Source organism: Corynebacterium kroppenstedtii DSM 44385 (assembly GCF_000023145.1).
Classification (GTDB): Bacteria; Actinomycetota; Actinomycetes; order Mycobacteriales; family Mycobacteriaceae; genus Corynebacterium; species Corynebacterium kroppenstedtii.
On record NC_012704.1, the window covers coordinates 1787815 to 1845485 of the forward strand.

Genomic DNA, 57671 nt, shown 5'->3' on the forward strand with positions numbered 1-57671 from the left:
CGCGAGCCTGATCGATGGCATCCGAATGGCGACCCGGGGAAACGCGGCGGTACGCATTTACCCGCACAAGGACACGGAGCACCTCGAGAACGCACTCGCCCAGTGCGCAAGCCCCCGGAAACTCATCGTGTCGGACGGCGTGTTTTCCATGAACGGCGACATCGCCCCGCTCCCCAGCATTATGCGGCTGGCACGGGCTCATGGTTCATGGGTTCTTATCGACGATGCGCATGGCACGGGAACGCTAGGTCGGACTGGTCGCGGCATCGTCGAGTATTGGAGCGACGCTCGACGCCAGGATGCTGGCGCGGACAGCTCGCCCGGCGAGGAATTGCCAAATGACTCTGACCTGCAGCCGGATCTACTGGTCGTCACCGCGTCCAAGGCCCTCGGATCAGAGGGCGCGGCTGTGTGCTGTTCCACCCCCGTGGCTGAGTTCTTGCGAAACCGGGCGCGCGGCTACGTGTTTTCCACGTCCTCAGCGCCGGCCTCGGTGGCGGCGACACAAGTCGCCGTCGCGACAATTCTGCGCGAACCCGAGCGTGTTCACAGGCTGCAGGATAATTCCCTCTACCTGCGCAATCAGCTCCGAGAACACGGCATCCCACTGGTCGATGGGACCAGCAACAGCACCCCCATCATCCCGATTTTTATTGGCGACGAAGCCGACGCCGTCCGCATTTCCCAAGGGCTATCCGACCGCGGATTCCACGTCCCCGGGATTCGGTATCCCACGGTCGCTCGCGGGCAAGCGATTCTCCGCGTGACGACGATGGCGACCCACACGCGTGACGATCTTGACCACTTGGTCGATGCGCTACGCGACCTGATGCCTCACTCAGCGTGACGTTTTCATGGCGTTGAGCGCTGTCACGCATGTCGCAAGATGGCCTCGACAACCTCAGTGGCCTGTCGGGTGACTTCACCAGGCTCGACAACAACCCACGGAGACTGCCACTGATCGCGCGCTAACGCTTCATACGCTGCAGCCGTCCGCTGTTGCAGATCGCTATCCTTCTCAAACGCGTCGCGAGCGCGGGACGCGTCCTCGCCCTCGCGGGCCACAGCTCGCTCAGAAGCCAAGCGCGGTGGCGTCGATAAGAAAACGTGGAGATCCGGAACCGGAATACCTAGGCGCTCGAACTCGAGCTCAGCAATCCACGACACAGTGGGATTATCCTGCGACGGCGATTGACCATCCCACCCGGACCGCGCTGCAGTGTACGCGGCATTGGATGCAACGAAACGGTCGATGAGCACGAAATATCCGTCTTCCGACAGCTCCGCGATGTCATCGGCGATCTCCGCGCGGTCAAGGGCGAACAGGGTGGCCATTCCGCATGCCGAATCGACGACATCCCCCATCCCCCCATACAGCGCAGACCGGGCCAACTGCGCATGAACAGAATCGTTATAGCGGGGAAAAGACACCAGCGCGACGGGCTTTTCCCTCTCCACCAACTCTTTTTCTATGGCCGTGACCAAGGTGTTCTTGCCCGCACCGTCGATGCCCTCACACGCAACAATCATGCACCGAGCCTACCGCGAGGCCCGGACATGATCGGCAGTGAGGGCGATGCAAGTTCCGGACGCAGAAGCGCAGCCCTACACCCGACCAAGAATGTCGAGCGCAGCAGTAGCCGCCTGCTCGGACGAATTATCAACCTCATCGAGGTGCACGGACGTCTCCGACTCCCCAATGACGTCGGTCACGGACCGCACCGAAATAAACGGCGTCTCGTGAAGAACCGCCGTCTGCGCAAGAGCCGAAGATTCCATATCGACGACGGACGCGTCCGGGAAAATCTCCCGAATCGCGGCAGCCTCGGGTATGCCGACGAAGCGATCCACGCTGACGAAACCCAGCGCTTTCGCACCGAACGCATCTGCGGCGGCCAGCAGGTCGCGGTCGCCCGGGTAGCCCGCGGTAAGACCGGGGACCTGACCGCGCTCATAGCCGAACGCTGTGAGGTCAAAGTCACCCGGGACAACTTTCTCGCTCACCACGACGTCGCCGATCGAAGCACGACCGGGCACAACGCCCGCTGTGCCGATGGACATCACGCAACCGATCTCACCAGGTTGCGCCGGCTGGGTCGATGTGCAATCCGAATTTCCGTCACTCGTGGCTCCACCGTTACCAGTTCCGTCGCTCACAACGGATGGCCCTAAACACAGCCCAACAGTGGCGGCGTGCGCCGCGTTCACCAACCCGATACCGCTCAGAAGCAGCAGGATAGTCTTACCACCATGACGGCCGACAACGGCGTCGTGAATACCGGGAAACTGGACGCTACGTGCGTCGCCCAAACGTGCTTTGAGCGGCTCGAATTCCTCCGGCATCGCTGCAATAAGCAGGGCTACGGATGAATCAGATTCGCCATAGGTACGCCCCGGGCGTGGAACGTCGGACATGACCGATGGTTCGTCACCGCTCACGCGAAAACCTGATTCCACTCATCGCTGTGGGCATCAAAGTCCGCCAGCTCTTTCTTGGCGCCGTCGAGATCGTGATGTTCCGCCCAACCGCACGACTTAATTCCCGCGCCGGGCACGGAATCCCACTTCTCAATATCCGCAATGGCCTTCTTGACAGCGTCGGCAACTTCATCCCAGGTGGGACCGTCGGCAGTTGTGTCTACGGTCAGGTAAAAACCGGTCTGGCACCCCATCGGGCCAAAGTCGATGACTCCCTTTAAGTGGTCGCGGAGTGCCTCGGCCATGCTGTGCTCGATCGCGTGCATTGTTGACATCTCGATATGAGACTTGTTCGGCTGGCGGAACCGCAGGTCGTATTTGACGATCGTGTGGCCATCGGCGATCTCGTAATCGGATGCGCGCCGGATATAGGGCGCGGCTACCTTCGTGTGGTCTAGTTCAAAGCTTTCAACGTTCTTTGGCACAGTGTTCACTCCTAACATGGTGGGTAGATATCGAGTTGCCGTTGTGTTTCTGGACACCTTTCGAAGTGATTTTTATCACATTATAGATCATTTGGTGCCCCATTTATGGCTCTCTACCCACGCTGTAATCCAGGCTATCACTGCTTTGCCCTTACCTTCGTCGCCTGATGGGGCAATAACGCGGCCTCCCTTCGCTACCCACATAAACCAGCACGTCCGTAGCTATTTTGTAACTCTTTTGTTATTCTCTTCGGCAGTTATTGATGCGAGTACCAGTTCCCGCGGAAACAAGGGATGACGGCCGTCACTCAAGGGAGGCCACGGATTGACCAACAACAATCCAACCACGGGGAATAACTCCGAGTCCGAGCGACCGGACGACTCGGGGCGCACAAATCCGTCATCGCAATCAATGCCGTCATCACGCTCTGCATCATCGGCATCATCTTCATCTGCCGACGGTTCCTCGCTGTCTGCTTCCAGTGACGCATCTCAAACGGTGTCGTCGAAACGCGTCGTATATAACGGCGCTCCGCCGTCACGCGGCCGCCTCCCCATTTACACGTTCGTCGGGACTGGCTTGGTCTTCGCATGCGCTATCGGAGTAGGCGTCTGGAAGCTCTCTTCACCCGAGACGGCCTCGTCGACTACCAAGCACCCCACTACCGTCGAGACAGAGTCGGCATCTTCAAACGACAGGGCTAACGACGTTGAAGCCGCTGGTTCACAGGGGTCGAACGGTGGTGGCTCGGGCAACTCTGGGCAGGATAATAGGAACTCCGGGAACGCTCAGAACAATAGTTACAGTCAGCTAGGTAACCAGTCCGGCAACCGGGCTAACAGCGGCGATAAGAGCAACCAAGGCTCAACCGGAAACGGCGCGATCGAGAACAGCTCGCAGGGGAACAATTCGCAATCCAACGAGCAGCCGAACGCGAACGCTCAATGGGATGAGGATCCCATTTTGCCCCCTGGTACCAAGCGGGGTGAAACACATCTCGGTGCGCTCGGTGCCCCGCGCGACAACGGCAACACCGCGATGGGGCAGCACAGTGGCACATCTGATGCCAGCGAGTCCACGGATGACTCGGATAACGCGCCGGGAATCGGGCTGTGGTTCACCAACACACCCGAAAGTCTGCAACGCGTCCTGAGCAGTAGTCAGTTGCACCAAGCTAGGGAAATTATCGACGATTCGGCCGCACAGGCACAGTCCGAAGCTGTCCCCATGCATCGAAACAAAGATGGGGTCTGGGTAGCCGACGACAAAGACCGACTACCCCATGAGACCAAAGGGACCCCCAATCCCTCGGAGCCGCACAGCGTTCATCCGTCTAAGGGTGCGAAGCCCACCGACTCTGCGGATTCCCCCGGGTCATCGCAAGCGCCGGCGCCATCTGCCCAGCCGTCACACGAACCCACACCGGCGGGTACCCCGAATGGCTCGAATTCTCGAGGTGGAGCTGCCGAACCGACGACGACCCACCCGAGTGCGGTACAAGCGCCATCTGGCCAGGGCAATCAGGGTGGAGTGCCGACGCAGGAGCGTACCGCGACCACCACTGGCACACCTGGGGCACCACAACAACAGTCTGCTGGCAATGCTGCCACGACGACTCGCGAGGCACCCACAGCCACCGTTCCGTACACTACCGCCGGCACCGGGGCGAACAACGCCGACGACAGCTCTGGCGAGTAGCCGCGCCCACACGGCGCTTCTCGCGTCGCCACTTCTCACCGGCAGCCCGGCGAGTAGCCGCTCCGGCTAATCCGCGACCGTCGCGACGAAAACTTCAGCGAGCTCATCGCTGTTATTCATCACGAGAGTGCTCTCTGCATCGTCGGGAATCCACGCAGCCTTACTAGGCGTGAGATCCAGCGGCCCAAAACCATCACCGCGAATGTGGCCGTCTCCCTCGGCCTTTGAAGCGTCATCAACCGAGGGCTGCGAAACGTGAACGGTGCCGCGCGTACACAGGACAATCGCAGGCCCGACCAATGCCTTCGACAATGACTTCCCATCAGCGGCGACACTCGAGACCGCAACCGATTGACCCGGATTCAACTCCCAGCGTTGCAAGCGGAACTCCGGCGCCGGCGTCGGATAATAAACACCCTGCGCAGAGGACTGCGAATCGGCGGACTCACCTGAGCCCGAGGCCTCCGTCGTTAATTGATTCGGAGTAATCACGGGATCCGGCAAGGGATCGAACGAGAGCACGCGAACCAACTCCGGAACATCAATGTGCTTCGAGGTCAACCCGCCGCGCAGCACGTTGTCCGAGTTCGCCATGATCTCCACGCCCAACCCGTGGACGTATGCGTGCAGCTGGCCCGCATTGAGGTAAATCCCCTCCCCCGGTTCAAGACGAATGTGGTTGAGCAACAACGCGCACAGCACGCCCGGATCGGACGGGTAACGGTCGGCCAACTCGATCAGGTGATCGGCCACAATCGCGAACTCCGTCTTACCACTATCACGGTAGGCCCGAGCCCCCTCAACAACGGCAGCGATCAGTGTTTTGCGCTGGTCAGAGGGAAGAGTGATCCACGTCGTGACCAGGCTGCGCAACCCTTCAGAGGGAAGAATCCCGGAGATCAACACGCGGTAGCGCTCCAACTCCGGCACAGACAACGCGTCGAAAAGCTTGAGAGTCTGCTCAATCGGGCGGAAACCACACATCGCGTCGAACTGAGTGAGCGCCACGATCAGTTCGGGCTTGTGGTTGTCATCGCGATAATTTCGCTCCAGTGCATCACGCGCGATACCCAGAGTGTCCTCCCGCGCACACCCTTCTTCGGCCTGCTCTTTCGTCGGATGGGCCTGCAAACTCAATGGCTTATCCGCGGCCAGCAGCTTGAGCAAGAACGGCAAACGCCCCTCATATGCTCGGGACATACCAGCGCCCAGGGCACTGACGGAGTCCGACGCGATGAGAACATCCAGGGGTTCGCCGTCCACTGTTGCTGGGGCACCCGGGTGGGCACCAAACCACATTTCAGCCTCGGGGTGATCCGACGGCGTTGGCCGGCCAGCCATCTGCGCTATCGCGGTGCGCGACCCCCACGGATACGTACGAATTGCCCCAGTGAGCGGCTGAACCATCTAAACCTCCATTAAAAGTATCTATCGTGCAGCGTGACGTACTGGCCAAAACAATGTGCTGGCCACAAAACTCATGCGGACAAGCTACCTACACCGTCATCACTCCTGAGCGACAACATAGGCAGCAGCGGCCGCGCACCGCGCAGCCAACACACAGATGTACGCGACCGCGGAATGAAGATCCGACGCCGTCAGATCCACCACCGTCACCGGCCGCGCATCAAAATACCTCTCGAGTCTACTGAGCTCCTGCTCGGAAGGATATGCCCGCGACACCCCCGCATCAGGCTCATCATTTCTCCCCCGTACCGAATATCCCCCCAAACTCGGCACTACCACGGCAGCCAGGGGCTGGACCGCGGGAGCATCCAAAAATGGATCATAAAAAATTGACTTATCGACGTCACTACTGGCGCTGCCCGACCCAGCTGCAACATCCCCCGACGAATCGATGGCCGTATCCATCGACGTCCCCCGATGGAGATCCGAGTAGAACCGAGCTAACTCAGCTGTATCGGCGGTAGCAGCGACAATCCCATGATGAAGCAGCCGCATCGCCGCGAACGAAGCAACATGCCGGGTCACCCCATCGCCGGCAATGACCACCCGATGATCCTTCATACGCAAGCCCAGCTGACGCGCAGGATTCACGGACTCATCGCGCTCGGGACCACTAGCCTCCATCTCACGATCGACGGCATCGGCCGCATAATCCAACACGCCTTGAATCGGCAGTTGGCCGACAAGACCACACCCGCCCGTCACCGTGGCCACATACCGCCCCCACGATTCTTCCGTGACACCCGGAATGTCCGGGAGAACGAGGCCATACCCTTCGCCCGCCTCCGCAACAGGTCCCGACGTCGGTGCAGCCACCATAACCATCGCACCGACCTGCCGGCACCGCACCACAGCTTCCTCCGCTTCACGGTCCGCAGGATCCGGCGTCAGGACAATCACGCAATCCATGGCTCCCACGTACCGCGGCAGACGGTCCACCACCACGATGGGGACCGACGGGTCCGGGATGAGCGCGACCGCGGCACGGGCAGCGTGAACTGCGGTATCCGAACACGCCACAATCACAACGCCGCGAGCAACGTCGGGAATACTTTTCGCGAAAGAACGGAGATCCTCAGAGGAATCGTCGGTCGTGTCGTCGGCAATCCCGAAAAAGTCGGAGCGCAGACTTTCTGTGCTGGGGCCGTCGGGCGTGCTCTCGATCGTCGGGCGATCAAGGACTGACATCACGTCAGATAGTGATCGGGCGACGGCGCGGATGCGCGCGCCTTCTTGAGCTACCGTTACAAGCGTTTCGCGGGGGTACACAACGGCCTATTCTAGGCGCGAATAACCGCTAAAACATCCGAGGTGAGGGCATCGACGGCCTCACGGGTCTTGGCCTCTGCGTTCAACCTGAGGAGCGGTTCCGTGTTCGAGGCACGCACGTTGAACCACTCGCCATCCCCGAGCTCAACAGTGAGGCCGTCGAGTTCATCCATGCTCTCGGCGCGGTCGGCGTACGCTGCACGCACGGCCTCGACGCGCTCTTGCTGAGCCTCAGCGGAATCCAAACGCGAGTTGATCTCACCGGAGGCTTCGTACCGCGAGTAGTGGTCCATCAATTCCGACAGGGGCTTGTCCTGCGAGCCCAGCGCGGCGAGCACGTGAAGGGCCGCCAACATTCCGGAGTCGGCGTTGAAGAATTCGGTGAAGTAATAGTGAGCGGAGTGCTCGCCACCGAAAATGGCGCCGGTCTCTGCCATCGTCGCCTTGATGAAGGAATGGCCGACGCGGGTGCGCACTGGTTTCCCACCGTTCTCCGTGATCATTTCGGGGACAGTGTGGGAGGTGATCAAGTTGTGGATGATGGTCGCGCCCGGCTTCTGGCTCAGGTAGCGCTCGGCGATGAGCGCGCAAATCGCGGACGGCGTGACAGGGTTGCCTTTTTCGTCGACGACGAAGCACCGATCCGCGTCGCCATCGAAGGCCAGTCCGATGTCGGCCTTCTGGTCAACCACGAATTTCTGGAGGTCCACAAGGTTCTTCGGCTCCAGAGGGTTGGCCACGTGGTTCGGGAATGTTCCGTCGAGCTCGAAATACAGAGGGCGAATATCCAGAGGAAGGCCACCCAGAACGGCGGGGACGGTGTACCCACCCATTCCGTTGCCGGCATCCACCGCGACAACGAGGGGACGCGAGGAAGTCAGGTCGACGAGGCTATTGAGGAACTTCGCATAGCCGGGCAACACATCTTTGTCCGTCGATTCACCCCGGTCGCCGTCATACGCCGGCACACCGCGCACGAGGTCATCCTTGATCTCAGCCAAGCCGGTTTGCTCCCCCACCGGCCGAGCTCCCGCGCGACACATCTTGATGCCGTTGTACTGGGACGGGTTGTGGGAGGCCGTGAACATCGCCCCCGCGCACTTCATGCTCCCCGAGGCGTAGTACAGCTCGTCGGTGGAGCACAGATGGACTTTGACGACGTCGAGCCCCTGGTCCATGACTCCCTCGGCGAAAGCGTCGGACAGCGATGGTGAGCTTTCCCGCATATCGTGCCCGACGGCGACTGTGGATTCCCCCTCCGACCGGAGCAGACGAGCAAACGCGGCGCCGACCTCTTTCACAAAAGCTTCATCGATGTGCTCCCCGACGACCCCCCGGACGTCGTAAGCCTTGATAACGGAGTCAACAAATGAGCGATCGCGCGCAGGCACGGGAATCCTTTCGTCTGAATAATGTTCGCAGTTATCTTACACGGGCTTGACTTATCGATGTCACCTATCGCCATCCGGATCCGGGTCTGGAACGGCGTGGAGATGGCCGCGCTTACGCCCCGGAATGTTATGCAGCGACGGGTGCCGGACCTCCGACGAGTCCTGTGTCCGCGACCACCCCTGGGCGGGCTCGTGTGGTTCGGAGTGGTTCGACGCTCCCCACCGCATTGTCCTTGTCGACGGTTCCTGCTCGGTCCCGGCGCGGTGGGATTCAGCCCGGTTATGGGGTGCGACGTGCGACGCGTGGTGGTTGTCCGGCCTGCGGTGACGGCCCGTTTGCCCCGTCGTGATGACGGATCTCCCATAGGAAGACTCCACGGTGGGTTCTTCCCCGCGGCCACGCCACAGGCGACGACGCCGCTCACGCTCCTTCGCTGCTTGAAGGAGAGGGGATTCGATCTCCCACTCGGCGTCATCGTCGGAGTCGGTACCGGGGTCGTTGTTATAGGCGTCGGCTGCGTGGCTGTCGGCACTGTGACGGTCGGCTGACTGTCTCATGCTCGACGGTTCAGTCGAGAATGCTCGCTTCTCGTTGTGATGGCGTGTGGCCTCACCGCGGTGTCCGTTTAAGCGCGAGATAGTGTCTTGAATATCAGCAACTGCGCCCTGGGTTGCGTCAGCATGACGAGCGCCAGAACCGGCACCAAACCGAGCACCAGGACCAGCAACAGAACCGGCGTCGACACGGTGGTCGCCACCCTGAGGATCATTGACGCTATCTAAGAGCGCTGTCATATCGTCAACATCATCAACGTCGGGCTCGTCGCGAATAACTGTCCACCCCTCGGGCGGGCGGAACTGCGCGGAATGGCGCGCACACAAATCCCAACTGTGAGGATTGTCGTCTGAGGAGAGGGGGCCGACGATGACTGTTTCCTCCGCGTGCGAATACACCAAGGTCGCAGCTGCGGATCGGCCGCAACCGGGGCGGCAGCACAGTCGCTTCTTATTCACGCGCTTTTCGTTCACGTCGCATTAGTCTAGCTGCCCATGTCCTCAACGCCGACGGCGTGGATGATTCATCCTGCCGGCGGAGCCCATTAGGGTTGGTGGCATGGATTATTCCCGCCGAGCTGAGCGCCACGGTCGTGGCATACGTGGGCCGATCTTGCCCCCCGAAGTTCCGCGGTGGACCAGCCGCCCGGCAGAATTCGACCAAGCCGTTTTAGACGCCTACGCCCCGATCCACGAGCAATGGTCCGAAGAGTTAGAACACCTGGACATCGCGCTAGACACTGTGCCACGCATGCGCTCCCGCCAATTGACGACGGTGTGGCCCGACGAAGTTGTGGCCGACGGTGCAGTCCCTCTGGGCCGGCTGATACCTGCCGGTGTCGACGATGATGGCCGTCCGACGCGCCCCCGGATTGTTGTTTTCCGACGCCCCATTGAAATGCGCACACAAAATATGACCGAGCGCTCGGAATTGCTCCACTACATTATCGGGAAGCTGGTGGCCACGTATTTGAACGTCGAGCCACGCATGATCGATCCAGATCTGGAATGAGCCGGCTGCTTTAGCCGATCTGCCTCTTCAGACGACGACGCTCACGTTCGGATAACCCACCCCAAATACCGAAGCGTTCGTCGTGCTCGAGGGCATATTCAAGGCACTCGTCACGAACCGCGCAGGCTTTACAAATACGCTTTGCCTCGCGGGTTGAACCACCCTTTTCAGGAAAGAAAGCCTCAGGGTCTGTTTCTGCGCAGAGAGCTTGTTCTTGCCACTCTTGCTCCACAGAATCGAAAAGGATATCAAAGTCCTCGGCAAGGTCGGACGAGTAGGAGACGTCGCCAGGCTGGTCCGGCTGTGTAACTTCCTCTCCCATGAGCGCATGGAGGGTAGCGCGAGGGAAGTGCGCGGATGAATCAGCCATGCCTCTCCTTTTTGGTCAAACGACGTGGTCGCGCCGGGGTGGATGGCTACTGGCACGCGTCGCGGTATCCACATCAAGGGTCATTCATGCGGTCAACGGGCCGACAAGCTAGCACTGCATCTTGTGGGGTCTTATGTTGTGCAGGCCGGCACGCTTATCGCGCACTTTCCGCCCGATATGCGCCATTCGCCCTGATAGAGAGTCAGATTCGCCTGGAAAAACCAGGCATTACCACTCTCGGAAGGACAAACCAAGCACATTTTCCGTGTCGGCGGAAAGTCTTTCTACAGGACGATTACACACGTGTAATTCGAATACGTCAAGCCCAGTCACCTGCGTAAACACGCCACATAAACCCCTTTAGTCACATCTGTCACACAGGTTACATAGGGACGCTGACCCTTTTTCGGAGAAAACACGACATACCCTCATACTTAACCTGCAGACCACTAGATGTTGTGGTCTACCGACCTCGCATGATTAATATACGTTTCCTTACCAATTTTTCATCAATGGGTGGGATAGATCCTTCCCGCGGAGGCTAAACGTCGGTAGAAAACCTAATTCCGCTATCGGGGATATTCACCCCGGGCCACACGCGGACACCATCGATCAGTTCACACCGCGCACCGACCACGGCCCCCTCGCCGATCACCGCGTCGCGAAGAACAGCACGGGCGCCAATCCGGGCCCCGGCGGCAACGATGCAGCGCTCCAAGGTTGCGCCCGCCTCCACTTCGACACCGTCGAAAAGGACCGTCGTATCTAAGCGGGAGCCGCCGCCGACTTCACAGCCACGGCCCACGTAGGTGCCGCCGAGCAAGAGCGCACCTCCGCCGATCTGCGCCGACGAGTCCACCAGGGCTTCCCCGGTCTTCCCCACCAAAATCGGCGAATACGCAATGCCCCGCACCAGGTCCGAGCTACCACGGACGAAATCAGCGGGCGTACCCATATCACGCCAGTAGGCCTGGTCAACGTGGCCATACACGCGTAGACCGTCGTCAAGGAGTTTCGGGAACACCTCCCGTTCAACAGACACCACACGGTTCTCTGGGATACGGCCAATAATCTCGCGCTTAAAGACGTAGCAGCCGGCGTTGATCTGGTCCGTCGGCGGATCCATCGTCTTCTCTAAGAACGCCGTCACCCGGCCATCCTCATTCGTCGGAACGCAACCAAAAGCACGCGGATCGGGAACGCGCACCAGGTGCATGGTGACGTCCGCATCCTTCGTCGCGTGGGTCCCTAACACCGCGCGAAGGTCCGTGCCGCCCAACACGTCGCCATTAAAAACGAGGGCGTTATCGTGGCGGAGCGATGGCAGCACGTTACGGATACCGCCGCCCGTACCCAGGGCCTCTTCCTCCACGACATACTCGATCTCGAGGCCTAGGTCCGAGCCGTCACCAAAGTGCTCCTGGAACACTTCCGCTTTGAACGACGTTCCCAGCACGACGTGGGTCATTCCGGCTGCTTTAATCCGGCCCAGCAGATGCTGGAGGAAAGGCACCCCCGCCGTCGGCATCATTGGCTTTGGTACAGAATTCGTCAGAGGACGCAGGCGCGTTCCTTTACCCCCCACCAGAATGACGGCATCCGTGTTCTCCGCGAGATGCGCACCGACTTCTAGCTGCTGTTGATCTGCAGAATCCTGTGCCCATCCTTGGGCACCCCTGAAATCAACGACCATTTTTTCATGCCTTTCTAGACGTGCGTGACTCCAAGCCGGGTCAACGGCCTGTGTCACCGCTATCAATGGACGCGCGAAAAGTGGCCGACGCGCGTGCGTACAACGATTCGCGATTAAACTACCACTCTCCTAGGACAAAACTGTGCTCCCGCGCCTAGGGGCGACGACGTGCCCCGCACTTCCGTCGAGTCCCCCCTCATTTATAAAGCTTTAACTCTGATGCCCTTTGGTATGACTATCCAGCCCAGCCAAGGCGACAGAAATCCCCGTTCGCGCTTTCAATCCGCACCACAGCGCGACACGCAATGGCAACCACCGAAGTCCAGGATGCCGATCCGCCTGGAACCGATAGGCGCTGTCATGATGGGCTGGAAGCATCGTTGATTTGTGCTTATTCGCGGAATGGCCCTGCGCGTGAGTCACCGTCGCCTCTGGGGTGAAGATGTTTTGCCACCCGGCGTGGGTCATGCGATCGCCCAGGTCCACATCTTCCATATACATGAGGTACCGCTCGTCGAATCCGCCGATGGATTCAAACGCATCCCACCGCACGAGCAAGCAGGAACCAGACACCCATCCTGCTTCGCGTTCGCGGTCAAGGTCAGCGCCACGTCGGTACTTCTTTGACCAGGGGTTATCCTTCCAGATCGGGCCCAGTAGCGCGTGCCCGATACCACTAATAACTTCCGGTACTTCTCGCGCGGACGGATACACACTGCCGTCGGGCTCCACAATTTTCGGCCCCACTGCTCCGGCCCGTGGGTGGCGATGCGCAGCCTCAATCATGCGGTCAATCGAGCCCGGCGAGAACTCCACATCGGGGTTAGCAATCACAAAGAATTCGCTGTCCACCGCGTTGTCGTGGCCCCGCCGTCGGGTCAACAGACGAGCCGCAATGTTCACCGCGGTTCCGTACCCCACATTTCCGCCCGTGCGGAGTAGCTCCACATTGGGCGCCACAGCCGCTTCCGGAGCGCCGTCGGTCGACCCATTATCAGCCATCACGACGACGAACTCCCGGCTGGTCGCGTCGGCAAGAGAATCGAGGAAACGACGGAGGTGATCCCCTGGCGAATAGGTCACGGTCACGATGGCTAGCGGAGCCCGATCCCCCTTGAGCTGGTGTTCTGCTGGTGACTCTGCCTGTTTATCGCTCACAGGTTCCATACTGTACTCGATCCCGCGGTGAATCAGCACACACCGGTGACAGCGCGATGTACACCATCCTCCCAGGCCGGCAGCGGTGTCAGACCCAGCGCGAGCCACGACGAATTGTCGAGAACAGACCAGTGAGGGCGCGCCGCCGCCGTCGGGTAATCCTCACTGGAAATCGGGATAACACGATCTGGGTCTGCTCCGACCTCTGCGAATACTTGACGCGCCACGTCCCACCACGTGCACGCACCCGTACCCGTGCAATGTACGACGCTCCCCGGGGCAAGGATCGCGGGGAAATTGATCGTCGCGGACGACGCGCCCGAGAGCTCCCACAGGCCGCGAGCAAGATCAAACACATTGGTGGGGCTTCCCCACTGATCATTAACGACGCGGACGTGGGGACTATCGTCGCCACGGGACTGCTGCTCCAGGCGCATCATGGTGGAGACAAAATCGTGGTGGTCGGGCAAGGCCAATCCGGAATAAACCCACGCGGTTCGGACAATGACGCAAGGCACGTCGGTATTCTCAAAAGCTGCCTGAACAGCGCGATCGCCGGCTAACTTGGTACGACCGTAGACCGACTGCGCATGAGTGGGAGTGTCGACGCGCAGCGGTGCGTGCCCGCCGACGAAGGGCTCCGACGCGTCTGTCGGATTGGCTGGCTCGCCACCCCCGTCCGACTCGACGGCGTCCCTCTGGCCGTAGACATAATCCGTCGAGATGTGGATAAAAGGTATTTCTGCCTGGGCGGCCGCCTGCGCTAAATACGCGGCACCATCCGTGTTGACAGCACGTGCGGCGTCCTGATGAGCAGGGTCTTCGGCGCGATCCACGGCGGTGTAGGCGGCGGCGTTAATGATCAAGTCGGGCTGTTCCGAATCCAGAACGTCATGAATAACGTCCTGGTCAGTGATGTCCAATTCCGCCCGCCCCAAACATGAGATACGCCCGCTCCGTACCGGTGCCGGAGCAGTCATTGCTAACGCGGTTCCTAGTTGGCCTCGCCCTCCGGCGATGAGGATACTCACGGTCTTTACTCTCCTTGTGCCTGTGTACACGGGGCCGGGTCGCACCACCGTCGTTCGCTACCCATATGTACTCCCCTGTGTGCTCCGTCATAACGGTCATGACGTTCGACATGCCAAACGGTTATCGCGTCTCGCATAAACTACAGCGTAAGCTGTATATTCTCGAAAAGCTTCACGGTCATGCCGCCTTAATGTGTAGGCATAGCTATCGACCAAAGGAAATTTTTTGTATGGGTAGGACTGACGATTCTCGAGGCCAGGGCCCGAAGAGGCACTACTGGCGCGGTGACGACTCACATGGACGCTCGTCGCACGAACGCAGCGGCGACGCATCACGGCGGGGTTCCTATCGCCACGAGTCGGCATCCGGAGCCGGGGCCAACGACGCCACCAGCGAACAGTCTGGCGCCGGGCGTCGCGGCTACAACGGATCTACCCGCTATTCCGCCTCACGTCACACCCCTGATGACCACTCTGGTCACGAGAACCTGCGCGACCGCACCCCTCGCGAGCGCGGCAATCACCGCCACCGGTCCACCGACGCGTACCGACGCAGGAACACCTACGCAGAATCCTCCCGCCCATCGCGCGAGAGAAACCGCCCGGCGAATCGCGCCGCCGGAGCCCGCGTCATTCAGGCACCGCCGAACGCACGCCCCAGCCACAAACAGGTCGGCTCGCGGGCGGTCAAGTCGCTCTTAGTGGTCATGGCGTTGGTCTGCGTCATACTGCCCGCCGTCGGCTATAAAGCAATCGGCGGGTTGGGCAATGAGATGGCCTCCGCCGGGAACCTCAAGCTGGGCGAAAAGGGCAAAGCGAAGGACGGCGCCACCGATATCCTCCTCGTCGGCGCGGATTCACGCACCGATGCCAAGGGCACCCCCCTCACGGAGGAAGAGGCGAAAATGCTCCGCGCCGGGGATGACGTCGCAACCCTCAATACCGACACGATCGTCCTCATCCGCGTGCCCAATGATGGTTCGTCGGCAACGGCCATTTCCATTCCCCGCGATTCCTACATTCATACGAAAGACTTGGGGAACACGAAGATCAACGCGGTGTTCGGATCAACCAAGTTTGAGAAGGAAAAGGAGCTCCAGGAAGAGGGGAAGGATAAGGACGACATAGATAAGGAGTCCACAGAAGCTGGGCGTTCCGCACTGATCGACGCCGTGGCGAACCTCACGGGGATTACGGTCGATCACTACGCCGAGATCGGGCTTCTGGGGTTTGTGCTGCTCACCAATGCTGTCGGTGGTGTGGAGGTCTGTCTGAACAACGACGTTGACGACGACTTCTCCGGGGCGCACTTCAAGAAGGGCGTACAAACGCTTGATGGCGCGGATGCTCTGTCGTTCGTCCGCCAGCGTCACGGCCTTCCCCGTGGCGACCTTGACCGCATCGCGCGGCAGCAGGCGTTCATGGCGTCGTTGGCCCACAAGATTCTGTCGACGGGCACGCTGACGAGCACGTCGAAAATCTCGAAACTCTCCGAGGCTGTTGAGCGGTCGGTTGTGTTGGACAACGACTGGGATGTCATGAGCTTTGCGACGCAGATGCAGGATGTTGCCGGCGGGCATGTGTCATTCCAAACCATTCCGACGACCAGCCTGGATGGAACGGGCGACAATGGCGAATCCATCGTTACCGTCGATCCCGACCAGGTGAAGGCGTTCGTCGCGAAGACCGTCGGCGAGGAGCCGCCGAAGAAGAGCGAGGATAAGCACAAGGATTCGAGCGAATCGCCGTCCGAGAGCTCAACTGAAGAACCGATCGAACGGGACTTCATGGCGTCGCAATACACGGTGACGGTGACGAATGGTTCGTCCGTCACGGGCCTGGCCAGCCGGGTCTCGAAGATCGCGACAAGTGAGAGCTACGCGGAAGGGACCACCGCGAATGACACGGAGGGCAGCTCGCAGACCAGCGTCGTAAAGGCTGCTGATCCGGATTCGCACCCCGCGAAGTTCCTGGCTCAGAAGTTGCATCTGAAGGTGGAGCAGGACTCGTCGCTCTCGGATAACGAGATCAACGTGTACCTGACTAATGACTACAACGGGCCGGGCAAGACCGAGGATTCTCTGCAGAAATACCTTGATGGAGAAGAGTCCGGCGACAGCAACAACGCGGATGCGAACGCTGGGGCTGGGAGCGCTGGCGATGCCGGACCTGGTGAGAAGGGTGAGACCAATACTCAGCCTGGCGAGTCACCGAAGTTTGATGCTGGTGACAGCCCCAAGTGCGTGAATTAACGGGTGTGTGCCGGCGGGGCTAGGACAACCGATCCCTCGCCCCGCAAACGGCACGCAACCCAATAACGACGCAACCTTAGAAATGGAGCACCGATGGACCTGCTGAGAGCTGCGCTGAAGCACGACCCCAGTGCGCCACGCCTGACTGTCTACGTGGATTCCCCCGACCCGCGGAAATCGTCCCGCATGGAGTTCAGCACCATCACCCTGGATAATTGGGCGTCCAAGCTCGGGAATTATTTCCTCGACGAAGCCATGATGGAGCCCGGCGACTCTGTGGCCGTGGCTATGCCAGCCCGGTGGCAGACTGCCGCGGTCATCCTTGGAGCAGTTCGAGCTGGCATCACACTTATCGACGACGAGACCGCTGCCGACGCGGAGACCGTTGGCCTTGTTGCGTTTGTTGAATCTCTGCTTGCGTCCTCGGGCGCGGAGGGAGATAGCGTAGAACCTTCAGCGGACGCCGACACACGAACCGGCAACCCATTCTTGCGCTATACCGACAACGTAACGGCATATTCTGACGCCCCGGTTTATCTCTGCACCGACGACCCCTTTGGACGCTCGGTCGAAGACACTGGGGTTGACCTGGACGAACTCAACGTCGAGGAGCCGGTGGATCTCTTTGGCGAGGCCCGACTATGCCCCGACGCTTTTATGGGCGACGACTCGGCAGCGGACGATCCCGACCACATCGTTCTCCGCGACCACAACGGACCTCTGACAGTCGACGAGCTCTATGAGGCTGGTCAGCGGTGGTACGAGGCGCAGATTCACGACAATGATGCGGTGGCGGACGATAGCGATAACCCACCTCAGCCACACCGTGCGCTTCTGGGCGCGTGGCCAAGCATCCGTGACTTCTTAATCGTCGCCGTCGGGACCTGGATGAATAATGGGTCTCTCGTCATTTATTCCGATGAAACCAACCGGAATGACGGCCGATACCGCGATATTGCGGCGACCGAAAAAGCCGCTATCAGCGGTTACCCACAATAACGCGCAATAAGGGCACTATCTGGCGCACCTTCCAGCCCAGGCACAGACACCGGCACCATCATCACTGCATGACAAAAGCGGATGCCTCGTCGGCACCCGCTTCATCTAAAAATTACCAAGCAGAATTTACTTGGAGTGGCACTTCGAGTGGCACTTGGTCAGGAAAGCCAGCTTCCCACCGGTGCGGCCAACTTTCTGCAAGCCACTGCTCTTGGCTGATTCAATCTTGGCCTTACGCTCTGCACGTGCAGCCTTCTTCTCTGCCTTGCGGGCGCGGCGAGATTCCTTCTTGGAAACTTCCTTGTGCTTCGTGCGCGGAGCAGCAGCGATGTTCAGCAAACCACCGACGATAGCGGTGTTCAGCGCGAAGCTCAGGGCCTGAGTGTTCTTCTTCTCTGGTTCACTTTCCTCCCAGAAGCGGTGGCCGGCGTAAGTCGTCGGCACGAGGGAGCCCACCAAGCCAAGTGCTGCAAGGCGCGGGAAAATGCCGAGGCCCAAGGCGGTTCCCAGGCCCATCATCGATACACCGTTTGCTTGAACAAGAAGGTTGGAGGAAACCGGGAGTTCCTTAATTCCCAGCTTGTCAGCGGCCTGCTCAACAACGCCGGACAGCTGCTCGGAGTTGTCCAAGGCGTTCTTTCCGCCGACGATAAAAACAGGGGCGATGGCCGCGCGGCCAATGAAACGCAGAAGCTTAGACATAAATGTTCACCTCATGAGTCGGATTGGTTCAGTAATGATTCTGATGAAGGTCAGTTGTCGATTGTAGGCGCATTCAGGACATTAATCACCATCCACGCGCCTGTAGTAAGGTTTTCGTTGCAAACGCACCAGCACTGCGGACGCCCACACTGCGAACGTCCCACACTATTAACGGAACAAATTTTTCGCGTAGTGCATTCCTACCGCGGCATATTCCCTCAACAAGCTATGGTTCTGCACGCTACGCGGATTCCTCGCCCCCACAACCTCAACATCACATTTCCGGAAAAGCCCGGCGCGACGCAACCGCTCCACGATCATGTCAATGCGTATGCAGTGGAAATCCGTGCTCACCACCACGAGCGATTGCGGTTCCCTCCCCAACCGCTCCGTCATAATCGCGTGAGCATGCCGGAGGTTTTCCTCCGTCGTCGTCGAGGTGTCTTCAACCACAATGTGCTGCGGCTGCATACCTTGTTCGCGCGCGTACTCCGCCATCGCCTCCGCCTCGGGACGCGGCTCGTCGTTTCCCCGACCGCCGCAGAGAACCAAAACTGGTTCGTGTTCGAGCCTCTCGTCGGGGCCGCTTTCCGACGGATGTGTGTGCTCTGTGTCACGCCAGACTTCTATTCCCTTGTCGACGCGATACGCCAAGACGCGGGACACCCGACCTTGGATCAGCCCGGCGCCGCAGACGATGATCCCCTCCGGAACGCCTGCATGATGCTGGCCAGGACTGTCATGCTGGCTGTCATACTGGCGCGAACGATGCGACCAAGGCGTTGAGCGATGACGCCGCACGGCGCGCACAAAACACACGAAGCCGCCACCCAGCGCGACGAACACCAGCGAGTACCCGCCGGCGACAACCCTGACGAATGGCTGCACACCACTCGGCGTCAGCGCAATCCATACGGCCGGAATAACGGTGGACGTCCACCACGCCGTCGCCGTCACCGCGGCCAGGTGGATAGGCCCTCGGCCGTCGGGCGTGCGAAGGGCTCGGCCCATCTTCCGCGCTGTCCACGCCCCCACCGCGCCGGTCACGGCGAGCCCCGCGGGAAGTAAACGCCACGTTCCCGCGTCGATAAGAAAAGAGAGTGACCAACCGATCACCCCAGCTCCGGTCAGGGCAATCGCGGCTGCAGGAGTGCGCGCAGTTTTCCTCACTGGCAGCTCACTCCGCGCCAGATATGAGCTTCTGGCGGAGCGCAAGGTCCTTCTTCAGGACACTGGTCTCCATATCTTCCTGGTACTTCACCATTTTCGTGATTAACGACGGATCCCCTGCCGACAGAATCCGCACGGCCAGGAGGCCCGCATTTTTAGCGCCACCGACGCTAACCGTGGCGACGGGAACGCCGCTGGGCATCTGGACGATGGAGAAGAGGGAATCAATGCCTTCCAAATTGTCCAGCGGACGGGGAACGCCGATGACGGGGAGCGGCGTCGCTGCCGCCACCATGCCCGGCAAGTGGGCTGCCCCGCCAGCTCCGGCGATGATGCACGAGATGCCACGCTTGTGGGCCTGACGTGCGTAATCAAGCATGCGCTGAGGGGTTCGGTGAGCTGAAACCACACCGACCTCGAAGGGGACCCCGAACTCCTGAAGAATATCGGCGGCCGGCTTCATTGTTGGCCAGTCTGAATCCGAACCCATGATGAGGCCTACCTTGGGGCCGCTGGGCTGCGAATCAGCGCTGGCCTGTCCCGCGCTGGCCGAATCTGTGTGTCCACTGTTGTCACTCATGTCAATTGTCCTCTCTTGCCCGGAACTTTTATTGCCTAGTTGCGCCGAACCTAGTCGGCAGTCTCCGGCCAGCGCCCGTGAACCAAGAAATACGCAGCTTCCCGGGCCTTCTTCCGCACATCATCGGGAGACACAGCGTTCGACTGTTCGTCGGAGGTGCCAGCTGAACCTGCCGCTGAATCCGCAATCAACGACGCCGAGATGTTCACATGCCCTATCTTCCGCCCAGGCCGGAACCCCTTGCCATAGAAATGGATTTTTGCCTCCGGGAATCGCTCCCACACATGAACCATGCGCTCTGACCAGGCCATATCGGGATCTTCATCCCCACCCAGCACATTGGCCATCACCGTGCAGTCAGCGGTCATCTCGGTGCTACCGAGGGGCATATCCGCCACTGCCCGCACGTGCTGCTCAAACTGGCTGGTCACACATCCATCTTGCGTCCAGTGGCCGGTGTTGTGCGGCCGCATCGCCAACTCGTTAACCACGACGGCCGGATCGCCGTCCACATCCGTTGTCTCGAAAAGCTCGACGGCCATCACGCCGCTCACGCCGAGTTCCGTCGCAATGCGTGTGGCAATCCGCTGGGCTTCGTCGCGAAGAGAGGGCTCCAGTTCCGGCGCCGGAGCAATAGCCAACCAGCAAATTCCGTCTTTTTGCACCGATTCGACGACGGGCCACAGCACGGTCTCGCCCGATGGCGTGCGCGCAATCATCGCGGAGAGTTCGCGGACCAGGTGGACTTTGCGCTCGGCCATCGCGGGGGTGCCGTCGTCAATGAGGGTAGCGACGAGGTCCGCACATTCATCTTCGGATTCGGGGAACCAAACGCCATGGCCGTCGTACCCGCCACGACACGCTTTGATGCATACTTCCCCGTCCATCACGTGCCAGAACTGGCGCGCGTCGTCGACCGACTCCATCGCCATGAAGGGTGGCACGGGGAGCCCCATCTCGCGAAGCTTCTTACGCTGGGCCAGCTTGTCCTGGGCGTAAAGCAGCGCGTCGGGGCCCGGCTCCACATTCACCCCTTCGGCTTGCAATGTTCGCAAATGCTCCGGGGGCACGTGCTCATGATCGAAAGTGACAGCGGTCGCCCCCGATGCCACGCGATGCAAGTCGTCGAGATTCGTGTAATCACCAATGACCACGTCGGGAATGATCTGGGCGGCGGACGCCGAGGTATCTGAGGCAAGCAATCGCAAGGACTGCCCCAATTCCGCCGCGGCAGGCTGCATCATGCGAGCCAATTGTCCGTCGCCGACGACAGCGATGGTGGGCTGGCCTTCGATATGCGAGTCCGACGCGACCCGATCTGCCTTATCTTGATCTGCCTTGTCTACGGTATCTTCCGATCTAGCACTCACCCGGCTAAGTATAGGGGCCGCTACCAGCGGTGGCGCAGGCGTCTGGTGGTCACGCGTTTTACTCTGCGTACTTTTGCAACATTCGGGACCATCAAGGGGGGCATGCGGTAGACGTCGAAAATAAGGGTTGATCGACGACGGTGCAGCCCGGTGACCTGGTCTAATGGGATATCGACAATATCGTCTTTAGCGAACCTAGCGACGACGCGATAGTTCGTGACGACGAGGCGATTGCGCCACCACTTCATGACCGGGCGGGCGAAGAACCAGGCCATGGCGACGACCCACGCTATGAGGAGGAATTGGCGCAGTCCGCCGAAGCCACCATCGACGAAGGGGCCGGCGGCGCCATCGATCATGCCGATGATTCCCCACATGATTCCGCTGATGAGGATTGTCTCTAGGACCGGGAAGACGAGTGTGCCCCGTTTGGAATGGACGTCAACAAGAACTCTTTCATCGTCCGCAATGCGGTATTCGGGGAAGCCGCCGTTAAAGGGTGGGAGTGATTCCAACGAATCGTCATCGAGAGTCTCGCCACCGTCGTCCTGGCCCCACAGGTCGGAGCCTCCGTAACCTCTGCGGCCATCGCGTTCGTCGAGGTCATCCGTCGGTCGGTACGCGTGGCTTCGCATGGCCACAGTGAGGCACCTCCCTTCTCAGCGTGAGTCCCTTCGCGACGTGCATTGGTCTTTGGTGTATGCGGCTCGTGACGGGATCGTCGACAAAACTACCAGTTTTACCAATTGTCACATGTTTAACGTCAGTATCCCAGCGTTATCTCCTGCAACATCATAGTGGGCGACGGGACACAGCCTCATAAGGAGCGTTCGTCATGAATAGCGCAGGTGCGTGATATCACCGGCAGCCACGGTGTGAATTTGTCCCCTAGCATCGCGAATGAGCAATTCACCCGCGTCGCTAATATCCACCGCCGTTCCGGTTAGCTTGCCACCATTGGGCAAACCGGCGCTAACCGACTCGTTCAAAGTTGCCGACACCGACTTGTAATCGTCGATAAACGACGATGCCGATCCGCCCGCATTCCGCCATTGCCGCTGCCTCTCGAGCAGCGAGCCCAGGACGGCGATGGTGACCTCTGTCCGATCGACATGCTTGCCTTCCAGGGCAAACGATGTCGCGTTATCAATGGGCAGTTCCGCCTTCGTGAGATCAATATTGAGCCCGAACCCGACGACGACGGTGGGGTTATCAGACATGCTGACCGCTTCGGCGAGGATTCCGCACATCTTGTCACCACGCACCAAAATGTCGTTCGGCCACTTCACGCGCGCATCAATGCCATACGAGCGAACCGTATCGGCCACCGCCACCCCAGTCAGAAGCGGGAGCAATCCGAGTTTTGTCGGCGGTACTTCCGGGCGGAGCAGCACACTCAGCGTCACCTGGCTGTGCCGTGGCGCGCTCCAGGCTCGGCCCAAACGGCCGCGCCCTGACACCTGTTCTTCAGCAATCAGAACGGAAAGATCCGGCAGCGTGCTGGCCGCCGCATGAAGATCCGTGTTGGTCGATCCCGTTGACTCAACGATCGCGACATCGTTCCACCCCTGCTCACGCAGAGCCTTCACCACGCGCTCGTGATCTAACGGTGGCCTCACCCCCGCATTTTCACTTTCATTATCATTTGGCGACGTTGTGTCGGTGCGGTTTCCTTGCTCGCCGGAGCCCCCTTGCGAGCCCTCGGACCACTTCCCCGGCGGGACCTGGGCACCTTTCGCGGATGCGTCACCCTCACCGGACCACTTACCCGGTGGCACCTGAGCGCCCTTCGCGGACGGATCGCCGCCGTCGGACCACTTACCCGGCGGAACCTGCGCACCCTTCGCGGACGGATCGCCGCCCGCGTTCTGCGAGTCCCGTCGCTCGTCGCCTGTGTCGTCGTAATCCCTGCGCTTATCGTCGTGAGTCATGTTTCTTATTCTTCACCATAAGGATTGAGAACCATAAGTATTGATGACGCAGTGAGGTCGCCCAGCCGCCGTCGAGAGCACACACCAGCTCCACACACCTCTTTCCGTCGCTTTCCCTCTTTATGGGGGGCTCATCCGGGGGAATTGCAGACGTTTCAGTCTGTTCCTGTTGGTATTTGGGCCTAGACTTAACCACATGACAGCCGCCACACTCACCGCGGATACAACCGCACAAGACATCCACACCACCGCCGGCAAGCTGGCCGATCTACGGTCGCGTCTCGCAGAGACTCAGATGCCTATGGGCCAATCGTCCGTCGATAAGATTCACGACCGGGGCAAGCTTTCCGCCCGCGAGCGCATCGAATATCTTCTTGACGACGGTTCCTTCGTCGAAGTTGATTCCCTGGCCCGACACCGGTCCACGAACTTCGGGCTCGACGCAAAACGCCCTCTCACCGACGGTGTTGTCACGGGCTACGGAACGATCGATGGCCGCAAGGTCTGCGTGTTCTCGCAAGACGTCGCCATTTTCGGTGGTGCGCTCGGCGAAGTGTACGGCGAAAAAATCGTCAAGATCATGGACTTGGCCATTAAGACCGGGGTGCCGCTGATCGGCATCAATGAAGGTGCTGGTGCCCGTATTCAAGAGGGCGTTGTGTCCCTCGGCCTGTACTCCAAGATCTTCTTCCGCAACACCCGCGCATCGGGCGTTATCCCGCAGATCTCCCTGATTATGGGTGCGTGCGCAGGTGGCCACGTGTACTCGCCAGCGCTGACAGACTTCATCATCATGGTGGATAAGACCTCCAAGATGTTCATCACCGGCCCGGACGTCATCAAGACCGTGACCGGTGAGGAAATCACCCAGGAGGAACTCGGTGGTGCTTCAACCCACATGAGTTCCTCGGGTACATCCCACTACACCGCGGAAAATGACGAAGACGCCCTGGACTTCGTGCAAGAGCTCATCAGCTATCTGCCACAAAATAACCGGGCCGAAACGCCTCGTGTCCCCGCTGATCCATTCGAAGGCTCCATCGAGGACAACATCACCGACGCGGACCGTGAACTGGACACGATCATCCCGGACTCCCCCAACCAGCCGTATGACATGAAAGATGTCATCACCCACATCTCCGACGACGAGGAGTTCCTGGAGATCCAGGAAGGCTACGCCGAAAACGTCATCATCGGTTTTGGCCGGGTCGAGGGCCGCGCCGTCGGTTTCGTCGCCAACCAGCCCATGCAATACGCAGGATGTTTGGACATTAAGGCCTCTGAGAAGGCTGCGCGATTTGTTCGTACTTGCGATGCGTTCAACATTCCGATCATTGAGCTTGTCGACGTTCCGGGATTCCTGCCTGGCACGAACCAAGAGTTCGACGGCATTATCCGTCGTGGTGCTAAGTTGCTGTACGCCTACGCTGAGGCCACCGTCCCGAAGATTACGGTGATCACGCGTAAGGGCTACGGCGGAGCGTACTGCGTCATGGGGTCCAAGGACATGGGCGCGGATATTTCGCTGGCATGGCCTACCGCCCAGATTGCAGTGATGGGTGCTGCCGGTGCCGTCGGCTTCGTCTACCGCAAGGAACTGAAGAAAGCGGCTAAAGAAGGCAAGGACGTTGCTGCTCTGCAGAAGTCCTATGAGCAGGAGTACGAAGACACCCTGGTCAACCCCTATGTTGCAGCCGAGCGAGGGTTCGTCGACGCCGTTATTCCGCCTAGCGAAACTCGCGGCCAGATCATCGAAGGCTTGCGCCTGCTGGACCGCAAGGTGGAGAACGTCCCAGCAAAGAAGCACGGAAACATTCCGCTGTAACCAATGTGGCCGAGGGGCGACCATCTTTCCCCGCCCCTCCGTCGTTAGTAACCGTTATTAACGACGACTATTAACGACGACGGCCTCGACGGGAGTAACAGCGAGAAATGGAGTTTACATGTCTGACGGCTCACACGCGGACGACACCACACCCGGCGCTGGCGACACGGGCGCATCCGGCGACGGAACATCGACCGAGAAGAAGCCCGTGTTCCTTAAAGTGATCAAGGGAAATCCCACCGCGCCACAAGTGGCAGCCCTGACGGCTTTGTTTGCGGGGATGTCAGCTAACGCGGGCGACGATGGCGAACCCGAGACACCGAACAATTGGGGACGCTTCGACGAGAAGTTCACGAACACGCACACGTCGAATGCCGGGAACTTCCCCAACCTGAGGTTCTACTAAGCCCGCTGATCTCATGGTTCCTCGTGTTTTAATGAGACCATGATTATTCTGGCGTCCTCCTCCCCCTCGCGGTTATCCGTCCTCCGCTCTGCTGGCGTCGAGCCAGCCATCGAACCGCCTGAGGTCGACGAGGACGCCATTTTGCGCACTGTGCGCGACAAATCCCCCGAGGACCAAGTCTGCGCCCTCGCCCACGCGAAAGCCACGGCCATTGCGTCGCGGCACCTCACATCGGTCCACCCCGGAGGCGAAAACCCCACGCCACGGGTGGTTATTGGTGCGGATTCGATGCTCTACCTCGATGGTGAACTCCAAGGCAAACCCCACACTGTCGAGGAAACAATTCGTCGCTGGACTAACCAGCGCGGGAAAACCGCGCGACTCATTACCGGGCACTGCATTATCAACCTTGACACCACGGCAACAGATGAGGACACCTTCCTCCGCGCCGTATCCACAACAGTGCATTATGCGCAGGCTTCCGACGCCGATATCCGCGCGTACGCGAATTCCGGGGAGCCCTTGAACTGCGCTGGGGCGTTCACGCTTGAGGCTATGGGCGGGTGGTTCATCGACCGCATCGAAGGGGATCCGTCGTCCGTCATCGGCCTCTCGCTCCCCCTTGTGCGGGCGGCTCTATACAGCTTCGGTTACGAGGTTTCTGAGTTCTGGAACCGCTCTGAGCACGCGAATTAAGCCCACCGTCACTGTGCATCACACCCGGCGGTTACGTCGGCTCGTCGGGTGAGAAACATCAAATAAAACCTTATTGACACCCCAGCCCACCTGCCCTATATTTATTAATTGCTTTAATTTTTCATAATGTAGTTAGGGCTAACACATGTGGACGCAATCACGCAGAGGCATACATGCGGATCCACGAACCCTCGCGCTCTTCGTGATTGTCTGCAACCTCGTTGTGATGGGTAGCTCGTCGTTACCGCTCATCGCCCTGACCCTCATCATCATCGGAGCATTTCTCGCTGTCACTACTCCACTCCCCTTCTCTGTGGGTTGGGCACTTTTCGTCGTCGGCTGGGCTGGTTGTTTCTACGTCCTTCCCCACCTATGGCACTCACCAGTGTCGGTGTTCCTCACCTTCATCGCGTACTGGATGTTCCGATTCGCGGGAATCGTCGGTGCAACGGTTGCTGCCGTGTATGCCATCCGGATAGACGAGATCGGCGCAGTCCTCACCCGAATGCACGCGCCACGTGCGTTATTCGTCCCCATCATGGTCATCGTCCGGTTCTTCCCCATGGCCGTCGCCGAAATCCAGGCAATCCGTCAGGCCTTAGCACTGCGAAAGCTCAACACGATAGGCCCTCTTCGCACCGTCGAATACGTCATCATCCCCTTGCTTGCGGCAGGTGCCCGTCTAGCCGACGAACTCTCTGCAGCGTCCATCATCAAAGGACTCGGATCAGGCCCGCGAACGACGATTAGCCACCTCCGGTTTTCCTCCGCTGACCTCTGCATACTCATAGCGCTGGGCGTAGTGATGGCTTTCCGAGGTTACGAAATCGCTAACGGATGGGGGCTGATCGCATGACGACCTCCGCAGAAGCCCCAATCACGCTGAGCAACATCAGCTATCGGTACCCCTCTGACCTTTCTCCCGCCTATGGTCTATCGGATATCACTCTGAACTTTGCGCCGGGGTCAGTGACGCTCATCATCGGCGCATCCGGTTGCGGGAAGTCCACTCTCCTCCGAACGATGAATGGCTTGGTTCCGCACTTCTATGGCGGGGACCTCGATGGCGAAGTCTTCGCTGGGTGCGACGTCGCCACAACTCAGCTCCATGACATCGGGCGCTATTCGTCATCTATTTTCCAGAACCCCCGCACACAGTTCTTCACTTCTTACGTGAACACCGAGCTTGCATTTTGCCTCGAGAACTACGGCGTATCACCCGCGGTGATTGAGGAAAAGATCGATGAAGCCGCCCGACATACCCACATCACACAGTTCCTCGGCCGGCGCATCGACTCGCTCTCCGGCGGCGAACTGCAACGCGTCGCCTGCGCATGTGCCCTCGTCGCCGGGGTTGATCTGTACTTTTTCGACGAACCCACCTCGAACCTCTCACCCGAGGCCATCGCAGATTTCCGCGAAATAATCACCAGCCTCAAACGCGCCGGGAAGACGCTCGTCATTGCCGAGCATCGCCTCCACCTGTTCCGCGATCTTGTCGACGACGTCTACCGCATGGACCATGGCCGCGTCGTCGAGCACATGACAGGCGCTGAGTTGTTCTCCCTCGATCACGAGGAACGCACAAAACGGGGGCTGCGGGCACTATCTTTTACCGACGCCCACGTTCCTCCTCCGCCTCCTCCGTCGGAAAATGGCTTAGTTCTGCGGAATCTCCAGTTTTCCTACACACGAGATCACCCGGTGTTGTCGTATCCGTTGCTGTCTTTCCCGTCAGGAAAAATAACCGCCATCACCGGGCATAACGGAGTCGGAAAATCCACGCTGGCCCGCGCCATCTGTGGCCTCAACAAGGCGCAGGGGTCATTCGAATACGAGGGCCGTCCGCTGTCCCGTCGTCGCCGGCGACAACACTGTGCCTTCGTCCTGCAAGACGTTCGGCGTCAATTATTCAGCGACACCGTGACCGGGGAAATCACCCTCGGCTGCTCCGCCGACACCGACACGGATCACCTGCTCGAGGAACTAGGCCTCACCGACGTCGCTGACCGCCACCCCCTGTCCTTATCGGGCGGCCAGGCCCAGCGATTAGCAATCGCGACAGCCATCGCCGCCGACAAAAGAATTGTCATTTTCGACGAACCCACCTCAGGCATCGACGCCCACCACCTACGCGGAATTGCCTCGCTGCTCCGGCAGCTAGCGATCGACGGGCGAGTGGTCATCGTCATTACCCACGACTCAGAACTGATCAGCCTCTGTGCAGATCATGAATTACACCTGGAAGGATGCTCATGAAGATTTCGCTCTCCACACGCGATCTCATCAACATCGCTATCTTTGCCGTCATTGACTTCGTCTTCTTCTACATCTGCGGAATGGTCGGTTTTATTGGGCCAGCGTTCATGTTCGTCGGGTGGGCGGTAGGGATCATCGGCGGCGGGGTCATCATCGCTCTGCTGGTGTCCCGTGTACCCAAGTTAGGCGCGTTGACGCTCACCGGGTTCATCATCGGCCTAGGCATGGCTCCGGGGCACACCATATGGATCATCCCGGCCGGCCTCGTCATCTGGTTTATCGCCGATCTCATCGCCACAGAAGGCGGCCGTGCCACCCGTGTTCGCCCCACGAATTTCATCGTCGCCTATGCCGTCACACAGATCTGGATGATTGTTCCCCTTCTGCCCATGGTCTTTAACAGTGACAGCTACTACGAGCAGATCAGCGAACAAATGGGAGATTCCTACGCCAACGATATGCAGGCGCTGTTCTCCGTGCCGGTGCTCGTCGGGTGGGGAATCACTGTTGTCATCCTCGGCATCATCGGCGGATGGTTCGGTGTCCGCATGAGCCGTAAGCATTTCGAGCGAGCCGGCCTCGCGCGGTAATCCGTCACCAAGGAGAAAACAATGACTTCAGTTACCGCTGACAAAACCACACCATCACCGTCGCCACAATCGGCACCAACGGTCGACGCCGAGAGTTACTCGAACAAAAGGAAAGCCAGCCAAGCCGCACTCAAACAGCTGATCAAGCCAGTTCAGAGCCGGCTGCTGGTGTGCAGAATCCTGGCTTTCGCGTCGTGCATCGTCGCCGTCGCCCCCTATGTCGCACTCACCCACATCGGTGACCTTCTTCTTAACGACGGTAGCCATGACGACATCAAACGCAGCGCGATCATCCTTGTCTACGCCTTCCTAACGCAGGCGTTCTTGTACACGCTTGCGCTGGCTATTTCGCACTTCGCTGATTTGCGGTTGCGCGACACGATCCAAAGCAACATGGTGAAAACCCTGGCGCGGGCGCCGTTGTCGTGGTTCAGCGATACCTCGACCGGCAAAGTGCGCAAAGCAATTAACGACGACGTCAAACAAGTGCATACGCTCATTGCCCACGCCCCCGTGGAACAGACTGCGGCGGTCGCCGGGCCACTGGTTCTCCTCGCGTACGCGTTCATCGTCGACTGGAGACTCGGCCTGCTCTCCATCGCCACGTTCCCCATTTACGGCGCGCTGCAGGCACTCACCATGCGAGGGATGGGCACCAAAACCGCCGAAATGGACGACAAACTGGGCGATATTTCCTCTGCAGCGGTCGAACTGACCGAGGGAATCTACGTCGTCAAGAACTTCGGACGAACCGGAGAAACGCATGCCCGCTTTACTCAGGCATGCAGAGACTTTGCCTCCTTCTACTGGGAATGGTGCGGGCCGCTGATCCGCGCCTCTGCCCTGTCGCTTTCGTTCATTTCGGTCTCGACACTCATGGCGATCAACGTGGGGTTTGGGTTACTGATGGCGAGCGCGGGATGGGTTACGGTCCCCGAGGTTCTTACCTGCTCGTTGATCGCGCTGATTCTCCCGCGGACGATTGAGGTTCTGGGATCGACTGCGTGGGCATATCAGCAGGCAGGCAACGCAGCGCTCCGCCTCAAAGGGGTCCTGGATACGGAACAGATTCCTTATCCTGAGGAACACGGTCCCGAGGACGACAATGCTTCGGCAAGCGCCGGTGACCAGGACATCGTCTTCTCCGACGTGTCCTTTGCCTACTCCACTGCCGACGGCAAAGTTGACGCCCTGCGCGATATTAATCTCCGGCTTCGCCCCAACACGGTGACTGCCCTCGTCGGGCCGTCGGGGTCCGGAAAATCCACTCTCGCAACAATGCTCGCCCGCTTCCGTGATCCCGATTCCGGAACGATCACCATCGGCGGCACACCGTTAACAGAGCTGACCGAACGGGAGCTCTATTCCACAGTGTCGTTTGTCCTGCAAAACCCCTACTTGCAGGACCTCCCGATCCGCGACATCATCTCCCTACCTCGCCCTGACGCGTCCGACGAAGCGATACGCGAAGCCGCACGTCAGGCCAACATTCTCGACGACATTGAAGCGCTCCCCCACGGTTTTGATACCACCCTCGGCGGGCAAACGGATTTCTCCGGCGGCCAGAAGCAGCGGCTAGCCATCGCCCGCGCTCTCCTTGCCGACGCCCCCGTCCTGGTCCTCGATGAAGCCACCACCGCCACCGACCCGGATTGTGAGGCGGACATCCAACGCGCGCTCGCCCAACTTGCACGCAGCCGGACGGTCCTCGCGATCGGGCACCACGCCGAATCCGTCGCCGGCGCTGACCATATTTGTGTCATGGAGCACGGCCGCATCGTCGCCCAAGGCACCGCCGATGAGCTGGCCGAGCAACCCTTCTGGAAGCACCTCACACAAGGAGTCGCACAATGAGCGCTGAATCTCAATCCACCCTTGCGTGGGCACGTAACCTGCTTCTTATCAAGGACTTCCGGCACATCCTCACCGCCGATGGCTACAGAAGGTTTATCCGCAGCCTGTGGTTCGCCGTCGTCCTCGGCATCATCGAAGGTGTGGGTATCTTCGCGGTGATCCCCGCCATCACCGCCTATAACGACGGCGGCACCTCCATGGGGCTCACATGGCCACAATGGATCCTGGTGCTCATTGTTCTCGCCATCGCCAGGGCCGTCATGACCTACGCCCAACAAACAACCGGGTATATGGCGGCCATGGATCTGCTGCGCCATTGCACAATCAACGTCGGCAATAAAGTAGCTCGGCTACCACTGGGGTGGTTCGACCGCACGGTATCGTCGCGGTTATCCATCCTCCTCACTCAGTCCCTCATGCAAATCGGCGAGGGCACGGCACACTTCCTCGGGCCACTCGTCCGCGGCTTGACCACCATGATCGTGATGACCGTTCTTGCCTGGTTCTGGGCATGGCAGCTCGGGCTCGTCTTCTTGATCGCCATTCCGGTCATACTTTTATTAACGACGGCGACCCGCGCTCTGAAACGGGCCGGGGAACGGATGACTATTCCGACCGAAATCGACTTCGCCAGCCGCGTGGTGGAATTCGCGCACACGCAGCCGTCGCTTCGTGCCTCCGGGCGGGCACAGTCGTATGAGCCGCTCGACCGCGCACGGTCGGACAACTACCGCAGCCATGCTAAAGACCTGTGGGTGAGCCTGGCCGGCAATGTGATCTCAGGGATCGGCGCGCAAGCTATCACCGTGGCGCTCATTATCGTGGCCGCGGTGTTGGGCACAAGCGGCACGTTGACCCCCATCGCGACGGTGGCGTTCATCGGTGTGTCGCTCCGGTTCTCCAAGATCCTTGAGGAAATCGTCGGCAATACTCTGGCCATTGAGGTTGCACGTCAACCCATCGGGCAGGTCGACGAGATTATGTCCGCTTCCGAATTACCGACGCCTGCCGAGTGTGTGTCCCTCCCCGAGCCGGGCACAGTGGCGATGAAGTCAGCAACGTTCGGATACCAAAGCGGCAACCCCGTCATTCATGACGTATCCTTCACGGCACCTCAACACGGGCTCACGGCGATCGTCGGCCCGTCGGGAAGCGGAAAAACCACGCTCTTCCGCCTCATAGCCCGCTTCTGGGATGTCGACTCGGGCAGCGTCAGCGTCGGCGGCGTCGATGTCAAAGACCAGCCCACCGAGCAACTGATGGAACAGATTGCGATGGTGTTCCAGGATGTGTATCTCTACGACACCACCCTGTACGACAACATCAAAGTCGGAAACGACGACGCCACCGACGACGACGTGTACCACGCCGGAGCCCTCGCCGGCGTCCGTGAAATCGCAGAACGGCTCCCCGGCGGGTGGCACTCCACCGTGGGTGAAGGCGGAAACCGGCTCTCTGGTGGCGAGCGGCAACGCGTTTCCATCGCCCGCGCTCTGCTCAAACGGGCGCCGATTGTGCTGTTCGATGAGGCGACGTCGGCGTTGGATCCCGATAATGAGGCGCACATCGAGCAGGCCATTAATGACCTTCGAGATCGCTCAACGGTGCTGGTTATTGCGCATAAGCTCAACACGATCCGCAATGCTGACAAGATCGTCGTGCTCGATGAGGATGGTAACGTTGTGCAGGTCGGCACCCACGATGAACTCATTGCATCGAGTGGCATGTATCAACACCTATGGAGTGCCCGCGAAGCAGCACAAGGATGGTCATTAATTTGAGTCCCGGGCCCGGTCGCAAACCCGTCTTCGATAAGGAACAGGCTGTACAAGCCGCGCTCGAGGAAGGCGTCGCTACTTTCAGTCTCCGGGGTGTTGCCGACAAACTCGGAATTAAACCTCCGGCGCTGTACCGCATGTTTTCCTCGCGGGACGAGCTACAAGCAGCGGCGATGCAAAAGCTTGCCGAGCACATTAATGACCCGGCCGTGGCCACGACATGGCAGGACGCGCTCAGGCTGTTCAGCTCCCGATCATGGGACCTGTTTTCCCGCTACCCCGAGGCGCCCACGGTGATCATGACCAAACCCGAGGCCATCATTGGTGTGCTGCCCGGCTTCAGAAGGCTCATTGACCGGCTGGTTCGACTCAATATTCCCGGCGGATTCCCGTGCGCATCATTCGCCGTGGACTTCATTGGTGATATCACCATCACCACATTTATTCAGATGCGATCCTTCACAACAACCGACGACGCTGGAGAAACTCCGCTTGACCGGTACACCACCTCGGCCGACGACAACGACGATGTCTTCGGCATGAAGGACATGCCGGGAACAGGTTTTCTGGACAGCAAAGTGGAATTCATCATTGCCGGTATTGAACACGGAATCGGCCCAGGGAATAGCGAGCATGAAGCTAGTTAGCCGACGACGGTGGGCCTCGTTAATTAACGACGCGGGCACGGGCACACCGAAGGGCAGGCAATCCAGTCCCTAGCATTGTTATGTAGGCGCATTTAAACTGGGCCTATGAGTGAGCACCGTGATTTCCTAGCCCCCGCACCCGTCGAACTACCCGCCGATCCCGCAAAAGCGCTGATTGACGAGGGAAAGAACCTCAACGACGTCGTCGTCGCTGTGCCCACAAGTTCACTCGCATGGGCAGAACTTGCCGAAGATGCACTGCGTTCCGTCGACGTGACCGCTGCTCACAGCTCCGACGATCATCGCCATGCGGCTGTTGCCGCCTACGCGTATGCGAGGACTGGTTATCACCGTGGGCTTGACGCTTTGCGTGCGAATGGGTGGAAAGGATGGGGTTCGGTGCCGTGGTCGCATGAGCCGAACCGCGGGGTCCTCCGAGCCATTGCTGCCCTGGCCCTCGCTGCGCGAGCTATCGGGGAAGATAACGAATACGACCGCTGCCGGAAACTCCTCGAGGACTCTGACCCATCATGCGTTGCTGCGCTGATCGACGATCAGCTCGGCGCTAACTAGTCCGCGCAGAATAGACGGCATAAGGAGTGACAGCCGATGTCAGTTCTACTAGGTGTCCTATTCTTCTTCGGACTTCCGCTGATGGTGTGGTACGTCATCATCCGCGCGACCTACCGGATTGAAACAGCGGGTCGATCGGCTCACCGACGCGGAGCACCGGATACCCACAGCGGCGCCCAGGCGGCAGAGGACGACGAAGCAAATGGGGCCCCGAATGGGGTCCCCGCCACGCGTGAGTTCACCATTTTCCTATGGTCAATCGTGGCGTCCCTCGTCTCTGCCGGTGTGTGTTTAACCTGGTCACCAACAACAATGCCGACGTGGCCTCCCCCGACGGACACTACGCCGTACCAAATTGTTGCCTTCATGATTCTGTTGGTGGGATCGGCGTCGGCACTGTCCTGCCTCACGCCGCGCGTCTATACGGGTGCATACACCGCCGCGGCGGGAATTTACGCCGGGTTCGCCATTCCGTTCATCTACCTCGCGTACCAGGATCCGACCGGCCAAAGTGGCATCGGCGTCGTCATTCTCGACGTCTTTGGCAACATCGCCCTCGTCGTCGTCCTGTCCATTTTCGGCGCCATCCGCGTGTGGTGGTTACCTCGCAAAGGTCGTCGTCAGGCTGGCCACACAACAAAGCAGCATTAGCGCCAGATAAAACGGCGCATAAAGCGCCACACACCAATTACCCCCACCGATCACAGATCGATGGGGCACATTGTTATAGCAACCGGGTTATAACAACCAGTCAGGGTTGTTAGGCGTTGGCTTCCTCAACGCGACGGATTGCTTCGTCGGCAACCATTTCCTGGATGCCCATGTCCAGCTCAGAGGTGAAGCCCACACACGAGCAATTGATTTCGCCCAGGACGTAGGTGTCCTCGCCGTCCTCACCGTCGTCAAGCATGAAGTCAGCGGTCCAGATCAGCGGCACGTTGCCGTCGCCACCCAGCTTGTCGGCAATAACAGGGCGGACAGCGGCGAATTCGTCGATCAGGTCCTGCCACTCTTCCGGCTTGTCGTAGGTGTACTGCGCGCCAGAGAACAAGGTGGCCGAGAAGTTCTCACCACCGGCGGCTGGCTTCTTGTGAACGACGAAAACGGGCTTGTCGCCAACGAGGAGAATGCGGATTTCGCCCTCCACGATGCGGGGCATGAAGCGCATGTCCACGAGCATGCCGTTATCGCCGACGATGTACTGGTCACAGAAGTCCATGAACTCGCCGAGCTTCTTGTGCTCGGTGTGGTTGTCGACGGCTTCCGTGCAGACCAGCATGGTGTCGAGCGGAAGAGCGGTGCCCGGCTCAACGGAGTTGGCCAGTTCTTTGTCCTCGATGCGAACACGCCAGATACCGGACCCCGTGGATCCGCGGTTCTGCTTGAGCACGCGCTCGCCGTAGGAGAGCGACTTCGGGAAGGTCTCGTGGAAGCTCTCGACGTCGTAGTACGCTGCCGTGTCCGCGGGCACGAGCGACGTGTCGTTGAGCTTCACCAGCGCATCTTTCGCGCCGTAGTCCATCATCTTCTCGGGGCTCGACATGCCGACGAGGCCAGCGTCGCTCAAACGGGTGAGCAACTCGAAGTAGCCCTTTTCACCACCGGGAATTTTGCCGGGGTTCACGCGAGAAATGTAGCCGCCTGAGGACTTGGATACTTTATCGAAGATTTCGTCGGCCTTGGTGTTGTCGTAGTAGATGACCTCTGAATCCCAGCCGTCGTGAGCTTTAATTGCGTTAACGATGGGCATCGTGTCTTTACGGTGACCATCGGGTCCCTTGTCGTTTCCGCCTTCAACTTCGAACACAACGATGTTCTTCTGCACTGGCTATTCTCCTCGGTATTGCCGTCGGTTGGTGTTATCGACGTAAACCCGGCCCTCCGCTGTGGGATACAGGGTGAGCACCGTCTACGTCTCGCACCCCCATGTGGTGTGGGTGCAGGTCACTACCATCTTCAGAGTCCTCTAATCCCTACTGCACAAGCCCTGAATTAATGGATGTACCAGCTAAAACACTAATAGACCTCCCCTGGTCACACTGGATATTGAGTTGTGGGAAATAACACCACCCGTTTTCACCCCCGAGTGCGGTTATATTGCACCGCTGTTACTTGCGCGGAAGGGATAGCTACCCACTGTCTTCTTCTCCCACCCCAGGTTTCTTATAGGATTGGGAACCATGGCCGCGCCACTTGACCCCCACCCATTACTTCAGGACTACGCCCACCCGGAAAAAGTTGTTACCTCACAATGGTTGGGGGCAAAACTGGGCACCCCCGACGTCCGCGTCGTCGAATCGGACGAAGACAGTTTGCTCTACGATCTCGGCCACATCCCCACGGCCATTCGCATTGATTGGCGACGGGACCTCTCCGATCCGATCACCAGAAACGTCATCTCCCCCGAAGCGTTTGCTCAATTGATGCGCGATAAAGGGATCCGCCGGGAAGACACTGTCGTGATCTATGGCGACCATTCTAACTGGTGGGCGGCCTTCGCGTTCTGGGTTTTCACACTCTACGGGCACCCGGATGTCCGCCTGCTCAACGGTGGCCGGGATGCGTGGATCAGGGCCGAGCGGGAAACGACATTCGCCGTCCCAGAAAACCCGGAGTCCACCTACCCCGTGCCCGATGTGTGCACCACCGGGTTGATCTCTGTTGGCGACTTACGCGAATCCTACGAATCATCCCAGATTATCGACGTCCGTACGCCCGCGGAATACCGCGGCGGGACCTCCGATAACGCCTCGTCGACGGCGAAGTCAACATTGCGGACGGGCCACATCCCCGGCGCGGTGAACATCCCGTGGGATTCGACGGTGTATCCGAATAGCAATTTCCGCAGCATGGATGAATTGCGGGAGATTTTCGGTGCGCTGGATTCGTCGAACCCGACGGTGACTTATTGCGTGACGGGTGAGCGCAGTGCCCATACGTGGTTTGTGTTGCGTTATTTGTTGGGTTGGGATGATGTGAAGAGCTATTACGGCTCGTGGGCCGAGTGGGGGAATATGGTTGGGATGCCGATCGTGCGTGGCGATCGCCCGCTGTGATGTAGCCCGCGTCTCTCTACCACCCCCATATTTACCCCTTATTGACTTTCATCCTGAACTCTGCTTATCAGCCCGTGGCGCCACCGCTGCGGGTTATTTCATATTCAGCCCCCCTATTGAGGGCGATCAGCTCGCTAAAGTTCACGGGTCTTCGCCACCGCTGTGCCACAATTAAAGCTGTCCATTGAATTTGTGCATCTGGACACGATTACAGCGAGTTCGTCCCCGCGTGGCCGGAGTGTGAGCGCCCTTGATCCCTGATGATGGGGCGTTGACGATAGTTAACCAGCCCAGGCCTGCCCGCGTGACCGACTACTGATGCACACCAGCCGAGAGTTGCACAGCGAATACAGGAGGGTTTCGTGTCCGCCGACAGTAAGACAATCGAGACCAAAAAAATCACCAAAGTTCTCGTCGCCAACCGTGGTGAGATCGCGGTTCGTGTGATCCGCGCCGCCAAGGACGCTGGAATCCCCAGCGTTGCGGTCTATGCCGAGCCCGATGCCGAGGCGCCGTTCGTCCATCTTGCCGACGAAGCCTTCGCACTGGGTGGCCAAACATCTGCGGATTCGTACTTGAATTTCGACAAGATTTTGGACGCGGCGAAGAAGTCGGGCGCGAACGCGATTCACCCTGGGTATGGCTTCTTGTCTGAGAACGGTGACTTCGCGGAGGCCGTCGAGAATGCTGGGTTGATCTGGATTGGACCGTCTCCTGATTCGATCCGGAAGCTGGGCGACAAGGTGACGGCCCGCCACATTGCGCTGGCGGCGAATGCTCCTATGGCTCCGGGGACGAAGGAACCCGTCAAGGATGCAGACGAGGTGGTGGAGTTCGCTAAGGAACACGGGCTTCCGATTGCGATTAAGGCGGCGTTCGGTGGTGGTGGCCGTGGTATGAAGGTCGCTCACAGCCTGGATGAGGTCCGTGACCTCTACGATTCCGCTGTCCGTGAGTCCATGGCAGCGTTCGGCCGGTCGGAGTGCTTCGTCGAGCGATACCTGGATAAGGCTCGTCACGTGGAGTGCCAGGTCGTGGCGGACATGCATGGCAATTACGTAGTGGTCTCTACCCGTGACTGCTCGTTGCAGCGTCGTTTCCAGAAGCTGGTTGAGGAGGCCCCCGCCCCCTTCTTGACCGATGAGCAAAATGAGCGTTTGCACCAGTCGGCGAAGGATATTTGCCGCGAGGCCGGATACTACGGCGCGGGCACCGTCGAATATATGGTTGCCGACGATGGTCTGATTTCCTTCCTTGAGGTGAACACCCGTCTGCAGGTGGAGCACCCCGTGTCGGAGGAAGTGACCGGGTGGGATCTCGTGCAGGAGCAGTTCCGTATCGCTGAAGGTAAGGAATTGTCGCGCAAAGAGGATCCGATTCCGAATGGCCACGCCATTGAGTTCCGTATTAATGGTGAGGATCCGGGCAGCAACTTCATGCCGGCTCCCGGTACGGTCACGAAGTATGTTGAGCCTTCTGGCCCGGGTGTCCGTATGGATTCCGGTATTAATGAGGGCGAGGTCATTGGTGGCCAGTTCGACTCCATGCTGGCCAAGCTCATCGTGTGGGGTAAGGACCGCGACCAGGCGCTTGCCCGCTCGGCCCGTGCCCTGGACGAGTACCAGGTTGAGGGCTTGGCGACGGTGATCCCGTTCGACCGCCACATCGTGAAGAACCCTGCCTTCGTGGGCGACGGCTCCTCCTTCGATGTCTACACGAAGTGGATTGAGCAAGAGTGGATGGAGACCAACCCCATCGAGCCGTACGCGGGTGACACCGATGCGGACGATGACACCACCCCGTCCCAGAAGGTTGTTGTCGAGATCGACGGCCGACGGGTTGAGGTTGCGCTGCCGGGTGATCTGGCACTTGGTGGTGGCGGCAATGGTGGCGCCAAGAAGAAGAAGTCGAAGAAGCGTCGCGGTGGCGGCAAGGCCGTGTCGGGTGACGCCGTTGTGGCCCCGATGCAGGGCACCATCATCAAGGTCAATGTTGAGGAAGGCCAGGAAGTTCAGGAAGGCGAGACTGTCGTCGTCCTGGAGGCCATGAAGATGGAGAACCCCGTGAAGGCCACGAAGTCCGGTACGGTCACCGGGCTGGATGTGGAAGAGGGCAAGGGTGTCTCCAAGGGCGATCCACTGATGGAGCTCAAGTAGGCGGTGGACATCCGCGGGTGATGGACGTCTGCGGGCAATGAACGTCGGCAGGTGGTGCATGACTAACCTAAGTGTTTGTGAGCTCCCCTGCTAAGACCACATCACACTCGAGCCCTAACCACTCCCCCAACCCCTCGGGCCAGGCGATCGCCGTCGACGCCTGGCCTGGCACAGTCAAAGCGCTCATTCTCGGTTTCCAGCACGTGCTGGCGGCCTACGCGGGTGCGGTGGCTGTGCCTCTTTTTGTTGGCTACGCGTTAGTTGACGCTGGCCGGATGTCATCGTCGGACATTCCACATTTAATTGCCGCCGACCTTTTAGTCGCTGGTATCGCGACGATCGTACAATCTGTCGGTCTGTGGCGGTTCGGTGTCCGACTGCCCTTAATTCAAGGCTGCACATTCTCTGCAGCAATCCCCATGGTGAGTATCGGGTCGCACTATGGTGTGTCCGCCATTTACGGATCGGTGATCGCCTCCGGTCTGTTCATGATCATTTTCGCACCACTGTTCTCTAGCCTATTGAAGCTCTTCCCGCCGCTGGTTACGGGCACTGTGTTGTTAATCATCGGGTCAACCCTCATACCCGTGGCCGCCGAGTGGGTTGGTGGTGGCTCCGAGGCGAAAGGCACCCACGAGTTCGGCACCGGGAAGAACCTGCTGATCGCGACTTTCGTCCTGGTGCTCATTCTCGTCATTGAGCGCTGGGGGCCGGCGTGGCTCGCCCGCATTTCCGTGCTAGTCGGAATGCTCTCAGGCCTGGTGGCGTGCATCCCTCAAGGCATGGTGGACTGGCATTCCACCGCCTCATCACACTGGTTCGGCGCCACACAACCGTTCTACTTCGGTACGCCGGAATTCATCCCCTCGGCTATCGGCGCGATGTGCATCGTGTCCCTGGTCACCATGGTGGAGGCCACCGGTGACATCGTCGCCATCGGGGAAATCACCGAGTCCCCCATTGATGACAAGAGAATTGCCGACGGCCTCCGTGCCGACGGCGCTGCCACTGTGCTGGGTGGGGTCTTCAATACCTTCCAGTACACGGCATTTGCGCAGAATATCGGCGTGTTGTCGATTACCCGCGTGCGGTCGCGGTGGGTGACGTCGGTTGCCGGCGGGATGCTGATTGTGCTCGGTTTGATCCCTAAGACCGCGTCGGTGGTGGCCGCGATTCCGGCACCGGTGTTGGGCGGCGCTGGGATTGCGCTGTTCGGCATGGTGGCGGCGTCGGGGGTGAGGACGCTCTCCACGGTGCGGTTTAACTCGTCGAACATTTTGGTCGTGGCCATTCCGCTGGCTCTGGCGCTGCTGCCGGCGACGTCGCCGACGTTGTTTGCCCAGATGCCGTCGTGGGCGCAGACGTTCCTGGGGTCCGGAATCTGCATCGGGTCGGTGGCTGCGATTGTGCTGAACCTGATGTTTAACACCGGTACGCGGGCGCCCGCGTCGCACAAAGATGGGACGACGGCTCATGACACGCCTCGCGGGTCGTCGTATGGTCTTGCCGACGATGACCATGACGGCTTCGGAGACAACCCCACTGCGCTATCCTGAGAAAATAGAGGGATGTCCGGAGCGTGAGCTCGGATTTCCCACCAGCGACGCCGATGACACCAAGGAGCGCTTCGGATGCCTACCAATACGGGGCCTTTCCCTTCGGGCACCTACCGAGTAAGCGATGATGATCGCCAGCATGCCATCGAGTTATTGGGCATCCACTTCTCACAGGGCCGCTTGACCATTGACGAGTACGACCAGCGGGTGTCGTCGGCTTCTGCTGCGCTGAATAATGACGACTTAAATGCCCTGTTCACGGACTTGCCAGGGCTTCCGTCTGCCACTATTTCGAAGAGCTCTCAATCGCTGGTGACGATGTCCGATGGCACTGTCCTCCCTCCAGCGTCATATGGGCGGAATATCCGGTTAGGGTTGCTGCTGGGATCATCCACTCTTCTCGCTATGCCCGTCGCGATTAATGCTGCGCTCGCACCCATTTTGTTCTTGATCCCCCTGATTTTCATCCTGCTCTACATCATGAAGGTGGGGCCGGAATCGTGGCACACCGCGTCGCGGATCCGCCAAGCGAAGCGTCTGCAGCGCGCTCAGCTGCGGATGGACAAGGAAAAACTGGAGTTGGAGCGACGGAAACTGCGGGTGGAGCAGAAGCAGCGGCGGCGGGAAATTCAACAGGACGCGATGAGTTCGGCCATGAACTTTGCGCACACTGTGGCGAATTCCGCGAAGGGAATCTCTGCCCGCCGACGTCGGTAGGGTTCGCGGAGTTGTAGCGTGCGCTCAATGTCACTCGACGACGCTGGGTTGGTTTTCGCTCGGGCTCCTAAAATTGATTCTCATGGAACCCATGCAATTGAACGGCGGCCGCTTTTATCTGCGTCCTTTGTCCGCCGATGACCGCATTAACGACGTCCCCGCCCTGGCGCTAGCCGCCGAGTGGGCGGATCATTCCAGCAATAGTTCTGACAGCTCGAAACACAGTGGCGGTTCGGGCAGCGCTATTGATGAGAGCTTCATCGAACTTCGTCGCAATCAATGGTTGACGGGGACGGCGCTGTCCTGGGCAGTGTGTGAACAAACTCAGGTTGAGATGCTCGCGGAGGCCATTCTCTTTTCCGACGACGGAGTCATCGTGGATCCTTCGGAGGAGAACGAAGCCTCAAGCGACGATGCACACCGTGCCCCCAAGGCCACACATGCAACTCTCTCCATTCGCCCCGCGGGTGACCCGACTCGCGTCGTTCCTAATGAACCGGATGCAGAGAAGAAAACCGTCGGCGATGCTGTTGAGGAAGCCGAGGGCACAATCAAGCGATGGGCCGAAGGGTACCTCGGGCTCACCGTCACGCTGATTTAGCAGGAGTTTATGTGGTGCGGGCTCACGTTTAACGCGGGCCCCTTTTTAGCGGGAGCCCGGGGAATCCGTCGTTAATCCAGGTCGTCGTGAGCGACCAAGTGGCGGGCAGCCTCGGTCACCGAGCCGGAAAGCGAGGGGTACACAGAGAACGTCCGGCTCAGGTCCTCCACGGTCAACCGGTTCGTCACGGCAATAGCGATCGGCAAAATCAATTCGGAAGCCGACGGGGCGACCACCACACCACCAATGACGATGCCGGAATTCTTGCGGCAGAAAACCTTGACAAAACCGTGGTTAAGGGACCGCATCTTGGCACGCGGATTGCCTTTCAGCGAATAGGTCTCAATTCGCGCAGACACTTCCCCAGATTCAATTTGCTTCTGGGATACACCCACCGTTGCCAGCTCCGGGCGGGTAAACACTGCCGACGCCACCGTCCGCAACCGGATCGGGGTAACACCCTCACCCAAAGCGTGATACATAGCAATGCGCCCCTGCATCGCGGCGACGGACGCCAGCGGGAACAAGTCAGTACAGTCCCCCGCCGCATAAATGCCGGGGACCGACGTCCTGGATACGCGGTCAACCTTGATGTGGCCCGAACGTGTCAGATCAACCCCCACCTTGTCGAGCCCCAGATCACGCGTATTCGGCACAGAGCCGACGGTCATCAACGCGTGAGAACCCTCCACCTCACGCCCGTCGTTAAGAATGACCTTGATCCCGTTATCGGTGTACTCCACTGCCTTACACCGGCCACGCTTGACCAGGTGAACTCCCCGCTCGTCCAGCACATTTTCCAGCACGCGTGCAGCGTCGGAATCCTCATGCGGAAGAATTTGATCCCCCGAGGCCACCATCGTGACCTCTACCCCCAACTCAGTGAACGCCGACACAAACTCCGCGCCCGTCACACCGGACCCGACAACAATGAGATGCTCCGGTACTTCCTCCAGGTCATAAATCTGACGCCACGTCAGGATGCGGTTCCCATCGGGCTTCGCGCCGGGAAGGATACGAGGCGTGGCCCCCGTCGCCAAGAGAACAAGGTCACATTCAATTGTTTCTTCTGAACCATCGGCTTGCTCCACCAAAACGCGGTGAATAGTGCGGCCCGGCTCATAATCGTTCAACCTGGCGGTCCCCGGAATCAGGCGAATCTCCGAGGCGATCATCTGCCGCTGCACATCGTCCGACTGAGTCTGAGCCAGGTGTTTGACGCGCTTGTTGACTTCCGCGTACGGCAGCCGCTTGCCGTCGTAACCTGCGTGGAAGCCCATCGCATCCGCCCGACGCATGTCGGTGCGAATACCCGTGGCGGCAATAAAGCTTTTCGACGGTACACAGTCATGCAGAACACATGATCCCCCCATGCCCCGATCCTCAACGACCGTGACCTCCGCCCCGTACTTCGCGCCTGCTAATGCGGCTTCATAGCCCGCCGGGCCTCCGCCGATAATCACGATCCGTTTAGCCACCAGTTCGCTCCTCGATGTGGTGATGTTTCAGGGGCATACTCAGCGCCCAGAGACAAGGACCGAACCCGGCACACGGTCACATGCGCGAGGCTCACTACGGCCGTCGTCAAGGCGCAGCTCGTCTCTTTCAGAATAAACTAAACCCCACACATAACCCTGGTTCGGGCTAAAAGCAGACACCCCCGACGCCACAAAGAGGGGTAGGCCGTCGAGGCTGAGTGCCTACAGACCGCGCCTGTAGCTACAGATCGATATTTCGGGGACCATACAGACGGTCGCCCGCGTCGCCTAGACCAGGGACAATGTAGGCATCCTCATTCAACGACGGATCGATCGTCGCCGTGACCAACCGTGTAACAGGAAGGTCGGCGGCCTTCAACGCCTGCACCCCCGGTTCGGCGGCCACCATGCAGATGCAGGTGATGTCGTCCGCGCCCCGGCTGGCCAGCAGACGGATCGCGTGAAGCAGCGAGCCACCCGTCGCCAACATGGGGTCGACGAGGAAGACGGGGCGACCAGAAAGGTCATCCGGCAACGCCTCCAAGTACGGCACAGGCTTGTGCGTCGTCTCATCACGAGCCAAGCCGATGAACCCCACTTGAGCGTCGGGAATCATGGACAATGCTGGGTCCACCATGCCGAGCCCGGCACGAATAATCGGAACGATAATGGGGGGCTCGGTCAGGCGGAATCCATCAGCCTGGTCTACCGGGGTGGACACGGGGAAGGTATCCACTGAAAGATCTCGGCTGGCCTCGTACACCAGCATCATGCCTAAATCTGACAACGCCGCCCGGAAAACATCATTTGTGCTGCGCTTATCGCGCATGATGGTCAGCCTCGACGACACCAACGGATGATCAACGACCCTAATCTCCATAAAAACCAGCTTACCTGTGGGGAACCATAACGAAACTCGCGCGTCTAACCCCACCGCACGAGAAATATCACATAGCCCGGCAGGCAGGCCTGGCGCACCTGGCACGCCTCTGGCTCGACCGATACACAGGAGGACACCGCAATGATGGAGACCGGCTCGATTACCGCCCAGCCTGACGCTTTACGCACCGCTTCAGATCAGCTGGCGGGCTGCGCAGATACTGTCAGCCGCCTACGCGATGGTCATGAGGCCAATCCCCCGGGCTTTGCCAGGTGTTCCCCTCACATACCCGCTCTTCAGCGCGCTATCGAGTTGCTGGGGCAAAACCATGACCGGCTCAGACACGAACTGGGACAGTTCAGCGAATCGTTGTTCTCAATCTCGCAGGGTACGCGGACCCTGGCCGATACCGTCGATCATTCTGACACGGTAGCTGCCGTGCGTATGAACTCGCTGACCAGCACGATTCAAGGTAACCCCGAAGGAGGGCAACGATAACTCATGCCTTCGTTTATTGGTTCATCTGTATCGTCCGAGGCCGCAACGCTCATTGAAGACACCGTTCACTACATCACGTCGCTGCTCCCGATCACCCCGGAAACGCCACTACCAGATTTCACTCACCATTACCCGCTTTTCGACGCCACGCAACGCGAACTCGGCGCGATGCTATCCGGGCCGTGGAAAGAGAGCACGTCAACTGTTGATAGTGCGCTGGTTGGCGAGGCGGGAAACGCGTGGCATGATGGACTGGATCGTGCTGGCAAGGGGGCGGAATCGCTCCGACGCTCGGCCGAGGACGCGTCGCACGCGAGCATCCACATAGCCAGCACCCTCATCAAAGGCGCGCTCGATATCTCCGGGATTGCTAACCGATATCTCACGACCGCGACGTCACTGCTCACTGGAAGCATGAGCATCCCTATTCTTTTGGGCCCAATCCCGTTGAAGCCCGGGACCGGGATCATGCCGGCGTTGAAAAAGGCATCCGCTGAAGCGCGACACGAAGCCGACACCGCAGCGGAACGTATCAACACGGAGCTCGAAGGCGATGTTGCAGTACTTCAGCGGTTGTTGGAGGAGCCGTCACCTGCCTTCCCGCAGTGCGAAGTGGACATACCGCCCGATCCACCGTCGGCAGCGGTAACGACCCCCGCTGGATCCCCACCCACGCTTAACTCTGCGAATGATGTGGAGGCCGGATCACCGGGGGCGTCAGGATCATTAGGGGCGTCAACACCTGCACCGGGACCGGCGCTGAATACCGTGCCGGGCGGCCAAGCACCTGTCGCCCAGCCACCAGCCGTTTCGACACCACCTGCTGCACCACCGCCACCATCACATGCGTCGGCCAGCGGAGCCTCACCCCAAGCACTACAAGCGGTAGAAGCCGCGCGCAGTGCCATCGGAACGCCGTACCAATGGGGAGGAAACACCCCCGGCGTCGGTCTTGACTGCTCAGGGCTCACACATTGGGCGTATGCCCAAGCAGGAGTAGACATTCCGCGGCTCGCTGAGGCGCAAACCGTCGGCACACAGGTCACCCAAGACCAACTTCTCCCCGGTGATCTTGTGGTGTGGGATGGACACGTCGCGATGTACGTCGGCGACAGCATGATGATAGAAGCAGGTGATCCCGTCCAAACCTCGCCGCTACGGACCACCAACATGGGGATGAACTTCCTCGGCTTCTACCGGCCCACGGGGTAACTGCCGGCGCTAACGCACCCGACCTGTTAGCACTAACGATAAAGCACGCTACGATGAGGGATCATGGCCACCGAGAGCATAATCCCAGTCCAACTGGAACTGACCAGCGGAACGTACTACACCCTATGGGCACCGTCCTGGAAAGAGAACGGTGAAGAATGGCAGGCGTTTCTCGGATCAGACGATAGCCTCTACTTCTTCACCTCCCCCGCCGAACTCTTGGCGTATATCAACTCCGGCGCACCCATCGACCTCGCCGAGCACCCCAAGTGGCGCGCATTCCTACATAAGGACGCGGAATCACAGGCTGTTCCCACGCCCCGCCATGTCTACGACCTGGTTGCCGTTCCCGCCATGCTGGCAGAAAAACCCAGCTACGCCTCCGTCGACAAGGTCGAGCGAAACCTAGCTATGGCGCGCTCCCTCGGCCGGGTGTGCGGAATCGACCGCATCAACGGGTTCTTCAACAGCTACTCGCTGCTCTCCAACCTCAGCCGCGGAGCTGAGCACTTTACTGGCGACGACGGCAATGGCGAATGGTCTGCCATCGGCCAAACGATTCTCTCCAACTGGGGCCCTGTCCTCGATGCCCTCGACAACGAAGCCGTGGACGATGGAGGCTTCGACGACAACGCCAGCACGTCCGGCGATGCCGCGAATGTATCGTCTACCAGCACAAGCGTCCCCGTCGGCGCACCGACCGGCGACACGGCAAGCAACGCAGGCGCAACTGGAACGCGCACCGCTCCCGTCTTCGTCACTCCCGCCATTCCCGGGAACAACCCCACCGATTCCATCAATAATGCCCAGCGCAGCATCGACGATGCTATTGCCGCACGTGAGGACCACGAAAAAGAGGTAGCCGCGGAGCGCGCCTCGCAGGCAGAGAACGATGAGGCCAGCTCCACGCCGGCCACCGACCCCTATGACTCCACCATTTGGGCGTCCGTCGGCATCGATCCGATCACGATCGTGATGAATGGGCGTACTCTCTACACCCTGCGGTGCTACATCAACGATCGCCCCGTGTTCCTCGGCAAGTTCGGCCAGATTTACACGTTCACGTCCGGGCGCGCTCTCAGCCGCTGGATCGTCGACCATAAAGACCACGACCTGGCGACCGTTTCCACCTGGGGAGAACTCGTCAACAAAGCCAACGTCGGTGAGCTCAAGGTAGAAACGCACCCCACGAACAACTACGTCTTCACCAACTTGGCGGAGTCCATCGCCAAAGGGCCCAACGCCGTCGATACCGACCAGCTCGGCCAGGCCTACGAAGTCATTGCCGATGCTTCCGACTGGGCAGAGGACGACGCCGTGAACTCCGTACTCCTCGCCGTGCCCGAGCTGCAGGAATACATCTCGTACATGCTGGGTACGTCATCGAATTACCTCCCCTCGGCGCCGTACGACACCGAGGCCGACGGATGGCGTCGCCTGGAAGAAACGCTGAGCGAACGGTTCAGCAAGTCCTAGGCGCGGACCTAAAACCCACGCGCGGGCTAGGCGCGGACCTGCCCGAGCTCGTGGGATAGGGATTCGAGCTCCTCACCGCCAGCCATTTGCGCGGTGAGCTGCTCCAACGTGATGTCCTGGCGGCCCGCATCCAACTGCATGCGACCGTGCCCCAGCAACACAAAGTGGTCCCCCACCAAATAGGCGTGATGAGGGTTGTGGGTGATCAAGATAACGCCCAGCCCCCGTTCCTTCGCCTGCTGAACAAACCGCAGCACCATGCCCGACTGCTTCACGCCCAGCGCGGCCGTTGGCTCATCCAGAATGATCGCCCGCGCACCAAAGTGAACCGCTCGAGCGATCGCCACAACCTGGCGCTGCCCACCGGACAACGTCGAAATCGGCACCGTCACGTCGGGGAGATCAATGCCCATCGACTTCAGCGCAGTGTCGGTGGTCTTTTTCATGTGCTCCGCGTCCAAGGGAGCAACCATGCCCAGCCAGTTCGGCCCGCGAACCACCTCGTGCCCGAGGTAGAAATTGCGCCACACCGGCATATCCGGCACCACTGCCAAATCCTGGAAGACGGTGGAAATACCGCGGGCAATAGCGTCCTTCGGGGACTTCAGCGCAACGGTCTCGCCGTCGATAAGAACACGTCCCTCGGTGGGTTTGTGCAGGCCCGATAGCGTCTTGATCAGCGTCGACTTGCCGGCACCATTGTCGCCTAGCACGCAGGTCACCTCGCCGGCATAGACAGACAGCGTCATGTGCGAGAGCGCGACGTGCGTCCCATAGGCCTTGGTGACGTCGTCAAGCGCGAGGATCGGGGTCCGTGACTCGGCCGACGGCGACGGGGTTGCGGGTGGTGTCATCGCGGTATCGCTCATCGTGTGCTGTTCCTTTTCTCCATGGCTCGGTTCGACAGCACCGCCAGCAACAGCATGGCCCCGAGGAAGAACTTGAACCAATCGGGGTTCCAGCCCGCGTACACAATGCCCTGGTTGATCATGCCGAAAATGAACGCGCCGATTGCCGTGCCGATCGCGGTTCCTTTTCCGCCCTTCATCGACACCCCACCGATGACGGCGCCGATAATGTACAAAAACTCATTGCCGACGCCCTGCCCTGCCTGGACGGAGTCGAAGGCGAAGAGCGTGTGCATACCGACGAACCACGCAGCGACCGACACCCCGATGAAAAGGAGCACTTTGACCCGGGTCACGGGGATGCCTTGTGCGCGGGCGGAGTTGTGGTCGCCACCGACGGCGAAAATCCAGTTGCCGAAACGAGTGGAATACAGGACGTAGGTCGCGATGGCGACGAAGACGAGCCACCAAAGCACCGTGATCTTCACCGACACCGAGCCGATGGTGATGGACGACGCAAATACGTCTTTGGCGCTGCCGAAACCCTGCATGTCCGAGATCGACGGCGTCGAGACCGCGTTGGTGACCCACTTAGTGATCGCCAAGTTGAGGCCCTGAAGCATGAGGAAGCTGGCCAGAGTGATGAGGAAGCTGTCTAGCCCCGTCTTCATCACCAACACACCGTTGAACGTGCCGATCGCCACGGCGATCAGCAGTGACAACACCACGCCGGTCCATGAGTTGAGGTGCCAGTTGTAGTTCATCATCGTGGCGGCCAACGCGCCCGTGGTGACGGCCACACCGGAGGATAGGTCGAACTCGCCGCCGATCATGAGTAAGCCGACAGCCAAGGACATGATGCCGATGGTCGACGACGCATAGAGCACCGTCGAGAATGCGGCGAAAGAGCGGAACGACGGGGCCACCGCCATGAACAAGGCGAAGACAATGACAGCACCCAAGATGGAGGCTGCTTCCGGCCTCATGAGGGTTCGCTGCCACAAAGGCCGCCGCGCCGGTACGGACGATTCAGACGTCGGTGCGGATTCAGTGGCCGGCACAGATTCAGACGCTGTCGTCATCGCAGCCCCTCCTTAGCAGCATCCGCAATGGAATCCACGTTGGAGGAATCGACGAAGGATGGCCCCGAGTACACCGGACGGCCGCCTCCGATCGATGTCCCGTTGCGTTTGTGCAGCCACAACGAGTCCACGGCCATGTACCCCTGCAAATACGGTTGCTGGTCCACGGCGAATTGAACGTTGCCCGATTTAATGGCGTTGACCAGTTCCGCATTGGTATCAAAGGTGGCGATTTTGGCCTGCGAACCGGCGTCGCGGGCAGCATCCACCGCGCGGAGTGCGACCGGCGCAACCAGCCCCATCACCCAGTCAATGCTGTGATCCTGCGCGAGTTTCGATTCGATGGTGGCCTGCGCCGAGGGCAAATCTTGCCCATTAACGTAGAGGATCTCCGTATTCACTTTGTCTTTAATGCCACCGCAACGGGCTTCCTGGCTGGAATTGCCCTGCTCGTGAATGACGCACAAGGTGTGCTGGGCGCCTTGTTCTTTGAGCTTGTCGCCCACCGCTTCTCCAGCAACTTTCTCGTCCTGACCGAAGAACCCTTTCAGGCCGTACTTCTGCCAGACATCCATCCCGGCGTTCAACCCGACTGCCGGAATCTTCGCATCGTCGGCCTTCTTGGCGACGGGCCCGATGGCCTCCGGGTTCGGCATGGTGACAGCGATCCCGTCCACCTTGGAGTCGATCGCGTTCTGGACCAGATTCGCCTGGTTCGGCGCTTGGGGGTCGGAGGAATACCTGAAATCAACGTTGTCTTTTTTCGCGGCGTCCTCGGCACCTTTGCGCACGAGGTCCCAGAAGGTATCCCCAGGCGCACCGTGGGTGACCATCGCCACCGTCATACGGGGAGTATCGACGGTTCCTCCCCCACCGGAGCTTCCGGAACTCCGGGGCGCTCCGCCGGTGGATGAGCATGCCGCGCCCGCAACAGCTACGGCGCCAACCACGAGGGCGACGGCACACCGTCGAACGGTGTAAGAGACACGGTGGTGCACAGGTATCCCGATCCTTATGAGTGTCAGTGGTTAGATCCCGTCACCCGCGGCTGCGAATAACGGACATGTCTGATCAATCTCGCTATTTCACCCGCCTCAGTGGGGGTGGTCAAATCTGTTTCTGCTGGTGTTGAACGATTCAGATAATCTGAACAGGGATAGCTGTGACCAGTTAGCGTCACTTTTTACCCCCTTTTGCCCCGCGCCCTGTAGCTCGCCTCAGGCCAGCTATTCACGCCTATTACTTGCGCTCGTCGGGATTATTCACGCTTATCTGAACCGAGATCGCCTAAATCTAATCCGTCCAGACCGGCGAGTCCGTCAATGTCGTCGAGGCCTAAATCACCCAGATCGATATTTAATGTGTCCGCGCCCAAGTGGTTATGCCCATGGGCTCCATGAGCGTGGTCATGCGAGTGCCCCTCAGGATCGTGCTCGTCAGCACCATCGTCGTGGTGGCTGGAGCCGTCGGTTCGGCTAGTGCCCCTCATATCGGGATCACCAACCAGTTCCTCATACGCCGGGATGATCAGATCTCTGGCCAGGCGCTGCCGATCCGGCAGGGGGAGGAATGCTGCATCCATCGCGTTCAGGGTCAGGTGCAGCAGCTCGTCGTAACCGAAATCAAAACACTCGCCGAGCAGCAGCATTTCATCGGTCATCGTCGTGCCGGACACTGTCCGGTTATCTGTGTTCACGGTGCAGGTAAAACCCAGCTCATACAAAAGCGACAAGGGGTGATCCTCCATCGAGTCGACCAGTCCGGTCTGACGGTTCGACGTCGGGCACAGTTCCAAGGCAACAGTGCGGTCACGAACTCGAGCAGCCACAGGGCCCAATTCGATCCCGTCGAGGGACGCGCCGAAATCTTCGTAAATGCGAGCACCATGTCCGATACGCGACGCACCCAGGGCTAATGCGTCCTTCATCGACCCCACTCCGTCCGCTTCGCCCGCGTGGATCGTGAACGGAACGAGGTTTTCACGGAGCAGCTCCAATGCTTCAGCATGCTCACGGACCGAGAACCCTTCTTCCGGGCCTGCCAAATCAAAGCCGACAACATATCCGGACCCATCACCCGCATTATCGACGACGAGGCGCGCGATCTCCGTGGACCGATTGTTGTTCCTCATCGCGCACAGAATGAGCCGCGCGACGATCGGATTGTCCTCCGCGGCAGCACTCTGTTCACCAGTGCGAACACCGGCGATCGCGGCGTCGACAATGTGTTGAAGATCTAGCCCCTGCTCCTGGTGCTGTTCCGGCGCGAAACGGAGTTCCGCATACACAACGCCATCGCGGGCAAGGTCTTCGACGGCTTCGCGGGTCACGCGCTCGATAGCGTCGGCTGTTTGCATGACGGCGGTCGTGTGGGCGAATAATTGCAGGTACGACGGGAGATCCCCCGATTCGGCGGACGTGCGGAACCACTCCTCTAATGCGTCAGCGCGCGCGTCCTCGGGCTGAGACATGATGGCGTCCGGTAACCCGGAGTAGCCAGACTTCTGAGCAAGGTCGAGCAGCGTGGAAGGCCTCAGACCACCATCGATGTGGTCATGAAGCTCCACCTTGGGCAGCTGGGCGACCGTGTCACGATCGAGAGTTTTATGATCCGGACTAATCGATGGGCGCGGCCCCATGCTGGCGGAATACGGTGATTTCTGCGCGTTCATTGCCATAGGGTTCAGGCTAGCCGATGGGTAGGACATGCCGTCGAGGCCGCAACATTGGCGCAACCTGGCTGCACTCCGAAGTATCATATATATTCAGGGCCTAGTTTTCCTAAGATGCTAGATTATGGCTTCCCAGCGCTTTGCTCCCCACCCTCAACGGTCCGCACACCAGCGGCCCGTACAATCGCCGACCACTCTCCGGCGAACCATCGTGGCCAGCACGGTGAGCATCGCGCTGGGCTTCACCTCGTTTATGCCGGGGACGGGATTGGCCACACCGCCAGCAGCGGCAACCCCGGCTGCGGCGTCGGCACCCTCGGTGTCGGTGTTAGCCCAGGATGAGACCACTCCAACTCGTCCGATTGACCCGAACTGGATCCCCGTCGAAGCACCCCCTGACCAGCCACTACCCGACGATCCGACTCTTCACACCGAGTCTTGTCCCTTCCGGGAGCACACTCCCCCGGCCGTCGATGAGTCCGAAACGGTCCAACCCGGTGGCACCAGCCCCACCCCCATGCCGGTCAACACGGACCCCGAGGGCGGCAAAAAACTGCAGTCCTGCGGCGTCATTGTTCCGGAGGGGTTTAAGGTTCCCGAGCGACTCACTGTCGGATCATGGCTTATTTACGACGTCGACTCGGGCGATGTTATTGCCGCCAAGGACCCACATGGGCGGTACCGGCCGGCCTCCATTTTTAAAGTGTTGTTAGCTCGCGAAGCCATTGATCGTTTACCGCTGGATAGGGTTTTAACGGCCACTCAAGAGGATGCCAATATGGAGGGTTCTCATGCTGGAATTGGTCCGGACGGGAAATATACGGTGAGGCAGGCGCTGCAGGGGCTGCTGATGCGATCCGGTAATGACTGTGCCCATCTGCTCATGCGCGCCTTGGGTGGAGAGAAAAAAGTCCTGGCTGACTTGCAGAAACGAGCCGACGGGTCGGGCACGCAGGACACTCGGGTGACGTCGTATTCGGGGCTCGACGCGCCGGGGTTACAAACATCCGCCTACGATTTGGCGCTGCTGTATCGCGAAGCGTTCCACAACAAGACGTTTAACGAAATAGTCAATACGAAACTGGTTGATTTCCCCGGCTATCAAGATAATCCTGGTTTCCAAATCTCTAACGATAATGAGATGCTCTTCACCTATGAAGGGGCTTTTGGTGGGAAAACCGGGTTCACCGACGACGCCCGCCACACGTATTCCGGTGGCGCAGAGCGTAACGGGCGGAAACTAGCGGTCATCGAGCTGAACGCCACCAACGCTGCCGGAAAAGGGTGGGATCAAGCCACGAGGCTTCTTGACGCGGCGTGGCCCGTTCACGATTCCGTGGGGTATCTGGTCGGCTCCCCTGCTGCCGAGAAAGTGGGGAAGAATGATGGTCAGTTTGCTGGGGAAACCGTTGCCGAAGACCAGTCCGCGCCCCATCGTGGAAACGAGCTGCGGCGGCACCCGAAGGCGTTTGCTATCACATCTGGAATTGCCGCGCTCGTTATTGCCGGCGCAATCTGGAGTGTGCGACGCGGTCGGCGTCGGAAATGATAATTGTGCACATGCCCGGCCGCTAGATATAGCTCATACCCGGGATTCACACATCGTAAACAAATCGTTATTTTTATTCTTTTTTTATCACAATTGGCGCATAGTTGAGCATTCTGTTTACGTTAAAACGTCGCAGTGATTAAGTTGTCAGGTATGGATACGAAATCATCGTCCCCTCGTGAAACCGCCACTCCTGGTCATCACGGTGTCTCCACTCGGACGCGTCGCGTAGCGGCTTCGTCAGTAGCCATCATGGCGTCCACAGCCTTGGTGCTGAGTGGCGCTAATGTGGCCATGGCACATCCCACTTCGATGCCTGAGCACCCGGCTGACACGGCACTTGCGTCGGCCATTGACGGTGCTCACCACGATGCTCACCGGCTAGTCAAGGCTGAAGCTACTAAGGAATCCGCAGCTAACGCTGCGCAAGCCGCACGAAAAAATGATCGTATCGACGCTATTCACGGCCATGCTAAAGAGTCCGTCGGGACCGTGGTTACCCCGCTTTACGACTCTCTAACCAGCACCTATGACACTGTGGCACAGGCTAACGCTGATACCGCCACGCGCATTGCGTCCACAGCGAACTCGGTGCGCGAGCAGTCAGAGGCCCACCATAATCCGGTCGGCGCAGGTATCGCGGATACTGTCACGCAACGGACAGCCGCGGCCTCCAACGATTTCGCTGGTGCACAGCTTGCCGTCCACAATGCTGTCGGCTCCGCCGTCGACAACACTGTCTCTGTGGCTAACCAAACAATCGATGGTGTTGCAGACGGTGCACACGCGTCCATCGATAACCGCACTGCACAGAAGCAGGCATCGATTGATGCCGAAGCAGCTCAGGCCAATGAAGTCATCCACCATGTTTCTGACGCAGCGCAGGTAGCCGGTAACCAGTTCGCAACGGCCATCGGAGCTGCCCAGAACGTTGCCCCAGAAGCTGCCAAGCTCGCCCGCCAGGCAGTCGTATCCACGGTCAATCAGTTCGACCAAATGCTCATCAACACGGGTACGCAGCTCGGCGCTCCGAGCGTTGCCCACCAGGGCCCGGCACCGGCACAGTAAAACTATGCAGTAACAACGGAGCGATATTGCAGTAGGGCCATGAGGTAACTACTGCAGCCACATCGCTATATAACCAGCTAATGAGCTCTGCGGGGCGCGATGGTCATAGTCATCGCGCCCCGCAGAAGTACATGGATCCGGCGTCCCCGCTCTACTACGCGTCGTTCTTCTTACCGCGCGCTTTGCGCATCGCCGAGCCAACGGTCAAAGCCCCAACGAGGGCGCCAACGCCCACCAAACCGGCCTTCTTCGTCGTCGATGATTCTTCATCAACCTCTGTCCCGCGGATAGAAATGACCGCAGGCGGCGGGGTGTGAACGTCGACAACTTTTCGGGATTCTTGAGTCGTGGCGGCCCACGCCGAGCAATAGAGCACAACGCGCCAGATCAGGTAGAAGAGAACCATGATGGCGATGACGGGCCCGAATGCAGCGGCCGCTGGATTGTTCATCGTGGCGGAAATGAATACCGCACCGAACTGCTTGATCAACTCAAAGGCCACTGCGCCGATAATCGCCGCCTGAAGCACCGATTTCCACGGCACTTTTTCCCTCGGCAGGAATTTCAGCAGCCAAACAAACACAATATAGTTAGCGAGCAAACCAACAATGAATGCAACCAACCAGGTCACAAAATGAATTCCCGGTACTGAATCCAGCTCAATATATTCCAGGAATTTCTTGGTCAGACTCGACGACCCAATAGCGGTCACCACAAAGGCAGCCACAAAGGCAACCAACAGCCCGATCAGGCCGATAAGATCTGACAACTTCCCCTTCACGAAATTGTCCGGGGTGATCTTCACTTTCCACATCTCAGAGACACCAAGGCGAAGGTTGCCCATCCAGCCGAGACCGGTCCAGAGTGCGGTCAAAAGACCGATAACACCGATGGAGCTGCGCCGTTCAACGGCTGTATCCACCAGCGTTTGCAGCGTGTCTTTAAGACCGCTGGTGCCCAGATCCAAGATCTGCTGCTCAACTTTGTCCATGGCAGCGTCGTTCCCCGCCAGAACGAAACCGAAGCCGGCGAAAACGATCAACATAATGGGGATGAGGGAGAGAACGGAAAAATACGTGATCCCCGCCGCAAAGTGGTTGCCACCTTGTTCGCTATAGCGGTCTTGCATGCGCATGAGGTGGTCGAGCCACGGGAACCGCAGCCGAGCCTTTTCCATTTTGCTCAGTTCGTCGTCGTGCGACCGTTCCATGCCGGTGTATTCGTCCGCGCGCCCGGTATTTTTGTCTGCCGCGTTTTTCGCTGGAGCCACAATAGCCCTTCCTTTATGGTTTCAGCTTGTGATTCAGCCAAAAATGCGGCTGACTCCGCTTCGTATCGTTCTCTCGTATTGTCTCTTAGGGTTATTTATTTTCTGGCAAAAACCCAATTTTCTTATGCACTTTACGCAAAGTTTTGTGTGCCTCATAGCGGGCACGCTCTGCGCCGTCGGCAAGAATCTTCTCCAATTGCGCCCGATCAGACATGAATTCTTCGTACCGGGCTTTCAGCGGAGTGGTGAAGGCTTCAAGAGCTTCTGCTGTGTCCTTCTTCAATTCGCCATAGCCAACGCCGGACTCTTGGTATTGTGCCGCGAGGTCCTTGGGGTCCTTATCTGTCAGCGCACCCTGGATAACAAGGAGGTTCGAGACACCCGGCTTGTTTTCGCGGTCGTAGCGGATCTCGGCATCATTATCGGTGACAGCCGAACGGATTCGCTTTGCTGACACTTTTGGATCGTCGAGCAAATTAACAATCCCTTTGGGATTCGACCCGGACTTCGACATTTTCGATGTCGGTTCCTGAAGATCGTAAATCTTCGCCGCACCCTCCGGAATAAAACCGTCGGGAACAACAAATGTTTCACCGAAACGGGAATTGAAGCGCTGCGCCAAGTTTCGGGTGAGTTCCATGTGCTGGCGCTGATCCTCCCCCACAGGAACCAGCTCCGGCTTGTACAGCAGAATGTCGGCAGCCATCAACATGGGGTAGGCGAACAAACCAGCGCTTGTCCGCTCAGTGCCCTGCTTCGACGACTTGTCTTTGAACTGGGTCATGCGGCTGGCCTCACCGAAACCGGTCAGGCATGTCATGATCCACCCAAGTTGAGCGTGCTCGGGAACGTGAGACTGCACGAACAGCGTCGACCGGTCGGGGTCAATGCCCAAAGCCAACAACTGCGCAACACCAGATAACGTGCGCTTCCTCAGTTGCTGTGGATCCTGATCCACCGTGATCGCGTGAAGGTCCGGAATAAAGTAAAAGGCGTCATAGTTATCCTGCAATTTAATGAATTGCCGGACCGCACCCAGATAATTACCTAAGTGATACGAATCTGACGTCGGTTGCAACCCCGAGACAACACGAGCCTTATGTTCTTGTGCGCTTTGTTGTTCATTCTCACTAGCCATGGGGTTTACAGTACTTCTTGCCACACGCGTTTCTGCAACCGGCCGTCAGACAGCTTCGATACCGGGCACTTGAAATAGATATTTCTATTTAAAACCGACGACGACGGGCGAATGGTCCGACCAGCGAAGATCATAGGTATCAGCGACGTCGGTGCGGGCAGCGACCGCCCGCTCAGCCAGACTCCGTGTCGCCGCGTGGACGTCGATACGCCACCCGGCACCCGTGTCAAAAGCC

The 57671-nt window shown here is 59.4% G+C and carries 53 protein-coding genes (2 of these 53 only partly in view); 26 read left to right on the plus strand and 27 right to left on the minus strand.

The genetic code is table 11. From position 1 onward, the window contains the following. On the plus strand, positions 1 to 847 hold the 3' portion of the coding sequence (locus CKROP_RS07455; RefSeq protein ID WP_012732122.1) for a 6-carboxyhexanoate--CoA ligase. Its footprint begins 1316 nt before the window's first position; the window shows 847 of its 2163 coding nt (coding positions 1317–2163); its start codon lies off the left edge, out of view; the stop codon is at positions 845 to 847. A 23-nt stretch (positions 848 to 870) separates the two neighbouring features. Here CKROP_RS07455 and CKROP_RS07460 read toward each other — a convergent pair whose 3' ends face one another. The 3 genes from CKROP_RS07460 to CKROP_RS07470 all read right to left on the minus strand — a co-directional run bounded on the left by CKROP_RS07460 (position 871) and on the right by CKROP_RS07470 (position 2903). Next, positions 871 to 1530 carry a dTMP kinase gene (locus CKROP_RS07460; RefSeq protein WP_012732123.1) on the minus strand — a complete coding sequence of 220 codons (660 nt, stop codon included), beginning with the start codon at positions 1528 to 1530 and terminating at the stop codon, positions 871 to 873. Between the two features lie 75 nt (positions 1531 to 1605). Then, positions 1606 to 2439 (minus strand): 5'-methylthioadenosine/S-adenosylhomocysteine nucleosidase, encoded by an 834-nt coding sequence (mtnN, locus tag CKROP_RS10760; protein WP_012732124.1) that lies wholly within the window; start codon positions 2437 to 2439, stop codon positions 1606 to 1608. After that, positions 2436 to 2903, minus strand: a complete 468-nt coding sequence (locus tag CKROP_RS07470) for an S-ribosylhomocysteine lyase (protein WP_012732125.1) — start codon at positions 2901 to 2903, stop codon at positions 2436 to 2438. The genes mtnN and CKROP_RS07470 overlap by 4 nt, the downstream gene beginning before the upstream one ends. Positions 2904 to 3228: 325 nt before the next feature. Here CKROP_RS07470 and CKROP_RS07475 point away from each other — a divergent pair, with 325 nt between their 5' ends. Then, positions 3229 to 4602: a hypothetical protein gene (locus CKROP_RS07475; RefSeq protein ID WP_041628879.1), complete on the plus strand. Its 1374-nt coding sequence runs from the start codon at positions 3229 to 3231 to the stop codon at positions 4600 to 4602. A gap of 66 nt (positions 4603 to 4668) precedes the next feature. Here CKROP_RS07475 and manA read toward each other — a convergent pair whose 3' ends face one another. The 4 genes from manA to CKROP_RS10765 form a co-directional block, all read right to left on the minus strand. Continuing rightward, positions 4669 to 6009, minus strand: a complete 1341-nt coding sequence (gene manA, locus CKROP_RS07480) for a mannose-6-phosphate isomerase, class I (protein WP_012732128.1) — start codon at positions 6007 to 6009, stop codon at positions 4669 to 4671. 99 nt (positions 6010 to 6108) lie between these two features. Beyond that, the gene (locus CKROP_RS07485) at positions 6109 to 7338 is read right to left on the minus strand and encodes a hypothetical protein (RefSeq protein WP_012732129.1); all 1230 of its coding nucleotides are present in this window, start codon (positions 7336 to 7338) and stop codon (positions 6109 to 6111) included. Positions 7339 to 7349: 11 nt separating this feature from the next. Then, positions 7350 to 8729 carry a phosphomannomutase/phosphoglucomutase gene (locus tag CKROP_RS07490; RefSeq protein ID WP_012732130.1) on the minus strand — a complete coding sequence of 460 codons (1380 nt, stop codon included), beginning with the start codon at positions 8727 to 8729 and terminating at the stop codon, positions 7350 to 7352. 60 nt (positions 8730 to 8789) lie between these two features. Next, positions 8790 to 9758: a DUF3499 family protein gene (locus tag CKROP_RS10765; protein WP_081429436.1), complete on the minus strand. Its 969-nt coding sequence runs from the start codon at positions 9756 to 9758 to the stop codon at positions 8790 to 8792. An 85-nt stretch (positions 9759 to 9843) separates the two neighbouring features. Here CKROP_RS10765 and CKROP_RS07500 point away from each other — a divergent pair, with 85 nt between their 5' ends. Next, positions 9844 to 10296: a metallopeptidase family protein gene (locus CKROP_RS07500; RefSeq protein WP_012732132.1), complete on the plus strand. Its 453-nt coding sequence runs from the start codon at positions 9844 to 9846 to the stop codon at positions 10294 to 10296. Between the two features lie 10 nt (positions 10297 to 10306). Here CKROP_RS07500 and CKROP_RS07505 read toward each other — a convergent pair whose 3' ends face one another. The 4 genes from CKROP_RS07505 to rfbD all read right to left on the minus strand — a co-directional run bounded on the left by CKROP_RS07505 (position 10307) and on the right by rfbD (position 14548). Beyond that, the gene (locus CKROP_RS07505) at positions 10307 to 10618 is read right to left on the minus strand and encodes a WhiB family transcriptional regulator (protein ID WP_052292494.1); all 312 of its coding nucleotides are present in this window, start codon (positions 10616 to 10618) and stop codon (positions 10307 to 10309) included. Between the two features lie 589 nt (positions 10619 to 11207). Next, the gene (gene manB / locus CKROP_RS07510) at positions 11208 to 12359 is read right to left on the minus strand and encodes a mannose-1-phosphate guanylyltransferase (RefSeq protein WP_012732134.1); all 1152 of its coding nucleotides are present in this window, start codon (positions 12357 to 12359) and stop codon (positions 11208 to 11210) included. A 210-nt stretch (positions 12360 to 12569) separates the two neighbouring features. After that, positions 12570 to 13526, minus strand: coding sequence for a glycosyltransferase family 2 protein (locus CKROP_RS07515; RefSeq protein WP_012732135.1), 957 nt, complete (start codon positions 13524 to 13526; stop codon positions 12570 to 12572). 23 nt (positions 13527 to 13549) lie between these two features. After that, positions 13550 to 14548 carry a dTDP-4-dehydrorhamnose reductase gene (gene rfbD, locus CKROP_RS07520; RefSeq protein WP_041628880.1) on the minus strand — a complete coding sequence of 333 codons (999 nt, stop codon included), beginning with the start codon at positions 14546 to 14548 and terminating at the stop codon, positions 13550 to 13552. Positions 14549 to 14778: 230 nt separating this feature from the next. Between rfbD and CKROP_RS07525 the strand changes: the two genes are divergently transcribed. Further along, the gene (locus tag CKROP_RS07525) at positions 14779 to 16800 is read left to right on the plus strand and encodes an LCP family protein (protein ID WP_012732137.1); all 2022 of its coding nucleotides are present in this window, start codon (positions 14779 to 14781) and stop codon (positions 16798 to 16800) included. A gap of 93 nt (positions 16801 to 16893) precedes the next feature. Beyond that, positions 16894 to 17799, plus strand: coding sequence for a TIGR03089 family protein (locus tag CKROP_RS10770; protein ID WP_012732138.1), 906 nt, complete (start codon positions 16894 to 16896; stop codon positions 17797 to 17799). A 126-nt stretch (positions 17800 to 17925) separates the two neighbouring features. On the opposite strand, the gene CKROP_RS07535 is transcribed toward CKROP_RS10770, so the two are convergent. The 6 genes from CKROP_RS07535 to CKROP_RS07560 all read right to left on the minus strand — a co-directional run bounded on the left by CKROP_RS07535 (position 17926) and on the right by CKROP_RS07560 (position 23552). Then, positions 17926 to 18501, minus strand: a complete 576-nt coding sequence (locus CKROP_RS07535) for a DoxX family protein (RefSeq protein WP_012732139.1) — start codon at positions 18499 to 18501, stop codon at positions 17926 to 17928. Positions 18502 to 18669: 168 nt separating this feature from the next. Further along, positions 18670 to 19671 carry an ElyC/SanA/YdcF family protein gene (locus CKROP_RS10775; RefSeq protein WP_012732140.1) on the minus strand — a complete coding sequence of 334 codons (1002 nt, stop codon included), beginning with the start codon at positions 19669 to 19671 and terminating at the stop codon, positions 18670 to 18672. Positions 19672 to 19678: 7 nt separating this feature from the next. Next, on the minus strand, positions 19679 to 20251 hold the full coding sequence (gene purE / locus CKROP_RS07545) for a 5-(carboxyamino)imidazole ribonucleotide mutase (protein WP_012732141.1): 573 nt from the start codon (positions 20249 to 20251) through the stop codon (positions 19679 to 19681). Between the two features lie 50 nt (positions 20252 to 20301). Beyond that, complete coding sequence (locus CKROP_RS07550) at positions 20302 to 21546, minus strand: 5-(carboxyamino)imidazole ribonucleotide synthase (protein WP_041629504.1); 1245 nt, start codon at positions 21544 to 21546, stop codon at positions 20302 to 20304. 95 nt (positions 21547 to 21641) lie between these two features. After that, positions 21642 to 22256, minus strand: a complete 615-nt coding sequence (locus CKROP_RS07555) for a YdbT family protein (protein WP_148209667.1) — start codon at positions 22254 to 22256, stop codon at positions 21642 to 21644. Between the two features lie 198 nt (positions 22257 to 22454). Further along, a complete protein-coding gene (locus CKROP_RS07560; protein WP_012732144.1) occupies positions 22455 to 23552 on the minus strand; it encodes a biotin--[acetyl-CoA-carboxylase] ligase in 1098 nt (365 codons plus the stop codon). A 196-nt stretch (positions 23553 to 23748) separates the two neighbouring features. Between CKROP_RS07560 and CKROP_RS07565 the strand changes: the two genes are divergently transcribed. From CKROP_RS07565 to CKROP_RS07615, 11 genes are all read left to right on the plus strand, one after another. Further along, positions 23749 to 25377, plus strand: coding sequence for an acyl-CoA carboxylase subunit beta (locus tag CKROP_RS07565; RefSeq protein ID WP_012732145.1), 1629 nt, complete (start codon positions 23749 to 23751; stop codon positions 25375 to 25377). Positions 25378 to 25495: 118 nt separating this feature from the next. Then, positions 25496 to 25783, plus strand: a complete 288-nt coding sequence (locus CKROP_RS07570; RefSeq protein ID WP_012732146.1) for an acyl-CoA carboxylase subunit epsilon — start codon at positions 25496 to 25498, stop codon at positions 25781 to 25783. 39 nt (positions 25784 to 25822) lie between these two features. Continuing rightward, the gene (locus tag CKROP_RS07575) at positions 25823 to 26479 is read left to right on the plus strand and encodes a Maf family protein (protein WP_012732147.1); all 657 of its coding nucleotides are present in this window, start codon (positions 25823 to 25825) and stop codon (positions 26477 to 26479) included. A gap of 145 nt (positions 26480 to 26624) precedes the next feature. Continuing rightward, on the plus strand, positions 26625 to 27335 hold the full coding sequence (locus CKROP_RS07580; RefSeq protein ID WP_012732148.1) for an energy-coupling factor transporter transmembrane component T: 711 nt from the start codon (positions 26625 to 26627) through the stop codon (positions 27333 to 27335). Beyond that, complete coding sequence (locus tag CKROP_RS07585) at positions 27332 to 28738, plus strand: ABC transporter ATP-binding protein (protein WP_012732149.1); 1407 nt, start codon at positions 27332 to 27334, stop codon at positions 28736 to 28738. Before CKROP_RS07580 ends, CKROP_RS07585 begins: the two co-directional genes overlap by 4 nt. Next, positions 28735 to 29328 (plus strand): MptD family putative ECF transporter S component, encoded by a 594-nt coding sequence (locus CKROP_RS07590; protein WP_012732150.1) that lies wholly within the window; start codon positions 28735 to 28737, stop codon positions 29326 to 29328. Before CKROP_RS07585 ends, CKROP_RS07590 begins: the two co-directional genes overlap by 4 nt. Positions 29329 to 29349: 21 nt before the next feature. Continuing rightward, a complete protein-coding gene (locus CKROP_RS07595; RefSeq protein ID WP_012732151.1) occupies positions 29350 to 31182 on the plus strand; it encodes an ABC transporter ATP-binding protein in 1833 nt (610 codons plus the stop codon). Next, positions 31179 to 32963: an ABC transporter ATP-binding protein gene (locus CKROP_RS07600; protein WP_012732152.1), complete on the plus strand. Its 1785-nt coding sequence runs from the start codon at positions 31179 to 31181 to the stop codon at positions 32961 to 32963. The genes CKROP_RS07595 and CKROP_RS07600 overlap by 4 nt, the downstream gene beginning before the upstream one ends. Continuing rightward, positions 32960 to 33607, plus strand: a complete 648-nt coding sequence (locus CKROP_RS07605; protein ID WP_012732153.1) for a TetR/AcrR family transcriptional regulator — start codon at positions 32960 to 32962, stop codon at positions 33605 to 33607. Before CKROP_RS07600 ends, CKROP_RS07605 begins: the two co-directional genes overlap by 4 nt. A gap of 105 nt (positions 33608 to 33712) precedes the next feature. Then, a complete protein-coding gene (locus CKROP_RS07610) occupies positions 33713 to 34180 on the plus strand; it encodes a DUF3151 domain-containing protein (RefSeq protein WP_012732154.1) in 468 nt (155 codons plus the stop codon). Between the two features lie 36 nt (positions 34181 to 34216). Next, positions 34217 to 34831 (plus strand): hypothetical protein, encoded by a 615-nt coding sequence (locus CKROP_RS07615; RefSeq protein ID WP_012732155.1) that lies wholly within the window; start codon positions 34217 to 34219, stop codon positions 34829 to 34831. Positions 34832 to 34940: 109 nt separating this feature from the next. Here the strand turns inward: CKROP_RS07615 and CKROP_RS07620 are convergent, their stop codons facing one another. Continuing rightward, positions 34941 to 36005: a Cj0069 family protein gene (locus CKROP_RS07620; protein WP_012732156.1), complete on the minus strand. Its 1065-nt coding sequence runs from the start codon at positions 36003 to 36005 to the stop codon at positions 34941 to 34943. A 355-nt stretch (positions 36006 to 36360) separates the two neighbouring features. Between CKROP_RS07620 and CKROP_RS07625 the strand changes: the two genes are divergently transcribed. From CKROP_RS07625 to CKROP_RS07645, 5 genes are all read left to right on the plus strand, one after another. After that, positions 36361 to 37236 (plus strand): sulfurtransferase, encoded by an 876-nt coding sequence (locus CKROP_RS07625; RefSeq protein ID WP_012732157.1) that lies wholly within the window; start codon positions 36361 to 36363, stop codon positions 37234 to 37236. Between the two features lie 362 nt (positions 37237 to 37598). Beyond that, positions 37599 to 39392 (plus strand): acetyl/propionyl/methylcrotonyl-CoA carboxylase subunit alpha, encoded by a 1794-nt coding sequence (locus CKROP_RS07630; RefSeq protein WP_012732158.1) that lies wholly within the window; start codon positions 37599 to 37601, stop codon positions 39390 to 39392. Between the two features lie 77 nt (positions 39393 to 39469). Continuing rightward, positions 39470 to 40948 (plus strand): nucleobase:cation symporter-2 family protein, encoded by a 1479-nt coding sequence (locus CKROP_RS07635; protein ID WP_237698409.1) that lies wholly within the window; start codon positions 39470 to 39472, stop codon positions 40946 to 40948. Positions 40949 to 41023: 75 nt separating this feature from the next. Further along, complete coding sequence (locus CKROP_RS07640; RefSeq protein WP_012732160.1) at positions 41024 to 41665, plus strand: DUF1707 domain-containing protein; 642 nt, start codon at positions 41024 to 41026, stop codon at positions 41663 to 41665. Positions 41666 to 41747: 82 nt separating this feature from the next. Then, positions 41748 to 42266 (plus strand): hypothetical protein, encoded by a 519-nt coding sequence (locus CKROP_RS07645; RefSeq protein WP_012732161.1) that lies wholly within the window; start codon positions 41748 to 41750, stop codon positions 42264 to 42266. A 71-nt stretch (positions 42267 to 42337) separates the two neighbouring features. Here the strand turns inward: CKROP_RS07645 and CKROP_RS07650 are convergent, their stop codons facing one another. Beyond that, positions 42338 to 43744, minus strand: a complete 1407-nt coding sequence (locus CKROP_RS07650) for an NAD(P)H-quinone dehydrogenase (RefSeq protein ID WP_012732162.1) — start codon at positions 43742 to 43744, stop codon at positions 42338 to 42340. Positions 43745 to 43985: 241 nt separating this feature from the next. After that, positions 43986 to 44624 (minus strand): uracil phosphoribosyltransferase, encoded by a 639-nt coding sequence (gene upp, locus CKROP_RS07655; protein WP_012732163.1) that lies wholly within the window; start codon positions 44622 to 44624, stop codon positions 43986 to 43988. Between the two features lie 141 nt (positions 44625 to 44765). On the opposite strand from upp, the gene CKROP_RS07660 reads away from it, so the two are divergent. The 3 genes from CKROP_RS07660 to CKROP_RS07670 all read left to right on the plus strand — a co-directional run bounded on the left by CKROP_RS07660 (position 44766) and on the right by CKROP_RS07670 (position 47810). Further along, positions 44766 to 45122 carry a hypothetical protein gene (locus tag CKROP_RS07660; protein ID WP_012732164.1) on the plus strand — a complete coding sequence of 119 codons (357 nt, stop codon included), beginning with the start codon at positions 44766 to 44768 and terminating at the stop codon, positions 45120 to 45122. A 3-nt stretch (positions 45123 to 45125) separates the two neighbouring features. After that, the gene (locus tag CKROP_RS11155; protein ID WP_012732165.1) at positions 45126 to 46334 is read left to right on the plus strand and encodes a C40 family peptidase; all 1209 of its coding nucleotides are present in this window, start codon (positions 45126 to 45128) and stop codon (positions 46332 to 46334) included. Between the two features lie 63 nt (positions 46335 to 46397). Beyond that, positions 46398 to 47810, plus strand: a complete 1413-nt coding sequence (locus CKROP_RS07670; RefSeq protein ID WP_012732166.1) for a SatS C-terminal domain-containing protein — start codon at positions 46398 to 46400, stop codon at positions 47808 to 47810. 26 nt (positions 47811 to 47836) lie between these two features. Here CKROP_RS07670 and CKROP_RS07675 read toward each other — a convergent pair whose 3' ends face one another. The 4 genes from CKROP_RS07675 to CKROP_RS07690 form a co-directional block, all read right to left on the minus strand. After that, on the minus strand, positions 47837 to 48679 hold the full coding sequence (locus CKROP_RS07675; protein ID WP_012732167.1) for an ATP-binding cassette domain-containing protein: 843 nt from the start codon (positions 48677 to 48679) through the stop codon (positions 47837 to 47839). After that, positions 48676 to 49644, minus strand: coding sequence for an ABC transporter permease (locus CKROP_RS07680; protein ID WP_180962439.1), 969 nt, complete (start codon positions 49642 to 49644; stop codon positions 48676 to 48678). The genes CKROP_RS07675 and CKROP_RS07680 overlap by 4 nt, the downstream gene beginning before the upstream one ends. Positions 49645 to 49736: 92 nt before the next feature. Next, the gene (locus CKROP_RS07685; protein ID WP_231725362.1) at positions 49737 to 50690 is read right to left on the minus strand and encodes a substrate-binding domain-containing protein; all 954 of its coding nucleotides are present in this window, start codon (positions 50688 to 50690) and stop codon (positions 49737 to 49739) included. Between the two features lie 308 nt (positions 50691 to 50998). After that, positions 50999 to 52417 (minus strand): adenosine deaminase, encoded by a 1419-nt coding sequence (locus CKROP_RS07690; protein ID WP_420838928.1) that lies wholly within the window; start codon positions 52415 to 52417, stop codon positions 50999 to 51001. A 118-nt stretch (positions 52418 to 52535) separates the two neighbouring features. Here CKROP_RS07690 and CKROP_RS07695 point away from each other — a divergent pair, with 118 nt between their 5' ends. Together CKROP_RS07695 and CKROP_RS07700 are read left to right on the plus strand one after the other, a co-directional pair. Then, positions 52536 to 53960 carry a D-alanyl-D-alanine carboxypeptidase family protein gene (locus CKROP_RS07695; RefSeq protein ID WP_012732171.1) on the plus strand — a complete coding sequence of 475 codons (1425 nt, stop codon included), beginning with the start codon at positions 52536 to 52538 and terminating at the stop codon, positions 53958 to 53960. A 153-nt stretch (positions 53961 to 54113) separates the two neighbouring features. Further along, positions 54114 to 55028, plus strand: a complete 915-nt coding sequence (locus tag CKROP_RS07700; RefSeq protein WP_012732172.1) for a hypothetical protein — start codon at positions 54114 to 54116, stop codon at positions 55026 to 55028. Positions 55029 to 55182: 154 nt separating this feature from the next. On the opposite strand, the gene CKROP_RS07705 is transcribed toward CKROP_RS07700, so the two are convergent. The 3 genes from CKROP_RS07705 to CKROP_RS07715 all read right to left on the minus strand — a co-directional run. Further along, positions 55183 to 56298 (minus strand): YhjD/YihY/BrkB family envelope integrity protein, encoded by a 1116-nt coding sequence (locus tag CKROP_RS07705; RefSeq protein ID WP_012732173.1) that lies wholly within the window; start codon positions 56296 to 56298, stop codon positions 55183 to 55185. A gap of 91 nt (positions 56299 to 56389) precedes the next feature. Continuing rightward, entirely contained in the window at positions 56390 to 57436 is a 1047-nt protein-coding gene (gene trpS, locus CKROP_RS07710) for a tryptophan--tRNA ligase (RefSeq protein ID WP_012732174.1), read from the minus strand. Positions 57437 to 57520: 84 nt separating this feature from the next. Beyond that, positions 57521 to 57671, minus strand: the end of a protein-coding gene (locus tag CKROP_RS07715) for an exodeoxyribonuclease III (protein WP_012732175.1). It continues 935 nt past the right edge of the window; 151 of the gene's 1086 nt are visible here — the last part of the coding sequence; the start codon falls outside the window, past its right edge; its stop codon occupies positions 57521 to 57523.

Bases quoted from the DNA above. Each gene is read 5' to 3' on its own strand.
- trpS (WP_012732174.1), bottom strand. From the start codon at position 57,436: ATGGCTAGTGAGAATGAACAACAAAGCGCACAAGAACATAAGGCTCGT.
- CKROP_RS07675 (WP_012732167.1), bottom strand. From the start codon at position 48,679: ATGAGCGATACCGCGATGACACCACCCGCAACCCCGTCGCCGTCGGCC.
- upp (WP_012732163.1), bottom strand. From the start codon at position 44,624: ATGGAGATTAGGGTCGTTGATCATCCGTTGGTGTCGTCGAGGCTGACC.
- CKROP_RS07575 (WP_012732147.1), top strand. From the start codon at position 25,823: ATGATTATTCTGGCGTCCTCCTCCCCCTCGCGGTTATCCGTCCTCCGC.
- CKROP_RS07700 (WP_012732172.1), top strand. From the start codon at position 54,114: ATGGATACGAAATCATCGTCCCCTCGTGAAACCGCCACTCCTGGTCAT.
- manA (WP_012732128.1), bottom strand. From the start codon at position 6,009: ATGGTTCAGCCGCTCACTGGGGCAATTCGTACGTATCCGTGGGGGTCG.
- CKROP_RS07460 (WP_012732123.1), bottom strand. From the start codon at position 1,530: ATGATTGTTGCGTGTGAGGGCATCGACGGTGCGGGCAAGAACACCTTG.
- CKROP_RS07535 (WP_012732139.1), bottom strand. From the start codon at position 18,501: ATGTCTAAGCTTCTGCGTTTCATTGGCCGCGCGGCCATCGCCCCTGTT.
- CKROP_RS07670 (WP_012732166.1), top strand. From the start codon at position 46,398: ATGGCCACCGAGAGCATAATCCCAGTCCAACTGGAACTGACCAGCGGA.
- CKROP_RS07500 (WP_012732132.1), top strand. From the start codon at position 9,844: ATGGATTATTCCCGCCGAGCTGAGCGCCACGGTCGTGGCATACGTGGG.
- CKROP_RS07515 (WP_012732135.1), bottom strand. From the start codon at position 13,526: ATGGAACCTGTGAGCGATAAACAGGCAGAGTCACCAGCAGAACACCAG.
- CKROP_RS07645 (WP_012732161.1), top strand. From the start codon at position 41,748: ATGGAACCCATGCAATTGAACGGCGGCCGCTTTTATCTGCGTCCTTTG.
- CKROP_RS07625 (WP_012732157.1), top strand. From the start codon at position 36,361: ATGGCCGCGCCACTTGACCCCCACCCATTACTTCAGGACTACGCCCAC.
- CKROP_RS07505 (WP_052292494.1), bottom strand. From the start codon at position 10,618: ATGGGAGAGGAAGTTACACAGCCGGACCAGCCTGGCGACGTCTCCTAC.
- CKROP_RS07525 (WP_012732137.1), top strand. From the start codon at position 14,779: ATGGGTAGGACTGACGATTCTCGAGGCCAGGGCCCGAAGAGGCACTAC.
- CKROP_RS07580 (WP_012732148.1), top strand. From the start codon at position 26,625: ATGTGGACGCAATCACGCAGAGGCATACATGCGGATCCACGAACCCTC.
- CKROP_RS07565 (WP_012732145.1), top strand. From the start codon at position 23,749: ATGACAGCCGCCACACTCACCGCGGATACAACCGCACAAGACATCCAC.
- CKROP_RS07570 (WP_012732146.1), top strand. From the start codon at position 25,496: ATGTCTGACGGCTCACACGCGGACGACACCACACCCGGCGCTGGCGAC.
- CKROP_RS07555 (WP_148209667.1), bottom strand. From the start codon at position 22,256: ATGCGAAGCCACGCGTACCGACCGACGGATGACCTCGACGAACGCGAT.
- CKROP_RS07615 (WP_012732155.1), top strand. From the start codon at position 34,217: ATGTCAGTTCTACTAGGTGTCCTATTCTTCTTCGGACTTCCGCTGATG.
- CKROP_RS07585 (WP_012732149.1), top strand. From the start codon at position 27,332: ATGACGACCTCCGCAGAAGCCCCAATCACGCTGAGCAACATCAGCTAT.
- CKROP_RS07695 (WP_012732171.1), top strand. From the start codon at position 52,536: ATGGCTTCCCAGCGCTTTGCTCCCCACCCTCAACGGTCCGCACACCAG.
- CKROP_RS07660 (WP_012732164.1), top strand. From the start codon at position 44,766: ATGATGGAGACCGGCTCGATTACCGCCCAGCCTGACGCTTTACGCACC.
- CKROP_RS07560 (WP_012732144.1), bottom strand. From the start codon at position 23,552: ATGACTCACGACGATAAGCGCAGGGATTACGACGACACAGGCGACGAG.
- purE (WP_012732141.1), bottom strand. From the start codon at position 20,251: ATGAGTGACAACAGTGGACACACAGATTCGGCCAGCGCGGGACAGGCC.
- CKROP_RS07680 (WP_180962439.1), bottom strand. From the start codon at position 49,644: ATGAGGCCGGAAGCAGCCTCCATCTTGGGTGCTGTCATTGTCTTCGCC.
- CKROP_RS11155 (WP_012732165.1), top strand. From the start codon at position 45,126: ATGCCTTCGTTTATTGGTTCATCTGTATCGTCCGAGGCCGCAACGCTC.
- CKROP_RS07690 (WP_420838928.1), bottom strand. From the start codon at position 52,417: ATGGCAATGAACGCGCAGAAATCACCGTATTCCGCCAGCATGGGGCCG.
- CKROP_RS07595 (WP_012732151.1), top strand. From the start codon at position 29,350: ATGACTTCAGTTACCGCTGACAAAACCACACCATCACCGTCGCCACAA.
- CKROP_RS07600 (WP_012732152.1), top strand. From the start codon at position 31,179: ATGAGCGCTGAATCTCAATCCACCCTTGCGTGGGCACGTAACCTGCTT.
- manB (WP_012732134.1), bottom strand. From the start codon at position 12,359: ATGGTCGTTGATTTCAGGGGTGCCCAAGGATGGGCACAGGATTCTGCA.
- CKROP_RS10770 (WP_012732138.1), top strand. From the start codon at position 16,894: ATGGACCTGCTGAGAGCTGCGCTGAAGCACGACCCCAGTGCGCCACGC.
- CKROP_RS07640 (WP_012732160.1), top strand. From the start codon at position 41,024: ATGCCTACCAATACGGGGCCTTTCCCTTCGGGCACCTACCGAGTAAGC.
- CKROP_RS07610 (WP_012732154.1), top strand. From the start codon at position 33,713: ATGAGTGAGCACCGTGATTTCCTAGCCCCCGCACCCGTCGAACTACCC.
- CKROP_RS07590 (WP_012732150.1), top strand. From the start codon at position 28,735: ATGAAGATTTCGCTCTCCACACGCGATCTCATCAACATCGCTATCTTT.